At 75.2% G+C, this 46,891-nt stretch carries 44 protein-coding genes (1 of these 44 running past the window's edge); 19 read left to right on the forward strand and 25 right to left on the reverse strand.

Features of this window, described 5'->3' with window-relative positions:
* The 3 genes in view from AB0C99_RS21365 to AB0C99_RS21375 are tightly spaced (at most 5 nt apart) and all read left to right on the forward strand, a layout consistent with a single transcriptional unit that may run on beyond the window.
* Nucleotides 1-557: the 3' portion of an ABC transporter ATP-binding protein gene (locus AB0C99_RS21365; RefSeq protein WP_362477104.1), read on the forward strand. It extends 241 nt beyond the left edge of the window; 557 of the gene's 798 nt are visible here — the last part of the coding sequence; its start codon lies off the left edge, out of view; its stop codon occupies nt 555-557.
* Nucleotides 544-1,443 (forward strand): ABC transporter permease subunit, encoded by a 900-nt coding sequence (locus tag AB0C99_RS21370; RefSeq protein WP_362477106.1) that lies wholly within the window; start codon nt 544-546, stop codon nt 1,441-1,443. Before AB0C99_RS21365 ends, AB0C99_RS21370 begins: the two co-directional genes overlap by 14 nt.
* A 5-nt stretch (nt 1,444-1,448) precedes the next feature.
* Nucleotides 1,449-2,189, forward strand: a complete 741-nt coding sequence (locus tag AB0C99_RS21375) for a sirohydrochlorin chelatase (protein ID WP_362477109.1) — start codon at nt 1,449-1,451, stop codon at nt 2,187-2,189.
* Here AB0C99_RS21375 and AB0C99_RS21380 read toward each other — a convergent pair.
* From AB0C99_RS21380 to AB0C99_RS21410, 7 genes are all read right to left on the reverse strand, one after another.
* The gene (locus tag AB0C99_RS21380; protein WP_362477112.1) at nt 2,186-2,758 is read right to left on the reverse strand and encodes a TIGR03086 family metal-binding protein; all 573 of its coding nucleotides are present in this window, start codon (nt 2,756-2,758) and stop codon (nt 2,186-2,188) included. The two genes, AB0C99_RS21375 and AB0C99_RS21380, sit on opposite strands and share 4 nt — an antisense overlap.
* A gap of 55 nt (nt 2,759-2,813) precedes the next feature.
* Entirely contained in the window at nt 2,814-3,419 is a 606-nt protein-coding gene (locus AB0C99_RS21385) for a DsbA family protein (RefSeq protein WP_362477115.1), read from the reverse strand.
* Between the two features lie 67 nt (nt 3,420-3,486).
* Entirely contained in the window at nt 3,487-4,062 is a 576-nt protein-coding gene (locus AB0C99_RS21390) for a DUF1697 domain-containing protein (protein WP_362477118.1), read from the reverse strand.
* 268 nt (nt 4,063-4,330) lie between these two features.
* Nucleotides 4,331-5,521: a macrolide-inactivating glycosyltransferase gene (gene mgt, locus AB0C99_RS21395; RefSeq protein ID WP_362477120.1), complete on the reverse strand. Its 1,191-nt coding sequence runs from the start codon at nt 5,519-5,521 to the stop codon at nt 4,331-4,333.
* A 66-nt stretch (nt 5,522-5,587) separates the two neighbouring features.
* Complete coding sequence (locus AB0C99_RS21400) at nt 5,588-6,895, reverse strand: extracellular solute-binding protein (RefSeq protein ID WP_362477123.1); 1,308 nt, start codon at nt 6,893-6,895, stop codon at nt 5,588-5,590.
* Nucleotides 6,895-7,734, reverse strand: a complete 840-nt coding sequence (locus AB0C99_RS21405) for a carbohydrate ABC transporter permease (protein WP_362477126.1) — start codon at nt 7,732-7,734, stop codon at nt 6,895-6,897. The genes AB0C99_RS21400 and AB0C99_RS21405 overlap by 1 nt, the downstream gene beginning before the upstream one ends.
* Entirely contained in the window at nt 7,731-8,678 is a 948-nt protein-coding gene (locus AB0C99_RS21410; protein WP_362477129.1) for a sugar ABC transporter permease, read from the reverse strand. Before AB0C99_RS21410 ends, AB0C99_RS21405 begins: the two co-directional genes overlap by 4 nt.
* 137 nt (nt 8,679-8,815) lie before the next feature.
* On the opposite strand from AB0C99_RS21410, the gene AB0C99_RS21415 reads away from it, so the two are divergent.
* Together AB0C99_RS21415 and AB0C99_RS21420 are read left to right on the forward strand one after the other, a co-directional pair.
* Nucleotides 8,816-9,673 (forward strand): aminoglycoside phosphotransferase family protein, encoded by an 858-nt coding sequence (locus AB0C99_RS21415; protein ID WP_362477132.1) that lies wholly within the window; start codon nt 8,816-8,818, stop codon nt 9,671-9,673.
* A 52-nt stretch (nt 9,674-9,725) separates the two neighbouring features.
* Entirely contained in the window at nt 9,726-10,553 is an 828-nt protein-coding gene (locus AB0C99_RS21420; RefSeq protein ID WP_362477135.1) for an alpha/beta hydrolase, read from the forward strand.
* Here the strand turns inward: AB0C99_RS21420 and AB0C99_RS21425 are convergent.
* From AB0C99_RS21425 to AB0C99_RS21440, 4 genes are all read right to left on the reverse strand, one after another.
* On the reverse strand, nt 10,550-11,272 hold the full coding sequence (locus tag AB0C99_RS21425) for an exonuclease domain-containing protein (protein WP_362477138.1): 723 nt from the start codon (nt 11,270-11,272) through the stop codon (nt 10,550-10,552). The genes AB0C99_RS21420 and AB0C99_RS21425 overlap by 4 nt on opposite strands.
* 87 nt (nt 11,273-11,359) lie before the next feature.
* Nucleotides 11,360-12,610, reverse strand: a complete 1,251-nt coding sequence (locus tag AB0C99_RS21430; RefSeq protein WP_362477140.1) for an SAV2148 family HEPN domain-containing protein — start codon at nt 12,608-12,610, stop codon at nt 11,360-11,362.
* A gap of 101 nt (nt 12,611-12,711) precedes the next feature.
* Nucleotides 12,712-14,013, reverse strand: a complete 1,302-nt coding sequence (locus AB0C99_RS21435) for a copper amine oxidase (RefSeq protein ID WP_362477143.1) — start codon at nt 14,011-14,013, stop codon at nt 12,712-12,714.
* 83 nt (nt 14,014-14,096) lie between these two features.
* Entirely contained in the window at nt 14,097-14,924 is an 828-nt protein-coding gene (locus AB0C99_RS21440; protein WP_362477146.1) for a Tat pathway signal sequence domain protein, read from the reverse strand.
* Between the two features lie 147 nt (nt 14,925-15,071).
* On the opposite strand from AB0C99_RS21440, the gene glgX reads away from it, so the two are divergent.
* Nucleotides 15,072-17,192: a glycogen debranching protein GlgX gene (glgX, locus tag AB0C99_RS21445; RefSeq protein WP_362477149.1), complete on the forward strand. Its 2,121-nt coding sequence runs from the start codon at nt 15,072-15,074 to the stop codon at nt 17,190-17,192.
* Here the strand turns inward: glgX and AB0C99_RS21450 are convergent.
* Nucleotides 17,161-18,375, reverse strand: coding sequence for an MFS transporter (locus tag AB0C99_RS21450; protein WP_362477222.1), 1,215 nt, complete (start codon nt 18,373-18,375; stop codon nt 17,161-17,163). The genes glgX and AB0C99_RS21450 overlap by 32 nt on opposite strands.
* Before the next feature lie 90 nt (nt 18,376-18,465).
* On the opposite strand from AB0C99_RS21450, the gene treY reads away from it, so the two are divergent.
* Nucleotides 18,466-20,832, forward strand: coding sequence for a malto-oligosyltrehalose synthase (gene treY / locus AB0C99_RS21455; RefSeq protein ID WP_362477152.1), 2,367 nt, complete (start codon nt 18,466-18,468; stop codon nt 20,830-20,832).
* A 107-nt stretch (nt 20,833-20,939) separates the two neighbouring features.
* Here the strand turns inward: treY and AB0C99_RS21460 are convergent, their stop codons facing one another.
* Both AB0C99_RS21460 and AB0C99_RS21465 read right to left on the reverse strand, forming a co-directional pair.
* Nucleotides 20,940-22,028, reverse strand: a complete 1,089-nt coding sequence (locus AB0C99_RS21460; protein ID WP_362477155.1) for a cytochrome P450 — start codon at nt 22,026-22,028, stop codon at nt 20,940-20,942.
* A gap of 108 nt (nt 22,029-22,136) precedes the next feature.
* Complete coding sequence (locus AB0C99_RS21465; RefSeq protein ID WP_362477158.1) at nt 22,137-22,694, reverse strand: DUF1707 and FHA domain-containing protein; 558 nt, start codon at nt 22,692-22,694, stop codon at nt 22,137-22,139.
* 130 nt (nt 22,695-22,824) lie between these two features.
* Between AB0C99_RS21465 and AB0C99_RS21470 the strand changes: the two genes are divergently transcribed.
* The 3 genes from AB0C99_RS21470 (at nt 22,825) to AB0C99_RS21480 (ending at nt 27,315) form a co-directional block, all read left to right on the forward strand.
* Nucleotides 22,825-23,775, forward strand: a complete 951-nt coding sequence (locus tag AB0C99_RS21470; RefSeq protein ID WP_362477161.1) for a GNAT family N-acetyltransferase — start codon at nt 22,825-22,827, stop codon at nt 23,773-23,775.
* Between the two features lie 222 nt (nt 23,776-23,997).
* Nucleotides 23,998-25,749 (forward strand): malto-oligosyltrehalose trehalohydrolase, encoded by a 1,752-nt coding sequence (gene treZ / locus AB0C99_RS21475; protein WP_362477164.1) that lies wholly within the window; start codon nt 23,998-24,000, stop codon nt 25,747-25,749.
* Between the two features lie 201 nt (nt 25,750-25,950).
* Entirely contained in the window at nt 25,951-27,315 is a 1,365-nt protein-coding gene (locus AB0C99_RS21480; protein ID WP_362477167.1) for a cytochrome P450, read from the forward strand.
* Here the strand turns inward: AB0C99_RS21480 and AB0C99_RS21485 are convergent.
* From AB0C99_RS21485 to AB0C99_RS21505, 5 genes are all read right to left on the reverse strand, one after another.
* A complete protein-coding gene (locus tag AB0C99_RS21485) occupies nt 27,284-28,417 on the reverse strand; it encodes an aminopeptidase P family protein (protein WP_362477170.1) in 1,134 nt (377 codons plus the stop codon). The genes AB0C99_RS21480 and AB0C99_RS21485 overlap by 32 nt on opposite strands.
* A gap of 210 nt (nt 28,418-28,627) precedes the next feature.
* Entirely contained in the window at nt 28,628-29,029 is a 402-nt protein-coding gene (locus AB0C99_RS21490; protein WP_362477172.1) for an FKBP-type peptidyl-prolyl cis-trans isomerase, read from the reverse strand.
* A gap of 35 nt (nt 29,030-29,064) precedes the next feature.
* Nucleotides 29,065-30,024: a hypothetical protein gene (locus AB0C99_RS21495; RefSeq protein ID WP_362477175.1), complete on the reverse strand. Its 960-nt coding sequence runs from the start codon at nt 30,022-30,024 to the stop codon at nt 29,065-29,067.
* A gap of 123 nt (nt 30,025-30,147) precedes the next feature.
* Nucleotides 30,148-31,038, reverse strand: coding sequence for a LysR family transcriptional regulator (locus AB0C99_RS21500; RefSeq protein ID WP_362477178.1), 891 nt, complete (start codon nt 31,036-31,038; stop codon nt 30,148-30,150).
* 12 nt (nt 31,039-31,050) lie between these two features.
* The gene (locus AB0C99_RS21505; protein ID WP_362477180.1) at nt 31,051-31,590 is read right to left on the reverse strand and encodes a tetratricopeptide repeat protein; all 540 of its coding nucleotides are present in this window, start codon (nt 31,588-31,590) and stop codon (nt 31,051-31,053) included.
* Nucleotides 31,591-31,686: 96 nt separating this feature from the next.
* On the opposite strand from AB0C99_RS21505, the gene AB0C99_RS21510 reads away from it, so the two are divergent.
* Nucleotides 31,687-32,445 carry a hypothetical protein gene (locus AB0C99_RS21510; protein WP_362477183.1) on the forward strand — a complete coding sequence of 253 codons (759 nt, stop codon included), beginning with the start codon at nt 31,687-31,689 and terminating at the stop codon, nt 32,443-32,445.
* On the opposite strand, the gene AB0C99_RS21515 is transcribed toward AB0C99_RS21510, so the two are convergent.
* Together AB0C99_RS21515 and AB0C99_RS21520 are read right to left on the reverse strand one after the other, a co-directional pair.
* Complete coding sequence (locus AB0C99_RS21515) at nt 32,442-33,008, reverse strand: isochorismatase family protein (RefSeq protein ID WP_362477186.1); 567 nt, start codon at nt 33,006-33,008, stop codon at nt 32,442-32,444. The genes AB0C99_RS21510 and AB0C99_RS21515 overlap by 4 nt on opposite strands.
* 17 nt (nt 33,009-33,025) lie before the next feature.
* Nucleotides 33,026-33,685, reverse strand: coding sequence for a nucleoside/nucleotide kinase family protein (locus AB0C99_RS21520; protein ID WP_362477189.1), 660 nt, complete (start codon nt 33,683-33,685; stop codon nt 33,026-33,028).
* Nucleotides 33,686-33,800: 115 nt separating this feature from the next.
* Between AB0C99_RS21520 and AB0C99_RS21525 the strand changes: the two genes are divergently transcribed.
* Entirely contained in the window at nt 33,801-34,193 is a 393-nt protein-coding gene (locus tag AB0C99_RS21525; protein ID WP_362477224.1) for a VOC family protein, read from the forward strand.
* Nucleotides 34,194-34,211: 18 nt separating this feature from the next.
* On the opposite strand, the gene AB0C99_RS21530 is transcribed toward AB0C99_RS21525, so the two are convergent.
* Entirely contained in the window at nt 34,212-35,198 is a 987-nt protein-coding gene (locus tag AB0C99_RS21530; protein WP_362477192.1) for a helix-turn-helix domain-containing protein, read from the reverse strand.
* A 276-nt stretch (nt 35,199-35,474) separates the two neighbouring features.
* Between AB0C99_RS21530 and AB0C99_RS21535 the strand changes: the two genes are divergently transcribed.
* Both AB0C99_RS21535 and AB0C99_RS21540 read left to right on the forward strand, forming a co-directional pair.
* Entirely contained in the window at nt 35,475-35,621 is a 147-nt protein-coding gene (locus AB0C99_RS21535) for a hypothetical protein (protein ID WP_165590942.1), read from the forward strand.
* 268 nt (nt 35,622-35,889) lie between these two features.
* Nucleotides 35,890-36,855, forward strand: a complete 966-nt coding sequence (locus AB0C99_RS21540) for a cupin domain-containing protein (RefSeq protein WP_362477195.1) — start codon at nt 35,890-35,892, stop codon at nt 36,853-36,855.
* Between the two features lie 90 nt (nt 36,856-36,945).
* Here AB0C99_RS21540 and AB0C99_RS21545 read toward each other — a convergent pair whose 3' ends face one another.
* Nucleotides 36,946-38,772 carry a S9 family peptidase gene (locus tag AB0C99_RS21545; RefSeq protein ID WP_362477197.1) on the reverse strand — a complete coding sequence of 609 codons (1,827 nt, stop codon included), beginning with the start codon at nt 38,770-38,772 and terminating at the stop codon, nt 36,946-36,948.
* 224 nt (nt 38,773-38,996) lie between these two features.
* Here AB0C99_RS21545 and AB0C99_RS21550 point away from each other — a divergent pair, with 224 nt between their 5' ends.
* A complete protein-coding gene (locus tag AB0C99_RS21550) occupies nt 38,997-41,120 on the forward strand; it encodes an ABC transporter ATP-binding protein (protein ID WP_362477200.1) in 2,124 nt (707 codons plus the stop codon).
* Nucleotides 41,121-41,143: 23 nt separating this feature from the next.
* On the opposite strand, the gene AB0C99_RS21555 is transcribed toward AB0C99_RS21550, so the two are convergent.
* Entirely contained in the window at nt 41,144-42,295 is a 1,152-nt protein-coding gene (locus AB0C99_RS21555) for a HAMP domain-containing sensor histidine kinase (RefSeq protein WP_362477203.1), read from the reverse strand.
* A gap of 10 nt (nt 42,296-42,305) precedes the next feature.
* Nucleotides 42,306-42,959 carry a response regulator transcription factor gene (locus AB0C99_RS21560; protein WP_362477206.1) on the reverse strand — a complete coding sequence of 218 codons (654 nt, stop codon included), beginning with the start codon at nt 42,957-42,959 and terminating at the stop codon, nt 42,306-42,308.
* 185 nt (nt 42,960-43,144) lie between these two features.
* On the opposite strand from AB0C99_RS21560, the gene AB0C99_RS21565 reads away from it, so the two are divergent.
* From AB0C99_RS21565 to AB0C99_RS21580, 4 genes are all read left to right on the forward strand, one after another.
* Nucleotides 43,145-43,660: a hypothetical protein gene (locus AB0C99_RS21565; protein ID WP_362477209.1), complete on the forward strand. Its 516-nt coding sequence runs from the start codon at nt 43,145-43,147 to the stop codon at nt 43,658-43,660.
* Nucleotides 43,657-44,811 carry a peptidoglycan-binding domain-containing protein gene (locus AB0C99_RS21570; RefSeq protein WP_362477212.1) on the forward strand — a complete coding sequence of 385 codons (1,155 nt, stop codon included), beginning with the start codon at nt 43,657-43,659 and terminating at the stop codon, nt 44,809-44,811. The genes AB0C99_RS21565 and AB0C99_RS21570 overlap by 4 nt, the downstream gene beginning before the upstream one ends.
* A gap of 128 nt (nt 44,812-44,939) precedes the next feature.
* A complete protein-coding gene (locus tag AB0C99_RS21575; RefSeq protein ID WP_362477215.1) occupies nt 44,940-45,620 on the forward strand; it encodes an ABC transporter ATP-binding protein in 681 nt (226 codons plus the stop codon).
* Nucleotides 45,617-46,891 (forward strand): ABC transporter permease (locus AB0C99_RS21580; protein ID WP_362477217.1); only part of this gene is annotated, 1,275 nt, incomplete at its 3' end. The genes AB0C99_RS21575 and AB0C99_RS21580, both read left to right, overlap by 4 nt.

A 46,891-nucleotide genomic window follows, 5' to 3' on the forward strand; every position in this document is an offset into this window, starting at 1 on the left:
TCGAGACCCCCGGCGGCCGGCCGGCCCTGATGTTCCAGGAGCACGCCCTCTTCCCGTGGCTGACCGCGGGCAAGAACATCGAGCTCGCGCTGAAGCTGCGCGGGCTGCCGAAGGCCGAGCGGCGCCCGGAGGCCGAGCGGCTGCTGGACCTGGTGCGGCTCGGCGGCTCGTACGGCAAGCGCGTCCACGAGCTGTCCGGCGGGATGCGGCAGCGGGTCGCGCTGGCCCGGGCGCTGGCCCAGGCGAGCGACCTGCTGCTGATGGACGAGCCGTTCGCCGCGCTGGACGCGATCACCCGGGACGTGCTGCACGACGAGCTCACCCGGATCTGGCGGGAGACCCGGCTCTCGGTCCTCTTCGTCACGCACAACGTGCGCGAGGCCGTGCGGCTGGCCGAGCGGGTCGTCCTGCTGTCCTCCCGGCCGGGCCGGATCGCCCGCGAGTGGACCATCGACATCCCGCAGCCGCGCCGCATCGAGGACGCCGCCGTCGCGGAGCTGTCCGTCGAGATCACCGAAGAACTGCGTGGGGAGATCCGCCGCCATGGCCAGCACTGAGACGACACCGCCCGCCGAGCGGGTGAAGACCGACGACCTGGCCGGCCTGGAGGCCGGACTCGACGCGCTCGACAGCGTGCAGGTCCGCCGGGCCCCGGTGCGCGAGGTCCTCCTGAAGAAGGTCCTGCCGCCGGTCCTCGCCATCGCGCTGGTCCTCGTGGTGTGGCAGCTGCTGGTCACCCTGAAGGTCGCCGACGAGGGCAAGCTGCCCTCGCCCGGCGCCGTGTGGGACAGCCTGTCCACGATGTGGCTGGAGGGCACCCTCCTCGAAGTCCTGTGGACCAGCGTGTCCCGGGCCCTGCTGGGCTTCCTCCTCGCCCTGGCGATCGGCACCCCGCTGGGGCTGCTCGTCGCCCGGGTCGGCGTGGTCCGCACGGCGATCGGCCCGATCCTGTCCGGGCTCCAGTCGCTGCCGTCGGTCGCCTGGGTGGCCCCGGCGGTGCTGTGGCTCGGCCTCAACGACAGCATGATGTTCGCGGTGATCCTGCTCGGCGCCGTCCCGTCCATCGCCAACGGCCTGGTGGCCGGCGTGGACCAGGTGCCGCCGCTGTTCCTGCGGGCCGGGCGGACGCTCGGCGCGACAGGGCTCAAGGGCGCCTGGCACATCGTGATGCCGGCCGCGCTGCCCGGCTACCTCGCGGGCCTGAAGCAGGGCTGGGCGTTCTCCTGGCGCTCGCTGATGGCCGCCGAGATCATCGCCTCCTCCCCCGACCTGGGCCTCGGCCTCGGCCAGCTCCTGGAGAACGGGCGCAACAACTTCGACATGCCGGGCATCTTCCTGGCGATCTTCCTGATCCTGCTCGTCGGCGTCGCCATCGACCTGCTGGTCTTCAGCCCGGTCGAGCGCGCCGTGCTGCGCCGCCGCGGCCTGCTGGTGAAGGGCTGAGCACCATGAGCGCCCCTACCCTCCTCGTCGTCGCCCACGGCAGCCGCGACCCGCGGCACGCGGCGACCGTCCAGGCGCTGGTGCGCCGGGCCGGCGCGCTGCGGCCGGGGCTGCGGGTGGAGACGGCGTTCCTGGACTTCACCCTGCCCTCGGTGCCGGGGGTGCTGGACCGGCTCGCCGCCGACGGGGTGCGGGAGGTGGTGGCGCTGCCGCTGCTGCTGACCCGCGCCTTCCACGCGAAGGCCGACATCCCCGCCGTGCTGCGCGGGGCCCCGGCCGGGCTGCGGGTGCGGCAGGCGGAGGTCCTCGGCCCCTCGCCGCTGCTGCTCGCGGCGGTGGAACGGCGGCTGTACGAGGCCGGGCTCGCGCCCGGCGACAAGAGCTCGACCGGGGTCGTCCTGGCCTCGGCGGGCTCCTCCGACCCGGAGGCGATCGCGGTGATCGCAGAAACGGCGCGGGAGCTGCGGCGCACCGGTTGGTGCTCCGTGCGGCCCGCGTTCGCCTCCGCATCCCTTCCCCGCACGGACGAGGCGGTACGGGCGCTGCGCGCCGAGCCTCGTGTCCGGCGGGTGGCCGTGGCCCCGTACGTGATCGCGCCGGGCCGGCTCCCGGACCGCATCGCGGCGGGCGCGGCCGACGCCGACGTGCTGGCGGACGTCCTGGGCCCGGCCCCGGAGCTGGCCCGGCTGCTCCTGGAGCGGTACGAGGACGCGACCGCCGACCGGCTCGCGGCCGTCGCGGGTTAGCCTCGCGGCGTCCGGCCGCTGAGGGCGAGGGCGCGGGTGAAGGCGTCGGCGTCCGCGGGGACGGGGACCGGCGCGGCGAAGCCCTCGTACTGCCGGAAGACCTCCGCGTACCGCTCGACGACGTCGAGCAGGAAGGCGGCGGTGTCCTCGGGGACGGTGAAGTGCCCGCCGGTGGACACGGCCAGGTCCCAGCCGTGCAGGGCGAGTTCCTTGACGAGCAGCGAGGCGATCTCGGGGGCGGCGATGGGGGTGCCGCCGAGGTCGACCTCGCCCTCCCATGCCTCGGGCTCGGCCCAGGCGGCGAGCGCCCGGTCGAGCTGGGCGGCGTACCGCTCGGGCCAGTCGGGCTCGGCGGTGAAGGAGCGCCGGACGGTCTCCTCGGGGAGCTCGGTGCGCAGGGCGCGGTGTTCGAGGCCGTGCGCGGTGTAGAGGACGAGGTGGTCGGCGAGCTCGCGGACCGTCCAGTCGGCGCAGGCGGAGGGCGTGTCGAGCCGCTCCGGGGTGACGGCGCGAGTGACGCGGGCGGCTTCGGCGGCGCAGACGGTGAGGTGTGCGTGGATCTCGTTCATGTCCGCGACGCTACGGAGGGCCGCCCGGCCCGGTCTTGAAGTTTCGCGACAGCCGTCACCCGAAGTCGAGTCCGCCGGTGCGGGTGCGCTTGAGCTCGAAGAGGTCGGGGTGGCCGGTGAGGACCCGGTAGCTGTCGAAGAGCTCGGCGGCGCGTTCGCCGCGCGGGATGGCGCGCAGCACGGGGCCGAACCAGGCGGTGCCGTCGACGTGCAGGGTGGGGGTGCCGACGTAGGCGTCGGCCTCGGGGTCCTTGCCCGCGTCGTGGCTGCGCCGGACGGCGGCGTCGTAGGCGGGGTCGTGGGCGGCGTCGGCGAGGGCGGCGGGCAGGCCGAGTTCGGCGAGGGACTCGGCGATCACCGCGTCGAAGTCCTTGTTCTTCCGCTCGTGGATGCGGGTGCCGTAGGCGGTGTAGAGGGGGCGCAGGATCTCCTCGCCGTGCTGTTCGGCCGCGGCGGCGGCGACCCGGACGGGGCCCATGGAGGCGTCGACGAGGGTGCGGTACCAGTCGGGGAGCTCGTTGCCCTCGTTGTGGAAGTAGAGGCTCATCACGCGGAAGCGGAGGTCGAGGTCGCGGTGCCGCTCGACTTCGAGGATCCAGCGCGAGGTGATCCAGGCGAAGGGGCAGGCGGGGTCGAAGTAGAAGTCCACGGTGGTCGTCATGGCTCCCACCCTAGGCGGCCGTTGGCCCGGGGGTCCGGGCCATTCGCGCGTCGTGGACGTGGGCCAATCAGGGGGTGGGGGCGGTCATGTCCACGAGCTTGACGACGGTGTTCCAGTTGCGGGCGGTGACGGTGAGGCCCTTGTGGAGGGCGGGGCGGGAGAGGGCCTCGCCGAGTTTGGAGGTGCCGAGTCCGCCGGGGGCGTGGAGGTAGAGGACCCGGTCGCCGAGGGCGAACCCCTCGGGCCGGTAGCTCTCGGGGTCGATGCCGGCGTAGCGCTCGGGGGTGACGGGCGCGGAGAGGTAGAGGGCGTGGAGCTGCTTGCCCTCCAGCTCGGCGGCGGGGTACGGGCAGTCGGCGGCGACGGCGGCGAGGTAGCCGTGGTCGCGGACCAGGCAGGGGACGCGGAAGCCGAAGTGGCCCTCGATCGCGGTCTCCAGGGCGGCGGCGAGCTCGTCCTCGGCGCCCGCGGCGGGCGGGCGGTCGGCGGTGAAGACGGCGTTGCCGCTCTGGAGGTAGGTGCGCACCTCGCGGTGGCCGAGCCCTTCGAGGAGGGAACGGAGTTCCGCCATGGGGACCTTGTTGCGTCCGCTGACGTTGATCCCGCGGAGCAGGGCGGCGTAGGTCGTGGGCTTCGTCGGCATGGCGTCAGCCTAGGGCCTGTCGTCACACTCCCGTCTGCCTCGCGACGACAGGCCCTAGGACGGCCGCCGTGCCCCGTGGGGGAGGGCGCGACGGCCGCCTGCGACGGCTAGCGGAGGCGACGCATCCGGTAGCTGGCGGAAACCCTGGCCGATGGGAGAGGTCTCAGGCAAGGGCTCCACGCGGCTGTGACTTATTCAACAAGGTTTCGTAATACGCGATCCGGACGAGCCGTCCGATATACGCCCCCCGGATCGCGCGGCGGCGGGGTCAGGCCAGCTCCGCCTCGATCAGGTCGGCCGCGCGCCGGGTGCCGCCCTCGTGGGCCATCGCCTCCGCGAGCGCGCGGGCCCGGCGGGCGACCTCGGGGTCGTCGACCAGGGCGAGCACGGCCGCGCGCAGCCGCTCGGGGGTGGCCTCCTCCATCGGCAGGTGAATGGCGACGCCGAGCGACTGGAGCATGTCGGCGTTGCCGAACTGGTCGACGGCCTGCGGCACGGCGACCATCGGGGTGGCCGTGGCCAGCCCCTCCTGGCTGCCGCCGGCGCCCGCGTGGGTGATGAAGGCGTCGGCCTCGGCCAGGATCGCGCGCTGCGGGACCCAGGAGCGCACCTCGATGTTGCCGGGGACCTCGCCGAGCTCGGCCGGGTCGACGAACTTCCCGATCTGGAGCACCACGTGCCAGTCGTCGAGGCCGCCGAACGCCTCGACGCAGGCGCGGTAGAACGCGGGCCGCTTGGTGAAGGCGGAGCCGAGCGAGACCAGCAGCACCTTCTTGGCCCCCTCGGGCCGCTGCCACTCCCCCGCGCCGTCGGCCTCGCTCCGGCAGGCGCCGACGAAGGTGAAGACGGCGTCGTCGACCCGGTCGGCGTGCGGCTGGAGGGCGCGCGGGATGAGCACGAGCCCGCGCCGGGGGCGGCCCACGAAGGCGTCGGGGTGGGTGCGGACGCCGTGGGCGGTGAGCCAGGCGGTGAAGCGCTCGTAGTACGCCCGGCCGCGCGGCGAGACCTTGAGCTCCGCGTACAGCGGCTCGGCGACCTCCTCCTCGTACCCCTCCCAGGGGACGAGGTTGGGCCAGAGGGAGACGGCGGGGACGCCCCAGCCGTGGGCGAGGACGCGGGCGGGGTACGAGGTGATGTCGTGCAGCACCAGGTCGGGCCGGTCGTCGGCGAAGGCCGCTTCGAGCTGCGGGAGGGCCTGGATCGCGTCGGCGAGGAAGGGCTCGATGTTGTCGATGAGTTCGGTGCCCCAGGCGTCGGGGTCGTCGGTGGGGAGGGTCGAGCGGTAGACGACGGGGGTGGCGCCGGTCGCGGCGACCTTCTCCGCGAAGGCGGCGGGGATCGCGTAGCTGACCCGGTGGCCCCGGTCGACGAGCTCGCGGATCACGTCGAGGCTGGGGTTCACGTGCCCGTGGGCGGCGATGGAGAACATGGCGAGGTGTGAGCGGGGGGTGGTGGTCATGACCCCACCCTAAACAAGACGGAACGTCTCGTCTACTCAATAGTGCGGTGCCGTGGACCTGGACCGCTAGCCGAACTCCCTCTGATAGCGGGCCAGCACCCGGTTCCCGTCCCCCACCAGCCGTTTCCGCAGCCCCTCGGTGTCGATCGCGCCGCTGTAGTACTCCTGGAACGCGGGGGTGGCCACCTTGTCCTTCCACTCCGGATAGCCGCGCACCGCCGGGGCCGGCGCCGGGCTCAGCTCCCGCGCGACCGCCACGCCGGTCGCCCAGCCGTACGCGGGGGTGCGCAGGGACGGGTCGGCGAGGGCGGCCGTCGAGGTGGGCAGCATCCAGTCGCCGCGCGCGAGGCGGACCGTGTTGCGGGGCTGGAGGAAGAAGTCCAGGAAGCGGGCGGCCTCCTCCTTGTGCGGGCTGTCCGCCGCGATCGACAGGGTCTGCGGGCTGACCCCCTGGGCGAGCCCCGCCGCCCCGGCGGGCGCGGGCAGCACCGTCCAGTCGAAGCCCGGCGGCGCCTGCTGGACGATCTGCTGCCGGTACGAGAAGCCCAGCGGCACCATCGCGTACCGGCCGCCGAAGAAGCCGGGCAGGGTGTCCGAGCCGCCGCTGCCGAGGGTCGCGGGGGACGCGGTGCGGTCGGTGCGGACCATGTCCCGGATGGTGCCGGGCACGACGGCGTCGCCCGCCTCGAAGCGCAGCACCGCCTTGCCGCCGGGTTCCCGGTGGAAGAGCCGTCCCCTGGCGGAGAGTCCGAGGTTGAGCGAGACGGACACCGGCTCCCGCAGCGGCCAGGCCACCGCGTACCGCCCTTCGCCCATCGAGGCCGTCAGGTCCCTGGCGACCTGCCGGAACTCCGCCCAGCTCCACGGCCGTCCGGGGGTCGGGAGCCGCACCCCGGCCCGCGCGAGCAGCGTCCGGTTCGCCATGATCACGCGCGGCTCCTGGAGGAAGGGCACCCCGTACACCCCTTCGCCGAAGGTGGTGGTCTCCCAGCTCCGCGCCGGGATGTCGGCGCGCAGCCGCTCGGAGAGCAGCCCGCGCAGGTCGGCGAGATAGCCGCCGTGGGCGAAGTCGGCCAGGTCGTCGGAGGCGTCGTGGATCAGGTCCGGCGCCTCGCCGCCCTCGAAGGCGGTGAGGAGCTGGTCGTGGACGGAGTCCCAGCTCCCCTGCACGTACGTGACCTGGATGCCGGGGTGGGCCGCGTTCCACTCCCGCACCAGCTCCTTGTTGGCGGCGACCGACTCGCTCTGCCAGGCGAGCGACTGGAAGCGCAGCCGGACCACGCCGTCGCCCGGCTCCCCGGCGGGGGCCGAGCAGCCGGCCAGGAGCAGCGCGAGCACCCCGAGGGCGGCGGCGAACGGGCGGCCCCACCGCATCACTTCACCGCCCCGGCGAGCACGCCCCCGGTGATCCGGCGCTGGATGGCGGCGAAGACGAGCAGCGAGGGGAGGGTGGCGAGGAGGGCGGCGGCGGCCAGCGGGCCCAGGTCGGCCACCCCCTCGGCGCCGAGGAAGTGGGTGAGGACCACGGGCAGGGTCTGCCGCTCCGGGGACTTGAGCAGGACCAGCGCGAAGAAGAACTCGTTCCACGCGGTGACGAAGGCGAACAGGCCGGTGGCGACGATCCCGGGGCCGAGCAGCGGCGCGGTGACCGAGACCAGGATCCGGAGCCGCCCGGCGCCGTCGACGGCGGCGGCCTCCTCCAGCTCGACGGGGACGGCCCGGACGTAGCCGGTCAGCATCCACAGCGCGAAGGGCAGCGACCACACCACGTACACCGCGGTCAGCCCGGCCAGGCTGTCGATCAGGTGGAGGCGCTTGAGGACCAGGAAGAGCGGGATGATCAGCAGGACGAAGGGGAACGCCTGGCTGACCACGACCCAGCCGGTGGCGGCGGCCGTGAGCCGGGAGCGGTGCCGGGCCAGCACATAGGCCATCGGGGTGGCGACCAGGACGGCGGCGAGGGCCGCCGTGACCGCCGCGAGCAGGCTGTTCCCGGCCGCCCGCAGCAGCGGCTGCTCCCCGAACGCCTGCCGGAAGTTGTCGAGCGTGGGATCGCGCGGGATCCACGTCGGGTGCGGGGCGCCGAGCTCGACGGCGGGCTTGAAGGCGGTGGAGACCAGCCAGAGCAGGGGGAAGGCGAGGAAGAGCAGGTACGCCCCGAGGGCGAGGTACTGGCCGAGCCGCGCGGGCCCGCTGGTACGGAAGGCGCTCACCGGTCCGGGTCCCCCTTCAGCCGTCCGACGAGGTACAGCGCGAGGAGCAGCGAGACCACCGCGACCAGCACGCAGCCCATGGCGGCGGCGTAGCCGAACTGGCCGTAGCGGAACGCCTCCTCGTACGCGAAGAGCATCGGCAGCCGGGTCCGGCCGCCGGGGCCGCCGCCGGTCAGCACGTAGACCAGGGCGAAGGAGTTGAGGTTCCAGATCAGGTTGAGGGCGCTGATGGCGAGGGCGACGGGGCGCAGCGCGGGCCAGGTGACGGTGCGGAAGCGGCGCCAGGCCCCGGCGCCGTCGAGGGCGGCGGCCTCGTGCAGCTCGCGCGGGGTGTTCTGGAGGCCGGCCAGCAGGGCGACGGTGGTCTGCGGCATCCCGGCCCAGACGCCGACGACGAGGACGGCGGGCAGCGCGGTGGCGAGGCCGCCGAGCCAGACCCGGCCCTCGCCGAGGCCGAGGGCGCGCAGGGTCTCGTTGAGGATGCCCGCGTCCGGCTGGTAGACCAGCCGCCACATGATGCCGACGACGACCTCGGGCATCGCCCAGGGGACGATCGCGAGGGCGCGGGCCAGGCCGCGCAGCCGGAGCCGCTGGTCGAGCAGGAGGGCGAGGCCGAGGGAGAGCAGGAACTGGGGGACGGTGACGCCGACCGCCCAGACCAGGCCGATCCGGAAGGAGTCCCAGAACAGGCCGTCGTGCAGCAGGTCCCGGAAGTTGAGGGCGCCGATCCAGCTCGTCGCGCGGGTGCGGCCGGACTGGGCGTCGGTGAAGGCGAGGGCGACGCCGTAGAGCAGCGGGCCGACGCTGAGCAGCAGGATCGGCAGGAGCGCGGGCAGCACCAGGAACCACGGGCCGAAGCCGGGGCCCGGGCCGGGGCGGCCGGGGCCGGGCGCGGCGGGCTTGCGGCGGCGCGCGGGGCGCCGGTCCGCGGTCGTCACGCTCACGGTCCCCGCCCCCTTCGCACGGCCGAGCCGGTGGGCACTCCAGGGCCGTCATCGTCCAAAGGGTCCGTCGCCGCGTCAAGGCGACCTGCGCGGATGCGAGACTTTGGCGCAATAGCGACGGCTGTGGGGAGAGAACGATGGACGAGGCGCGGGCGCGGGAGATCCTGGCCGCCGCCGGACTGCGGGCGGCCGACGCCGCGCTGCTGGCGCTGGGCGAGAACGCGGTCTTCGCCGTCGGCGGGCTGGTGGCCAAGGTCGGCCGGGACGCCGAGCTGCTGCCGCGCGCCGAGCGGGAGCTGGCCCTGGCCGGCTGGCTGGCGGAGGCGGGTGTCCCGGCGGTGCGGGCGGCGGAGCCGGAGCCGCGGGTCGCCGAGGGGCACCCGGTCACCCTCTGGCACCGGCTGCCCGAGGCGGTCCGGCCCCCGGAGCCGAGGGACCTGGCGCCGCTGCTGCGGCGGGTGCACGCGCTGCCCGAGCCGGCGGGCTTCGTCCTGCCGCGCCGGGAGCTGCTCGGCGGGGTGGAGCGCTGGCTGCGGCTCGCGGGCGACGCGATCGACCCGGCGGACGCGGCGTTCCTGCGGGAGCGGCGGGACTCCTTCGCCCCGGCCGCCGCGGCCCTGTTGCCCCGGCTCGCGCCCGGCCCGATCCACGGCGACGCGCTCCCCCGCAACGTGCACGTCGGCCCGGACGGCCCGGTCCTGGTGGACCTGGAGACCTTCTCCTCCGATCTGCGCGAGCACGACCTGGTGGTGCTCGCGCTGTCCCGGGACCGCTACGGGCTGGACCCGGCGGCCTACGACGCCTTCACCGAGGCGTACGGCTGGGACGTGCGGGAGTGGGAGGGCTGCGCCGTGCTGCGCGGCGCGCGGGAGACCGCGAGCTGTGCCTGGGTGGCGCAGCACGCGCCGTCGAACCCGAAGGCGCTCGCCGAGTTCGGGCGGCGGGTGGCCTCGCTGCGGGACGGCGACCCCGAGGTGCGCTGGTACCCGTTCTGACCTCCTGCCATCATGATCCCGGCCAACAAAACTCCTGGATCGGGGTGTTGTGATGCGGATCGAGCTGTCGGACGTCACGCTGGACGTCGAGGTGAGCGGCGAGGGGCCGGTCGTGCTGCTGCTGCACGGCTTCCCCGACTCGCACCGGCTGTGGCGGCACCAGATCCCGGCGCTGAACGCGGCGGGGTTCCGGACGGTCGCGCCGACCCTGCGCGGCTTCGGCGGGTCGGACCGGCCGGACGGCGGGGTCGAGGCGTACCACGTGGCGAAGCACCTCGGCGACATGCTGGAGCTGCTCGGCCGGCTCGGTGTCGACCGCTGTCATGTGGTGGGCCACGACTGGGGTTCCGGGGTGGCGCAGGGGCTCGCGCACTTCGCCGCCGAGCGGGTGGCGAGCCTGACGGTGATGTCGGCGGGTGATATGACGGCGGTGCTCGGCCCCGACGGCTGGCGGGAGCGCCAGCGGATGTGGCATATGACGATGTTCCAGTTCGAGGGGCTCGCCGAGGAGTGGCTGTCCCGCGACGACTTCGCCAACCTGCGCGGGATGCTGGGCGGGCACACCGACCTGGACGAGGTCGTCGGGGCGCTGCGCGCCCCGGGCGCCCTGACGGCGGCTCTGAACATCTACCGGGCCACCCTGCCGATGGAGGTGCAGCTGGGCGTGCCGGCACCGCCGGCACCGTTCACCATGCCGGTGCTGGGCGTCTGGTCCTCGGGGGACCGCTATCTCACCGAGCGCCAGATGACCTCGGTGGCCCCGCTCGCCCCCGTGCGCTGGCGCTACGAGCGGGTCGAGGACGCCGGGCACTGGTTCCCGCTGGAGCGGCCCGAGCGGGTCAACGAGCTGCTGCTCTCCTTCCTCAAGGAGAACGTCTAGCCGGCCACCGGGGCCGGGGCGCGCAGCGGCCAGCAGGGGTCGACGACCGCGTCCGCGCTGCCCTTGCGGCGCAGGAAGGACTGGAAGTCCTCGGCCCACTCCCGGTACCAGCTGATCTGGCGCTCGTGCAGCTCGGCCGGGTCGAGGGCGGCGACGGAGGCGTGCCGGCCGGCTATCGCGACGGCCACCCCGACGGCGGCCAGCGCGTCGGCGGCGGCCTGGTGGGCGGCGGTGAGCTCCACCCCGTACTCCGCGCAGACGGCTTCCAGGGTGCGCTTGCCGCGCCGGTAGCGGTCGACGGCCCGGTCGATGGTGTACGGGTCGATGACCGGGCCCGTGGGGGCGCCGCCCAGGCGCTCGCTCAGCGAGGGCAGTCCGTGCCGCCGCAGCTCGGCGGAGAGCAGGGTCAGGTCGAAGGACGCGTTGTAGGCGACGACCGGGACGCCGTCCCGCCAGTACGCCGCCAGGGTGTCGGCGATCTCGTCGGCGACCTCGCGCACCGGCCGGCCCTCGGCCGCCGCCCGCTCGCTGCTGATGCCGTGGATCGCGGACGCCTGCTCCGGGATGCGGATGCCGGGGTCGGCGAGCCAGTCGTGCCGCCGGACCACCCGGCCGCCGTGGACGCCGACGACCGAGGCCGTGACGATCCGGGCCTCCAGCGGTTCGGTGCCGGTGGTCTCCAGGTCGAAGCCGACCAGCGGTTCCGCGTGCCAAGCCATCGGGTCCTCCTTACGTGATCTCCCCCGTGGTGCTGAACACCCTCGCACGCGCCACTGACAATCCGGCCCGGGGCCCCCGGGCGGGGGTCAGGAGACGGGCCGGGAGTCGAGCCAGACGGACTCGAATTCCTCCCGGTATGTCGCGAAAAGTCCGTTCTCCTCGTCCCGGTCGGGGCCGTACCCGGCGCGCACCACGTTCCGCCCGCCGCCGCGCAGCACCAGCACCGGCGCCTCCATGCCGCGCGCCTTGCGCAGATACGACTGGACCACGCCGATCCCGTCCGGGCCGTCCCCGTCGACCAGATAGGCGGTGAAGCGCGGGGTCTCGTCGAAGACGTGGATCTGGAAGGCCCCCGGGTCGCGCAGGCTGGCCCGGACCCGCCGCATGTGCAGGATGTTCATCTCGACCGCGCGGCTCAGCTCGCCCTTCTTGATGCCCAGCTCCCGCTCGCGCCGCTTGACCGCGCTGCTGGCCGGGTTGAGGAAGAGCAGCCGGATCCGGCAGCCGGACTCGGCGAGCCGGACCATCCGGCGCCCGGAGAAGTTCTGCACCAGCAGGTTGAGACCTATGCCCGTGGCGTCGAGCCGCCGGGCCCCGCCGAACAGGTCCTCGGCGGGCAGCTGCCGCTGGAGCCTGACCCGGTCGGGGTGGACGGAGACCACGTCGGCGTAGCGGTCGCCCACCAGGTCCTCGACGGCGTCCACCGGCAGCCGGTCGGCGGAGGGCACCCCCGCCCCGCTGCCGAGGATCTCCAGGAGCCGGGCGGAGGCCCGCTCCGACTGGGCCAGCACCGTCAGCGACAGGGCCCGGTTGCGGGAGACGACGTTGCGGGTCACCTCCAGCTCGTCCAGGGCCAGTTCGACCTCGCGCCGGTCGTCGAAGTAGGGCTCGAAGCACGGCCAGTGCTGGACCATCAGCTCCCGCAGCTGCGGGAGGGTGAGGAAGCTGAGCACGTTGTCGTCGGCCGGGTCGAGCAGATAGCCCTTGCGCCGCGAGACCTCGCGGACGGCCACCGCCCGCTGCACCCACTCCTGCCCGGCGGGCCCGGCGGCGGCCACCACCCACTCCTCGCCGTGCACCGGCTCGTACACCGGCCGCAGCACCGCCGCGACGACGGCCCGCAGCCGCTGCTCGACCAGGTTGAGCCAGATGTAGGCGCGGCCGGCCCGCTGGGCCCGGGTGCGCACCTCGCTCCACGCCTCCGCGCCCCAGTCGAGCTCGGCCCCGATCTCCACCGGGCGGGCCACGGAGACCGCGCCGGGCGGCACCGCGGGATCCGCCGGCTCCGACTCACGGCCCGCGTCCCCTGGGGGCAGCTCCAGACCTCCCGAGCTCACCCGCGCACCGCCTTCTGCTCCCGGACACCCGCTCTGACAACGATCAAGGAAGGGTACTCCGGGAGCGGGAGGCGATGCAGCAGGATCGACCGGCCCGTTGCTCAACTGCTGGGAACGGGGGCTCCGTTCTGCCCGGCGAGATCGGCCGGAGTGAGCGGATTCATAGCGGTTACGTCCCTGGGGGCGAGCTGGAATCCCTGCCAGTGGACCGGCATCGGCTGCTGGTCCTCGTCCCGGGCGATGTGGTGGAACCCGATGTTGACCCAGACCGCCGGGTTGGTCAGGGTCTCCCCGTTGACCCACTTGTCGACGCTGTCGGGCGCGTTCGGGCCGCAGTTCAGGATGTTGTTGCTGGCGAACTGCTCGCACGCCCGCGCCTGGGTGAAGTACACGTCGTGCCGGGTGAAGGGGCGGCCCGCGTAGCTGTTGGTGTGGCCGGGCACGATCTCGTACGAACGGGCGTGGCCGTCCTTGTTCTTGCCGGTCGCGCTCACCACCCGCCACCAGCGCATGTTCTTCGCGTCCCCGGCGAGCTCCTTGGTGACCGCGGTGCGGGTGGTCTTCACGGTCGGGCCGCCGCCCGAGGCGGCCGGCGGGGTGACCTTGGAGTCGTACTGCTCGATCCGGCCCTTGGAGCTGCCGTCCAGGCCGAAGTCCAGCTTCCAGAAGACGTTGTGGGCGTGGCTGGTGGCGTAGTCGCGGGCGCCCTTGCCGATGGGCCAGCCGCGCCCGTCGGTGGCGTTGTAGTCGACCGGCGAGAGGCTGCCGGTGGCGCCCACGTTGGCGCCTATGGTGCCGTCGGAGGAGAACCGCCACTCGGTGATGTACTCGTACCAGCCGACCTTGTTGACGCTGTAGACGAGCAGGTCCTTGCCCTGCGCCTGCCAGACCTTGCCGCCCTCGTCGGCGGCCATCCGGTAGGCGTGGCCGCGGGCCCGGGTGGTGGTGCACAGCCCGTTGACCTTGCCGATCTCGGGGACCTTCACCGAGGTGATGGTGCCGCCGGGACACTCGCCCGGCTTCAGGTTCTGCAGCCCCCAGCCGAAGCCGGCGCCGGTGAGGTCGTCGTACTCGGCGTTGCCGTCGTCGTACGGGACGTGGATCTGGGCCAGCTTGGCGCTGTTGAGGACCCGGATCGGGGCCCGCTCGCCGGGCGGCTGGTAGGTGACCTTGTCCAGGATCAGCCCGGAGTCGGTGGAGTAGCGCCAGCACATGCGCCAGACGGTGCCGCCGTCCAGCTTCTGCTCGATGCGGTAGGCGGCGGAGCAGTCGGCGGGCGGGGGCGCGGGCGCGGCGCTCACGGGGGTGGCCGCGGTGGTGGTGGCGACGGTGGTGCCGAGCAGGGCGCCGGCGGCGAGGACGGCGCCCCGCCTGCGGGCACGCCGAAGTCGCGGTACGGACATGGGTGCGTACTCCCTCGGTACGGATGTGCGGATGGTTCCCGGGGCGGTGGTCGGGCCGGCCCGGCGGTGGTGCGGGCCGGCGGTCAGCCGACGCGGGTGACGGTGCGGGCGCTGAGGTCGACGACGAGGCCGCGGGTGTCGATCCAGGCGCCGTTGCGGACCTTGGTGACGAGCCGGACGCAGCGGTGCACGCCGCACTCGGCGAGCGCCGCGGGGACCTTCGCCTCGCGGTAGGTGCGGTAGAGGTCGCCGTTGAACCAGAGCTGGTCCGCGGAGGTCAGCTCCTTGCCGGTGGCGTCCTTGTAGTCCTCCTTGACGCCCTTGCCGAGCGGGCTCGCCAGGATCAGGCCGAGGGCCGCGCGCAGCTCCTCGGGGTGGGCGGAGGGCTGCGTCCCGCGCTGGGCGCCGGACTGCTCGACGGCCCCGGTGTCGAGGTTGACGGTGCGGGTGAGGAGCTCGTCGCGGCCGTAGTCGTAGAAGCGGACGACGGCGCGGCGCGGTCCGCCGGTCTCCTCGCCCGGGAGAGGATCGGCCAGTTCGGTGGCGAGGTGCTGGGGGCCCCGGCCGCCCGCCGCGTTCTTCTGGGCGGCGGCTCCCGGCGTGGTCAGCGCCAGGGCCTCGGCCCGCTTCAGCTCGTCGTCGGTGAGCGGGTCGGTGCCGACGCCCTTCGCGCCCTCGGGCGGCGCCGGGGCGAGGGCCGCGGGGCCCGGCGCGGTGCCGCCGCCCGCTCCCCCGTCCTGTCCGGTCCCCCCGGCGGCCGTCGCGTTCTGGCCCGCCGCGCGGCCCGGCGGCGCGTCGTCGGCGCCGGCGGTGCCCGGCACCGCGACCGCGACGGCGATGGCGGTCCCCGTCACCGCCATGGCCGTACCCGCCACCACCTTGCCCAGGTGACGGCGCACTATTTCGTACACACTTCCCCCCTTGACGCAGGATTTCCCCTATTTCTGTGTGGTCACCCGGTAGGACGGGCGTAAGTCCTAGGAGGTTGCGCCACTTTCGGGCAGGATCTGGCCGAAGTACACCCCTTGCAGCCGGATCAGAAGTGGAAGAGTTCGCCTATGCAGGTCTGGCCGGGACAGGCGTACCCCCTGGGCGCCACCTACGACGGCGCGGGAACGAATTTCGCGGTCTTCTCGGAGGCCGCGCACCGCATCGAGCTGTGTCTGGTCCACGACGACGGCTCGGAGACGGCGGTGGAGCTGCGCGAGACCGACGCCTTCGTGCGGCACGCCTATCTGCCGGGCGTGATGCCCGGCCAGCGGTACGGCTTCCGGGTCCACGGGCCGTACGCCCCGGAGCGGGGGCTGCGGTGCAACGCGGCGAAGCTGCTGCTCGACCCGTACGCGCGTGCGGTGTCGGGCGCGGTGCGGTGGGGCGAGTCGGTGTACGGCTACCCCTTCGGCCGGCCCGACGCGCGCAGCGACCTGGACTCGGCGCCGGACACGATGACCTCGGTGGTGGTCAACCCGTACTTCGACTGGGGCGACGACCGGCGCCCGCGCACCGAGTACCACCACACGGTGATCTACGAGGCCCATGTGAAGGGCCTGACGATGCTCCACCCGGACCTGCCGGAGGAGCTGCGCGGCACCTACGCGGGGCTCGCGCACCCGGCGGTCATCGGCCATCTGAAGGAACTGGGCGTGACGGCGCTGGAATTGATGCCGGTGCACCAGTTCGTCAACGACCACCGGCTGGTGGACGCGGGCCTGTCGAACTACTGGGGCTACAACACCATCGGCTTCTTCGCCCCGCACAACGCGTACGCCTCCTGGGGCGACCGGGGCCAGCAGGTGCTGGAGTTCAAGTCGGCGGTGCGGGCGCTGCACCAGGCGGGCATCGAGGTGATCCTCGACGTGGTCTACAACCACACCGCCGAGGGCAACCACCTGGGGCCGACGCTGTCGTTCCGGGGGCTGGACAACCCCTCGTACTACCGGCTGGGCGACGACCCGCGCACCTACACGGACACCACCGGCACCGGGAACTCGCTGCTGATGCGGTCCCCGCACGTGCTCCAGATGATCATGGACAGCCTGCGGTACTGGGTGACCGACATGCACGTGGACGGCTTCCGCTTCGACCTGGCGGCCACCCTGGCCCGCCAGTTCCACGAGGTGGACCGGCTGTCGTCCTTCTTCGACCTGGTGCAGCAGGACCCGGTGGTCAGCCAGGTGAAGCTGATCGCGGAGCCCTGGGACCTGGGCGAGGGCGGCTACCAGGTGGGCAACTTCCCGCCGCAGTGGGCCGAGTGGAACGGCAAGTACCGGGACTGCGTGCGGGACCTGTGGCGGGGCGAGCCGCGCACGCTCGCGGAGTTCGCCTCGCGGCTGACCGGCTCCTCGGACCTCTACCAGGACGACGGGCGGCGCCCGCTGGCCTCGGTCAACTTCGTGACCTGCCACGACGGATTCACCCTGCGCGACCTCGTCTCGTACAACGACAAGCACAACGAGGCCAACGGCGAGGGCAACCGGGACGGCGAGAGCCACAACCGCTCCTGGAACTGCGGCGCCGAGGGCGACACCGACGACATCGGGATCGGCGAGCTGCGGGCCCGGCAGACCCGCAACTTCCTGGCGACGCTGATGCTGTCGCAGGGCGTGCCGATGCTCAGCCACGGCGACGAGTTCGGGCGCACCCAGGGCGGCAACAACAACGCCTACTGCCAGGACAACGAGGTGTCCTGGGTGCGCTGGCCCAAGCCGGGCGCCGAACCGGAGGCCACGCTCCTGGAATTCACCCGGGCGATGGTGCGGCTGCGCCGGGAGCACCCGGTGTTCCGGCGCCGCCGCTTCTTCCACGGGCGGCCGGTGGAGGGCACCCACGACGAGCTCACCGACATCGCCTGGTTCACGCCCTCGGGCGGGGAGATGACGTCCCGGGACTGGCAGGCGGGCAACGCGCAGGCGCTGACCGTCTTCCTCAACGGGAACGCGATCTCGGAGCCGGGCCCGCAGGGCGAGCGGATCTCCGACGACTCCTTCCTGCTGATGTTCAACGCCTCATCGCAGGAGCTGGAGTTCGAGGTGCCCGACAGCCACGGCGAGTCCTGGCAGGTCGTGGTGGACACCTCGCACCCGGAGGGGATGCCGCCGGAGGCGGGCCCGACGGTGACGGCGGGCGAGCGGGTGACGCTCGCCCCGCTCACGCTGACGGTGCTGCGACGGCCGGCCTGAGCTCCCCGGTACGGGTCCGCACCGTCCAGGACAGCGCGGCGCAGGCCGCCGCCGCCCCGGCCGCCACCGCGAAGGCGGCCGGGGCGCCGTGGGTGTCGGCGAGCGGGGCCGAGACGGCCAGCGCGAGGGCCTGGCCGCCGACGATGCCGCTGGTGAGGAAGGCCATGGACTCGGCGAGCCGGGCGGGCGGCACGATCCGCTCGGTGAGCCCGAAGACCGTGATGAGGTGCGGGGCGTAGGCGACGCCGAGGACGACGACAGCCGCGTACAGGCCGCCGAGGCTGTCGACGAGGACCAGCGGCGCGGCGAGCACCACCAGGGCGGCGGTGGCGGCGCGCCAGCGGGTGCCGAGGCCGATCCGGGCGGGCACGGCGGCCATCGCGAAGCCGGCGGCGGCGCTCGTCACGCCCATCGCGGCGTAGACGAGCCCGGCCTGGTCGGGGCTGCCGAGCCGCTCGGTGAGCGCGGTGATCCCGGCCTGGGAGGCGCCGAACATGGCGCCCTGGAGGACCATCGTCAGCCGCAGGGCGTACGTGGCCATGGGCAGCCGGGTCCGTTCGGCGGCACTCGTCCGGGTGGCGCCGCCCGGGTCCGCCGAGCGGGCCGTGGGGTGGAGGGCGAAGGCGGTGCCGCAGAGGGCGAGGAGCGCGGCGGCGGTCAGCAGGGCGGCGGCCGGGTGGGCGAGGGAGGCGGCCAGGCCGACCAGGGCGGGGCCGAGGACGAAGGAGACCTCGTCGAGGGTGCCCTCGAAGGAGAGCACGGTGCCGACCGCCCGGTCGTCGGCGCCGGCCGCGCGGGCCAGGGTCACCGAGCGGGTCCGGGCGAGCGGGCCGATCTGCGGGACGGTCGCCCCGGCGAGCGCGCCGAGCGCCATGAGCAGCGGGGTGCCGGCGCGGTCGAGGGCGGCGAGCACGAGGGCCGTGACGGCGACGGCGTTGGCGAGCGCGGCGGCCAGCACCACGGGCCGCTGGCCGTGCCGGTCGGCCAGCCGCCCGATCAGCGGCCCGGCCAGGGTCTGTCCGGCGGCGAGCGCGCCGCCCGCGAGGCCCGCCGTGGTCAGGGAGCCGCTGGTCTCCGCGACCAGGAGCAGGCTGCCGAGCTGGCACATGGCGGTGGGCAGCCGGCCGAGGAAGGAGACGACCGGCAGGACCGGTCCGAGCAGGGACAGCGTGTCGCGATACATCCGGAGCATCACGCGAACGTAACGCGATGCACTCGAACGGGCGCATGCGTCGATGACACAGAAGCCTCCGGGCCGGGTACGTACGTTCGCATGACGTCCTCCTCGCCGGTCCGGCCCGGACTCCCCTCGTCCGAGCGGACGCTGCCCACCGCCACGTACCGCCTCCAGCTCCAGCCCGCGTTCCCCTTCGCCGCCGCCGCGCGGGCCGTGCCCTATCTGGCCGGGCTCGGGGTCTCGCACCTGCACCTGTCGCCGGTCCTGGAGGCCGTGCCCGGCTCGACGCACGGCTACGACGTGACCGACCCGCGCGCCGTCCGCGCCGAGCTGGGCGGCGAGGCGGGGCTGCGGGCGCTCGCCGCGACGGCCCGGGAGCACGGGCTGGGGCTGGTGCTCGACCTGGTGCCCAACCACATGGCGGCCTCGCCCCGGCACAACCCGGCGCTGCGGGAGGTGCTGCGGGACGGCCCCACGTCCCCGTACGCCCGCTGGTTCGACATCGACTGGGCGGCGGGCGGCGGGCGGATGCTGCTGCCGGTGCTGCCCGCCCGGCTGCCGGAGGTCCGGGACCGGATGCGGGTCGCGGACGGCGTCCTGGCCCTGGACGGGCAGGAGTTCCCGCTGCGCCCCGGCACCGAGGGGCTGCCGCTCGGCGAGCTGCTGGACGCCCAGTGGTACCGGCTCGGCTGGTGGCGCCTGGCCCGCACCGAGCTCAACTACCGCCGCTTCTTCACGATCGCGGACCTGATCGGGGTGCGGGTCGAGGACCCGGAGGTCTTCGCCGCCACCCACGCGAAGGTCCTGGAGCTGGTCGCGGACGGCGTGGTGGAGGGGCTGCGCATCGACCACCCGGACGGGCTGGCCGACCCGGAGGGCTATCTGGAGCGGCTGGAGGCGGCGACCGGCGGGCGGTGCTGGACGGTGGTGGAGAAGATCCTCACCGGGCCCGAACCGCTGCCCGCCTCCTGGCCGGTGGCGGGCACCACCGGCTACGACGCGCTGCGGCAGCTCGACGGGGTGTTCACCGACCCGGCGGGCAGCGCGGAACTGACTGAGGTATACCGGGAGTTCGTGGGGCGGGCCGGGGACCGGGGCGGCTACTGGGAGGCGACCGCGCGGCGGGCCGCGTACAAGGTCGTCACCCACGAACTGACGGCGGAGACGGCCGCGTTGACCCGGATCGCCGGGCGGATCTGCGCCGCGGAACCGGAGTTGCGCGACCACGCGCCCTGGGCGCTGCACACGGCGGTGCGCGAGCTGCTGGTCCGGGTGCCGGTGTACCGGACCTACCGCGCGGGCGGCGAGCGGGTGCTGACCCCGGAGGCGGCGCGCGGCGCCAAGGCGGCGTTCGCGGTGCCGGAGGAGGCGACGGCGGTGGACACCGTGCGGGAGCTGGCGCTCGGGACCCTCGGCGACGGCCCGGACCACCTCGCGTTCCGGGCCCGGTTCGCGCAGACCTCCTCGGCGCTGCGGGCCAAGTCCGTGGAGGACACCGCCTTCTACCGCTACACCCCGCTGCTCTCCGCCAACGAGGTCGGCGGCGACCCGGGCAGCCCCGCCGTGTCGCCCGAGGAGTTCCACGCGTACTGCGCCCGCATCGCGCGCGACTGGCCGGGCACCGGGACGGTGCTGACCACCCACGACACCAAGCGCAGCGCGGACGTACGGGCCGGGATCGCGGTCCTCGCCCAGTGCCCCGGGCGCTGGGCCGAGCTGCTGGCGGAGACCTCCGGGGTGCCCGCGCCCGATCCGCACCTGGCGTGGACGGCCTGGCAGACGGCCTTCGGCTTCGGCGCCCCGGACCCGGCGCGGCTGGGCCCCGCGGTGCTGAAGTCGGTGCGCGAGGCGGGGCTGCACACGAGCTGGACGGAGCCGGACGAGGCGTACGAGCGGGCGGTCGCCGAGTTCGTGGCCGCGGGCCCCGGGCGGGTCCCGCTGCGCACCGCCGCGCCCGCCGCGCTCGCCCTGGAGCCACACATCCGCGCGCACGTGCTGGGCGCGACCCTGGTGCAGCTGACGATGCCGGGGGTGCCGGAGCTCTACCAGGGCACCGAGCGGGAGTACCGGGCCCTGGTGGACCCGGACAACCGGGCGCCCTTCGCGCCGGGCCCGGACGACGCCAAGACGGCGCTGGTGCGGGCGGCGCTCGGGCTGCGGCGGGCCCGGCCCGGCCTGTTCGGCCCGCTCTCCCCGTACCTCCCGGTGGCGGCCGAGGGCCCGGCCGCCCCGCACTGCCTCGCCTTCACCCGCTCGGGGCAGGTGCTCACGGCGGTGACCCGGCTGCCGCTGCGGCTGGCCGAGGCGGGCGGCTGGCGGGACACCGCGCTGCGGCTGCCGGAGGGCCGGTGGCTCGACCCGCTCGACGGGGCGCGGGAGTTCACGGGCGGGCCGGAGACACCGGTACGGCTGGCCGAGCTCTTCGCGGCGCGGCCGGTGGGGCTGCTGGTGCGGGCGGAGTGACCTGGCGGGGATTCCGCCTCGGAGAGGCCCTGGGGGGCTTGTCCCTGGCCTCCCCGGCCTCCCCTGCCTCCCCTGCCTCTCTGGCCTCCCCCGCCTCCCTGACCTTCCTAGCCTCCCGGGCGGACCAGGAGGGTGCTCGGGGCGCGGGTGATCACGCCGGTCCAGCGGGGGCGGAAGCCGTCCGCGAGGCGGAGCCGGGGCATGGCCTGGAAGAGGGCGCGCAGGGCGTACTCCGCCTCCAGGGCCGCGAGGTCCACGGCCGGGCACAGTCCGCTGCCGTAGGTGAGCTGGCCGGGGTCGTCGCGCAGCGGGTCGAAGCGGTCCGGGTCGCGGAAGCGCTCCGGGTCGCGGCCGGCGGCGCCGATCAGCAGGGCCACCTGGGCGCCCGCGGGCAGCACGCCCGAACCGGTGCGCACCTCGCCCCGGGTGCGGCGCATGACGATCTGGACCGGCGGGTCGCGGCGCAGCGACTCCGTCCAGGCGCGGGCGACCAGGCCCGCCGGGGCGTCCCGGAGCGCGGCGACCTGGTCGGGGTCGGAGAGGACGGCGGCGAGGAAGGCGGCCAGGGCCTTCTCGCGGACGCCTATCTGGCCGGTGCAGTGGCCGACCAGCGCGGACGCGGCCCGGCCCCGGACCAGCCGCATCATGTCCCGGTACGGCACGCCGACGGCGGCGGCGACGGTGCCGGCGGGCAGCCAGTGGCAGAACTCGGCGACCAGGTCGGCCTGCGGGCGGTCGGCGATCCGGCGGGCGAGGACGAACGCGGTGCGCTCGACGATGGCCCGCAGCTCGGCCTCGTCGGCGGCGGCCGGGCCGCCGTGGGTCGCGGCGCAGGGCGGGTCGCCGGGCCGGTGCCCGTGGGTGAAGCGGGCGTCGGTGAGGGCGCTCGCCACGTCGGCGTACCGGCTGAGCACCCAGGCCCGCAGCAGCGGGTCGTGGGTGAGCGGGAACTCCTCGCGCAGCACCCGGTAGACGCGGTACGGGTCGCGGGTGGCGCCCGGCTCCAGCGGGCTCGGCGCGATCCGGCGGACGACGCGGTCCCGCGGCGGCGCGGCGGTCCCGCGCGGGACCCGTGCCATCGCCGGGAGCGCGGCCCAGTGGTCCCGGTACGGGGCGGGGCCGCGGGGCGGCTGGGGTGGGTGGTCGGGGTGGTGCTGGTCGTGCGGTTGGTCCCGGTGGTGCGGATCGTCGCTCATCTCGCCCCCTCGTCGGTCAGCGGCGCGCGTCTCCCCAGCCGAACACCGAGCAGACCCGGTCGCAGCAGGTATACCGCCGTTCGGGTGATACGTGGAGGTGTTGGCGCGTCAGTTCGGCGAGATCCGGAAGTTCATCTGCCCGAACCCCACCTGGTCCCCCGCGCGCACCACGACCGCACCCGTCACACGGCGCCCGTTGACCGTGGTGCCATTGGTGGAGCCGAGGTCGCGGAGCACCCACAGACCACCCTGGAGGGACAGTTCGGCGTGCAGCCGGGAGACCGTCTCGTGGCTGAGACGCAGCCCGTTCACCGGGTCGCGGCCGATCCGCAGCGGCTGCGGGCCCGGCAGCGGCAGCAGCAGCTTCGGCAGCCGCTCGACCCGCCAGGCGCGCCGGACGCTCATGGTGAACGCGGACACCTTCTCGACCGCGCCCACCACCCGCCGGGTCCACGGCGGATCCGTCGTCAGGTCCGCGATGAGCAGGGCGAGTTCGTCGGAGCGGCGGGCGGCCAGCGCCCGCTCCATGCGGAACAGGAAGGTGTCGTGCGACAGGCGCCCCTGGGCCGCCCCCTCGCGCAGCACCGCGAGCGCGCGGTCGCGCTCGGCGTCGGTGAGCCGGGGGCCGTCCGACCGGCCGGCCGGGAGCTCGAAGGGTGTCGTCACCCCAAGATTGTCGGACGGACGGGCCCGAGGTGTCCAGAAGGGTCCGGCCACGCCCTCGGAAACTCGGGGGCGCAGCCCCGACCTGCGCTGTTACGGTCTGCCGACTCGACTACCAGGGGGACCCCCGTACATGACGTACACCGTTCGACCGCTCGCCGGACCCGACGAGCTCGCCCTCTTCCAGGGCCTCGACTACGTGCTCGACCACGAGCTCGCCGACGACCTGGCCACCGGCCGCCGCCGCCCCGACTGGATGTGGGTGGCGCTGGACGGCGACCGCCTGCTCGGGCGGATCGCCTGGTGGACCGGGCGGGAGGGCGCCGACCCGCAGGCGCTCGACTTCTTCGACCTGGACCCGGCGCTGCCGGCGGAGGAGGCGGCCGCGATCGGCCTGCGCCTCCTGGAGACGGCGACCGCCGCCGTCGTCCCGGCGGGCGCCCCGCGCCCCGAGTACGGCCGCTTCATGCCGCCCGACTGGCGCGAGGTCCCGGAGACCCGCGCGGCCCTGGAGGCCCTGTTCGGCGTGCTGACCGCCTCGGGCGCCCGCCCGCTGGTGGAGCGGCTGCGGCTGGAGTGGCGGGCGGGCACGCCCGTGCCGGAGCCCACCGGGCGGCTGGCGTTCCGGCCGGTCCGCGACCGCGAGGACCTGCTGGCGCTGATGACCCCGGTCATGGAGGGCACCCTCGACGCGCACGGCCGGGCCGACCTGGCCTCCGGCCTCTCCCCGCGCGAGGCGGCCGAGCTGCACTACGACGAGGAGCTCGCGCACTACGCCACGCCCCGCGCGTGGTGGCGGATCGCGGAGCTGCCGGGCACCGGGGAGCCGGTCGGCTTCGTCGTCCCGGCGCGCAACAACTACCACCCGATCATCGCGTACATCGGCGTACTGCCCGCCCATCGCGGCCACGGCTACAGCGACGAGCTCCTCGCCGAGGGCACCCGGGTCCTCGCCGCCGAGGACGTGCCCCGCATCCGGGCCGCCACCGACCTCGGCAACGTCCCCATGGCGGCCTCGTTCGCCCGCACCGGGTACGTGACCTTCGAGCGCGCGGTCAACTACGTGTGGGACCGGCCGGCCTAAGACGCCGACGCCGACCACGCCGACCACGTCCGTCACGACGACCACGGCAGCCACGGCAAGCACGTCCGTCACGACCGCCACGACGGGCCCGGCAAGATCGTCGATGCGCCGGGCGGGGCGGCCCGCCGACTGCCAGGATGGTCCCGTAGCCGTGGATGCGGGCGTACCGACGGCGGAGCCGGCTTCCGGTGTCCGTGCGCCCTCGACGAGGGGAACCCTCCCGTGCTGTTCGAGGTGTGGGCGCCGCAGGCCCGTGACCGGGTGACGCTGGAGCTGAACGGCACCGGCCACCCGCTGGAGCGGGACGCCGAGCGGCCCGGCTGGTGGACCGGCGTCACCCCGGCGGCCGACGGCGACCGCTACGGCTACTCCCTCGACGGCGGCCCGCCGCTGCCCGACCCCCGGGCCCGGCGGCTGCCCGACGGCCCGGACGGCCTCGCCGCGGTCGTCGACCACGACGCGTACACCTGGCGCAACACGGCCCCGCGGCTGCGGCTGCGCAGTGGCGTCGTGTACGAGCTGCACGTCGGCACCTTCACCCCCGAGGGGACGCTCGACGCGGCGGCGGCGCGGCTCGGGGAGCTCGCCGGGCTCGGCGTCACCCATGTGGAGCTGATGCCGCTGTGCCCGTTCCCCGGGGTGCGCGGCTGGGGCTACGACGGGGTGGCGCCGTGGGCGGTCCACGAGCCGTACGGGGGCCCGGCGGCCCTCAAGCGCTTCGTGGACACGGCGCACGGGCTGGGCCTGGGCGTGGTCCTGGACGTGGTCCACAACCACCTGGGCCCGTCCGGCAACCACCTGCCGTCCTTCGGCCCGTACTTCACCGACACCCACCACACCCCGTGGGGCGCGGCGGTCAACCTGGACGCCCCCGGCTCGGACGAGGTCCGCGCGTACCTCGTGGGCAGCGCGCTCGCCTGGCTGCGGGACTACCGGATCGACGGGCTGCGGCTGGACGCGGTGCACGCGCTCGCCGACACCCGGGCGCTGACCTTCCTGGAGGAGCTGTCGGCGGCCGTCGACGAGCTCGCCGGGGAGCAGGGCCGGCGGCACTTCCTGATCGCCGAGTCCGACGCGGGCGACCCGCGCACCACCACCCCCCGCCCGGCCGGCGGGCTCGGCGTCCACGCGCAGTGGAACGACGACTTCCACCACGCCCTGCACACCGCCCTGACCGGCGAGTCGCAGGGCTACTACGCGGACTTCGCGCGCGCCCCGATGGCCGCGCTGGCCAAGACGCTGACCCGGGTCTTCTTCCACGACGGCACCTACTCCTCCTTCCGGGGCCGCCACCACGGGCGCCCGGTGGACCGGGCCCGCACCCCCGCGCACCGCTTCCTCGGCTACGCGCAGACCCACGACCAGATCGGCAACCGGGCCACCGGCGACCGCCTCGCGGCCGGCCTCTCCCCCGGGCTGCTCGCCTGCGCGGCGACGCTGGTGCTGACCGGGCCGTCGGTGCCGATGCTGTTCATGGGCGAGGAGTGGGGCGCCCGGACCCCCTGGATGTACTTCACCGACCACACCGACCCCGAGCTCGCCGAGGCCGTACGGCGGGGGCGGCGGCGGGAGTTCGCGGCGCACGGCTGGGCCGAGGAGGACGTCCCCGACCCGCAGGACCCCGCCACCCGCGACCGCTCGGTCCTGGACCGCTCCGAGCGCGAACGCGAGCCGCACAAGCGGCTGCTGACCTGGTACCGGGAGCTGATCGCGCTGCGCCGCACCCTCCCGGACCTGACCGACCCGGACCTGGCCGGGGTGAAGATCGCCTTCGACGAGGAGGCCCGCTGGCTGGTCTTCCGGCGCGGCGACATCCGCGTGGCGGTCAACCTGGCCGGGACGCCCGCCCGCCTCCCGCTCGGCTCGAACGGGCGCGACCGGGTCCTCGCCGCCTGGGAGCGCACCGAACCGCCGGGCCCGGACGGCGTGCTGCACCTGCCCGCCGAGTCGGCGGTGGTCCTGACGGACGGGTGAGGCGGGTGAGGCGGGTGAGGCGGGTGAGGCGGGTGAGGCGGGTGAGGCGGGTGAGGCGGGTGAGGCGACCGTGACGGGTGTGACGGCTGGCCGCCGCGCGCGTCGGCGTCAACCCGTGGCGGCCCGGGTGAACCGCGCCTGACCTGCCGTTTCACCCGCCGCGCGGGGGCGGGGCCGCCGGTCCCGCTAGACACGTGCGGCATGAAGGACTTCCGTTCGATCCCCACCGCTCCCCGCGCCCTGCCCCTGCTCGGGCACGTGGTGCCGCTGCTGCGGGACCCCCTCGCCTTCCTGACCGCGCTGCCCGCCCTCGGGGAGCTGGTCCGCGTCCGGCTCGGCCCGATCGGCGTCGTCGTCATCTGCGACCCGGAGCTGACCCGGCAGGCGCTGCTCGACGACCGCACCTTCGACAAGGGCGGGCCGCTCTACGACCGGCTGCGCGAGGTGATCGGCAACGGCGTGATCTCCTGCCCGCACCAGGACCACCGGCGGCTGCGGCGGCTGTCCCAGCCCGCCTTCCACCCGGGCCGGCTCCCGGACTACGCGCGGGCGATGACCGACCGCACCCGGGAGACGACCGACACCTGGCGCCCCGGCCAGGTCCTGGACGTGCCCGCCGAGATGCTGCGGGTCAGCGCCGCAATCGCCACCGCCACGCTGTTCTCCGACGCCCTGTCCCCGGCCGCCCACGGACGGCTCCTCGGCGACGTCACCACCGTCGTCCAGAGCCTCTACCGGCGGATGCTCATGGTCCCGCCGCTGGACCGGCTGCCGCTCCCCGGCAACCGCGCCCACCTCGGCGCCCGGACCCGACTGCACACGGCCGTCGAGGAGGTCATCGCCGCCCGCCGCGCCGACCCCACCGACTACGGCGACCTGCTCTCGGCGCTGGTGGCGGCGCACGACCCGGAGGACCCGGAGGAGGGGCGGCCCGGCATGAGCGGCACCGAGATCGTCGACACGGTGGTCTCCTTCTTCCTGGCCGGGATCGAGAGCACCGCCGCCACCCTCACCTCGGCGCTCGACCTGCTGGCCCGGCACCCCGAGGTCGAACGGCGGCTGCACGCAGAGGTGGACGCCGTCCTCGACGGCGCGCCCGCCACCCACGAGGACCTGCCGAGGCTGCCGCTGACCGGGCGGATCGTCACCGAGACGCTGCGGCTGCGCCCGCCGGGCTGGTTCTTCACCCGGGCGGTCACCGCCGACACGGAGCTGGGCGGCCACCGGCTGCCGCGCGGCACCAGCGTCGCGTACAGCCCCTATCTGATCCACCACCGGCCCGAGCTCTATCCGGACCCGACGCGCTTCGACCCGGACCGCTGGGACCCGGAGCGCCCGCAGCCGCCCCGGCACGCCTTCCTGCCCTTCGCGCTGGGCGCCCGCAAGTGCGTCGGCGACGCCTTCAGCATGATCGAGACGAGCCTGGTGCTGGCGACCGTCGCGAGCCGCTGGCGGCTGGAGTCCGTGCCCGGTCACCCGGGCCGGCTGGCCCCCTCGGTGACGCTGGAGATGCGCGACCTGCGGCTGCGGGCGGTCACTCGACGATCGCCATCTCCCGGGGAGTGACGTTGAAGCGGCGCCCGGTGCCGTCCTCGGTGAGGGTCACGATGTCCTCGATCCGGACGCCGAAGCGGCCCGGCAGATAGACACCCGGCTCGATGGAGAAGCACATGCCGGGGACGACCGGCCGCTCCTCGCCCTCGATCATGTACGGGGGCTCGTGGGTGGTGACGCCGATGCCGTGGCCGGTGCGGTGGATGAAGTACTCGCCGTAGCCCGCGTCCGCGATGACCGCGCGGGCGGCCCGGTCGACGTCCTGGCAGGCGATCCCGGCGCGGACCGCCTCGAACCCGGCCTGCTGGGCCTGTCGTACGAGGTCGTGGACGCGCCGCTCCTCGTCGGTCGGCTCGCCGACGTGGACGGTGCGGGTGGTGTCGGAGCCGTAGCCGTGCTTGAGCCCGCCGAAGTCGAGGACGACCATGTCGCCGTGCTCGATCACCCGGTCCCCGGCCTCGTGGTGCGGGTTGGCGCCGTTGGGGCCGGAGCCGACGACGGTGAAGTCGACCTGGGAGTGCCCGAACTCCAGGAGCAGCCGGGCCAGGTCGGCGGCGACCTCGGTCTCCTTCCGGCCCGCGAAGCGGACCGTGAGGATCTCGCCGTACGCCCGGTCGGCGGCGGCCCCGGCGGCGGCGATCCGGGCCAGCTCGTGCGCGTCCTTGACCGCGCGCAGCATCGGCAGGGCCTGGGTGAGGGAGACGTACGAGGTGCCGGGCAGCGCCTGCTGGAGGCCGAGCAGGTGCATGGCCCAGGCGTTGTCGCTGACGCCGAAGCGACCCGAGGGGTCGAGCAGCGGGGTGGTGACGGCGTACGGGTCCTTGCCGTCGGTCCAGTCGCGCAGGGTCAGCGCGGGCGCGCCGACGGCCTTCTCGGCGTCGGGGGCCTCCAGGGTGGGCACGACGAGCACCGGGTCGCGGCCGGGGGCGATGACGAGGACGGTGAGCCGCTCGGTGATCGCGGTGGGCTGGTAGCCGGTCAGATAGACCAGGTCGGGGCCGGGGGCGACGAGCACCCCGGCGAGTCCCGCCTCGGCCGCGGAGTCGGCGGCGCGGGCCATCCTGGCCCGGTAGTCCTCGGCGGTGAAGGGCGTGGGCGCGGTGCTCTCGGGCATGGGCGGTCTCCTCCTCGCGACGTACGCCATCCTGCCCGGCCCCCGGGGCGGGCGCGACCCCGGACGGGCGGGGGCGGGGCGCGGAGGACCGGGGCCGGGGCCCGGGGGGGGCGACCACGGACGGCGGGGGCCGGGGGGCTGGAGCCGGGGGCGGGCGCCACGGGGGCAGGGGGCCCGGGAGCTTGGGGCCCGGGAGGGGGCGCCGGTGTGTCAGGTGGCGACGGAGAGGAGGTCCACGACGAAGACGAGCGTGGAGCCCGGCGGGATCGCCGGTGTGGGCGACGCGTCGCCGTAGCCGAGGCGCGGGGGCACGGTGATCTCGCGCCGGCCGCCGACCCTCATGCCCCGGATGCCCCGGTCCCAGCCCTTGATGACCCGGCCGCCGCCGAGGGCGAACTTGAAGGGCGTGCCCCGGTCCCAGGAGGCGTCGAACTCCCGGCCGGACGCGAAGGCGACCCCCACGTAGTGGACCCGGACGACGTTGCCCGGCCGGGCCTCGGGGCCCTCGCCGACGACGAGGTCCCGGACGGTCAGCTCGGTGGGCGCGGGGCCCTCCGGGCGGGCGATCTCGGGCCTGGTCGGCTCGTACGCGTCGGCGTCTGTGCTGTTCATGCCGCCCACGCTACCCAGGATCGCCGGAGCGGTCCTCAGGGGCCGTCGGGGTGGCGCACGATGAGCCGTTCCAGGAGGTCCTGGAAGTCGTCGCCGACGACGATCCGGAGCTGTCCGTCCTCCTCCGCGTGCTCGCTGAGCTGGGTGAGCGTGCCGGCCCGCCACCAGAAGACGTACGGGCTGATGGCGCCCGGGGTGTCCTCGTAGCCGGAGGCGGCGAAGGAGGCCATCGCGCCGAGCGCGGGCACGATGCTGGTGTCGCGGATGGGGTGGAAGGCGAGCTGGTGCCGGAAGGGCAGGGCGACCAGCGCCCCGTCCTCGCCGAGCGGCCGGCCGGTGACCCGGCGGACGACCGCGTCGAGGTCCAGGACCCGGCTGGCGGTGTAGAAGGAGTCGCCGAGGACCACCTCGAAGCGCATCCCGTCGGCGTCCCTGACGGTCTCGTGGCCCTCGACGGGCAGGTCGCGCAGGTTGTGCAGGGCCCGCTCGCGCAGCCGGGCGGGGTCGCCGAGGCGTTCCAGCGCCTCGTCGGTGAGGGTCATCACGCTCTCCGGCAGGTCGAGCGCGAGGACCTCGTAGAGCCCGGGGGCGACCGTGCGGGCGTAGCCGAAGGTGCCGGGGTCGATGCCCTCGGCGCTGACCACGCGCGGGTAGAGCTGGGCGCGGATCTGCTCGGGCGGCAGGGTGTCGAGGGCCGAGGGTCCGTCCAGGGCGCGCACCCACAGGCGGACGTGCCGGCGGACCAGCTCGGGCCAGACGTGGGTGCCGCGCGGGTCCTGGTGGCAGACGGCGGCGAGGGTGCCGAGGCCGAAGCGGCGCCCGGAGTCGTCGGTGACGGCGTCGGCGTACACGGTCACTTCGAGGCCGAGTTCCGCGAACGCCTCGCGGACCCGGCCGCGGAAGAGCGCGGCCTCGCGCTCGGAGAGGTACGAGAACGCCGGGTCCCTGGGCGCGTCCTCGTCGTCCCTCCTCGGCCCTCGCCGGAACCACCCCACGTCCGTCCGCCTCTCGTCGCCGTGTCTCCGCCATCCGCGCCGTGCCGTGCGTGCCTTGCCCTGCGTACCTTGCCTGCCGTGCCGTGCGTGTCTCGCCCTGCGTGCCTTGGCGTGCGGATCAGCCTAGCGACTGGCCGGTGCCGGGGCAGCGAGTCGGGCCGCCAACTCGGCGGCGGGGCCGCCGGGTTCACCGGTCGGGCGGAGCAGCTCGACGCGGTGGACCAGGCGCGGCGAGAGGAGCGGCACGGCGACCGCGCCGGGGGTGCCGGCCGCCACCGGGAGCGGGAGCAGGACCAGGCCGTGGCCTGCGGCGGCCAGGGCGGCGGCGGTACGGGCGTCGGTGCCCTCGTAGCGCAGGGCGGGGCGGAAGCCGTGGCCGGCGGGCCCGGCGTACGAGGCGCGCAGCGGGCCGAGCGGGAAGGCGGCGCCGGGGGCGTCCAGCCAGCGGGCGTCGGCGAGGTCGGCGAGCCGCAGCCCCGGGCGGCCGGCGAGCGGGTGCGCGGCGGGCAGGACGACGGCGAGCGGCTCCTCGGCGATCCGGGTGGCGGTGTGCGGGGCGACGTCCGGGAGCCGCAGCGGGTCGCTGGGGGCGGCGACGCCGTCGACGAGCCCGAGGTCGGCGGCGCCGGTGGCGACGGCGGCCGGGACCTCGTCGCGGGGCAGCGTCCGCAGGGTCACCCCGGTGGCGGGCAGCGCGGCGAGGACGCGCGGGGACAGGGCGAGCGGGGCGGCCGCGAGGGTGAGGGTCTCGCGGGGCGCGGCGGCGAAGCGGGCGAGATCGGCGCGGGCCGCGTCGAGCCGCAGCAGCAGCGAACCGGCGTGCTCCAGCAGCCGTTCGCCCGCCGGGGTGGGTCCGACGGGCCTGCGGGTGAGCAGCGGGAGGCCGAGGTCCGCTTCGAGCGCGGCGATGTGCTGGGAGACGGCGGACTGGGTGTACCCCAGCGCCCGGGCCGCGCCGGAGAAGGAGCCGAGGCGGGCGACGGTGAGGTAGGTGCGGAGGAGGTGGGGGTCCATGGGGGCCGGTGGTCAGGCGCCGTCCGGCCCCGTGCCCAGCAGGTCCTTGGCGTAGTACGCCAGGGACCGGTTGTAGCGGGGCAGCAGGGGCGCGAGGGCGCCGAGGGCGAGGGAGGCGGCCTCTCGGTCGCGGCCGGTGTCGGCGAGGGCGAGCGCGAGGAACGCGTCGACGGCCCCGGCCAGCGCCGTCTCGTCGGCGTCCAGCCGCTCGGCGGGGATCGCCCGCTCCTCGACGAGGAGTTCGACGCTTCGGTCGGGCTGTCCGAGGTTGCGCAGGCTGCTGGCCAGCTGGATGACGGCCCGGCGCCGCCGCAGCCCGGTGAGGCCGCCGTCCAGGGCCCGGCGGTAGAGACCGACGGCCTCCTCGGGCAGCCCGGTGGAGTCGTGGGCCGCGGCCCGCTCGAAGAGGGCCGCGGGATCGTCGGCGGGCCGCTCGTCGGCCAGTTCGGCGATCCGGGCGCGGAACCCGGCCCCGTCGTACGTGTCGAGCGCGGCCCACAGGGCGCCTATCCGGCGCTCCCAGTCCTCGGTGTCGCTGCTGGGGGAGATCATGACGCCAGCCTACCGACAGCGACATAAGCGTTGCTGATGGAGAGTCCGGTAATCATCGTTGGACGTGAACGGGAGGCCCCGCCGAGCATGGTCCCCATGAACACGACGCCCACGAACGACCGCACCCCCCGCACCCCCCACCCCACCCGCACTCCGCGTATCGCCCTCGTCGGCGACCGCTCCCCGCACGTGAAGTCCCACGTCCGCGTCCCGCTCCTCCTGGACGCGCTGGCGGAGCGGGACGGGCTCGTCCTCGACGCGTACTGGATCCCCACCGGCGACGCGGTGGCGCCGGGCGCGGTGAGCGGCTTCGACGCGGTGTGGCTGCTGCCGGGGAGCCCGTACGCGAGCGAGGCGGGGGCGCTCGCCGCGATCCGGACGGCGCGCGAGGGGGGCGTCCCGTTCCTGGGCACCTGCGCGGGCTTCCAGCACGCGCTGGTCGAGTTCGCGCGCGGGGTGTGCGGTCTGGAGCGCGCCGCGCACGCCGAGAACGACCCGGACGCGGACCCGGAGGACCTGCTGCTCGCCCCGCTCGCCTGCTCGCTCGTCGGGCACGAGGGCGCGGTGCGGGTGGTGCCGGGCTCGCTGGCGGAGGCGGTCTTCGGCGCCGAGCGCACGACCGAGCGCTACCACTGCGCGTACGGTCCGGACGGGCGGCACCTGGACACCCTGGAGCGGCACGGGATGCGCTTCACGGGCCGGGACGACGCCGGTCAGGTGCGGATCGCCGAACTGCCCGGCCACCCCTTCTTCCTGGCCACCCTGTTCCAGCCGGAACTGGCGGGCGACGGCACCCGGCCGCACCCGGTGGTGCGGGCCTTCGCGCGGGCGGCCGGGGTGCGCGCGTCGCTCTAATGGGCGGCCCGCGGCGCGGCGAAGTCGACCTCGGCGGCGGGCAGGACGCGGATGCTGCGGCCGGGGAAGTCGAGGTGGCGGAAGATCTCGTTGTGGTGGGCGACGGACCGGTCGGGCTCGGCGTACGGGCCCTCCGGGCCGCGCACCGAGGTCGTGTGCCCGTCCGCGACGAGGACCAGGTCGTAGCGGCGGCTGAGGGCCTGGCGGGCCGTGGTGTCGACGCAGATCTCGGTGGCGAAGCCGGTGACGAGGAGTTCGGTGGCGCCGAGGGCGGTCAGCGCGGCGTCGAGCCCCGTGTCGAGGAAGCCGTCGGCACCGGTCTTGGAGATGACGTGCTCCCCTTCCTCCGGGGCGAGTTCGGGGACGATCCGCCAGCCGGGCGTGCCGGGCGCGAGCTCGCCGCCGGGCGCGCCGTGGTGCTGGACGGTGACGACGGGGACCCCGGCGGCCCGCGCGCGGGCCCGCAGCCCGGCGATCACGGCGATGGTCTCGGGGCCGCGGTGGGCGATCTCCGCGAGCGCGTTCTGCATGTCGATGACGAGGAGCGCCGGCACATGGGTCATGCGGCCCACCGTACGGGTCAGTCGCCGGCCACCACGAGGTGGGCCCGGCCCCTCCCGGCCTCCACCAGGCGGGCGTTGGCCTCGTCGGAGCGGGCGACCCAGCGGCGGGCGGCCTCCTCGTCCTTGCCGAAGCGGACGTGCCGGGCGACGAGCCGGGGCACCCGGACGCGGGGGTCGACGTCGAGGTACCAGACCTCGTCGAGCAGCGAGGGCACGGCGGCCCAGGGGCCCTCGTCGTACAGCAGGTAGTTCCCCTCGGTGATCACCAGCGGCACCTCGGGCGGCACCGCGACGGACCCGGCGACGGGCTCCTCCAGGGCGCGGTCGAAGGTGGGCGCGTAGACGGTGGTGCCGGGCTCGGCGGCGCGCAGCCGGACGAGCAGCGCCGCGTACCCGGCCGCGTCGAAGGTGTCGGGGGCGCCCTTGCGGGCGGCCCGGCCGAGCCGCTCCAGTTCGGCCTGGGCCAGGTGGAAGCCGTCCATGGGGACGAGCACGGCCCGGTCGCCGAGATGGGCGGCCAGGCGGGCGGCGAGGGTGGACTTCCCGGCGCCGGGCGGTCCCGTGATGCCGAGGAGGCGGCGCCCTCCGGCGCCGGCGAGCGCCTCCGCCCGCCGGGCGAGCTCTTCCGATACCGATACCGGTCCCGTGCCCGTGCCCGTCGCGTCCATGCGGGGCATTCTCGCACCGGGCGTCCGTCGGCACGTCCGTTGGCGCGTCCGTTGGCACTCCTGCCGTCATACGTATTACGTTGCCCTCATGACCGAGCCTGTCACCCCGCCCGCCCAGCCTGGCCTGCCCGCCCTCGCGCTGGTCACCCTCGTCGTCGCCGACTACGACGAGGCCGTGGACTTCTACACCCGCGCCCTCGGCTTCGAGCTCGCCGAGGACACCGACCGCGGCGACGGCACCCGCTGGGTCGTCGTCCGCCCGCGCGGCGCGGGCGGCACCGGGCTGCTGCTCGCCCGCGCGAAGGACGAGGTCCAGGCGGCGGCGGTCGGCGCGCAGACCGGCGGCCGGGTCGGCTTCTTCCTGCACACCGACGACTTCGCCCGCGACCACACCAGGATGACCGCCGAGGGCGTCCGCTTCCTGGAGGCCCCGCGCCACGAGCCGTACGGCTCGGTCGCGGTCTTCGAGGACCTGTACGGCAACCGCTGGGACCTGCTCCAGCCGGCCGGGGCCTGAACCCGGGCCCGGCGGATCTCACACCTCGGGCGTGCACCGCGCACTTTCGGCCAACGGGCCCGCCCTGCGGCCGACTTCGCGCGGTGACGGGATGAGGGTCCCGTACCGGGAGATGGTTGACGCGGACTCCTCCGGCGCCCGCGCGAAGAGCCGGGGCGGCGGGGCGCAGACCGCGCAGATCCCGCAGTGGCCGGTGGCGGGCGCCGCCGCGCCCCCGGCTCCCGCCGCCGCCTCGGCCGCTCCGGCCTGCGCCGCGTGCGGGGCCCACGCCCGGCCCGGCACCCCGCGCGAGCCGGGTGCGGCGGGCGTACCGGGCACGCCGGGCGCGCCGGGCTTCGCGCGCTCCTCCGGCCTCGCCGTCTCCCGCACCCCGAGGGCCTCCGCGGGCTCTTCGGCCTCTGCGGCCTCTGCGGCCTCTGCGGCCTCCGCCACCTCGGCCGCCTCCGCCGCCTCGGCCGTCTCTGCCGGCTCAGCCACGTCCGCCGTGTCGCCCGCCCTCGCAGCCCCCGCAGGCCCCGCAGCCCCCGCAACCTCCGCCACTTCCGCCACCCCCGCCTCCAACCCCTCCAGCGCCGCCCCCAGCCGGCGCAGGGCCTCGCGGGCGGCGGCGATCAGGCCGCCCAGCTCCTCGCCGACGGCCGGATCGGGGCGGACCAGGAGCCGGTTGCGGATCAGCACCCGGTGGACGGTGGTCCGCGAGGGGGTCTCGGGCACGCCCAGCCGGTCGAGGGCGTCGCGCAGCCGCCCCGCGCCCCAGTCCGGGTGCCGTTCCCGCAGCGAGCAGATCAGCGCCTCCACGGCGGGCGGGATCCGCGCCGGGCTCTCGTGCGGGCGCCGGGAACGGTCCGCCAGACCGCCCTCGCCGTGCGCCGCGTACCGCTTCCGCCAGGCGTAGAGCGTCTGCCGCGAGACGCCGTGGCGCCGCGCGACCTCCGCGACGGGCCGCCCGCCGAGCACCTCCCGCACGGCCCGGTGGCGCTCCGCCGCACTCGCGTGTCGGGTCACCGATCCCCCCTCCTCGCCTCCTCGCGTCGGAGTGCTCCCGTCCGACTCCCGTCTAACGGTGTAGACCACCGCACGTTTCAGCGATGTCTCCGCTGTGCCGGAACCCTGTCAGGAATGTCATGGAACTCCTGACGTCAGGACCCCGCCAAAACCCCCGGGCAGGTAATTGGACATTAAAACGTGCGGCGTTGACAGCGCTTGCCGTGGCTGACGAGTATCGGTGCCGCTCCGCACGGCAGTTCGGAGTTCCTGTAACACCAGGAAACGGGAGGGAACATGGAAGAGCGCAATTCGCTGCGGCCGGACGAGATCGAGGTCTCGCCGTCCCCGATCGCGACGCCCGACTTCGTGATCTCGGACAACGACCCGACCGACCCGGTCTTCGTGATCGCCGACAACGACCCGTCGGACCCGGTGATCTGACCGCATGGCCGTGACCCACGGCGGGTGGAAGGCTGCGCCCCAGGCGCAGCCTTCGCTCGGCCTCCGCAGCCTCCTGTCCCCCGTCACCCCCGAGGACTTCAAACAGGAGTACTGGGAACGAGAACCCCTGGTCGTCCACCGGGAGAATCCCGACCATTACGCGGCCTCACTGAGTTTCCGCGATGTCGACCATATTCTCTCGACTTCCAGCGTCCGGTCCTCCGAACTCAAGGTCGTGGTGAACGGGCAGGAGATTCCGCTCGTAGAAATGGCCGCTTCGGGACCCGGTGGTCCCAGCAATGGACTGGAAGTCCTCTACGACCTCTACCGGCGCGGTTCGACCGTCGTCTTCAAGTTCCTGCACGAGCGCTGGGAGCCGCTCGGCCGACTGTGCCGCACACTGTCGGGCGAGTTCAGCGCCGGGTTCCAGGCGAACGCCTATCTGACCCCGGCCGGCGCCCAGGGCCTCACCAGCCACTACGACACCCATGACGTCTTCGTGCTCCAGGTGTGGGGCTCGAAGCACTGGCGGCTGTACGAGTCCCCGGACGAGCTGCCGCTGGCCAACCAGCCGTACCGCAGGCCCAAGGACGGGCCGGGCGCCCCGGTCCGGGAGTTCGACCTGCGGCCCGGCGACCTGATGTACATGCCGCGCGGGACCGTGCACGACGCCACCTCCAACGAGGAGGCGTCCCTGCACATCACGCTCGGGGTGCTGCCGGTGCTCTGGTCGACGGTCCTCAAGGACGCCCTGGACCGGGCGATCGAGGGCGACCCGCGCTACCGGGGCGCGCTGCCGCCCGGCTTCGCGCTCGACCCGGAGCTGCGCGCCGGGGCCGCCTCGGCCCTCGGGGAGCTGCTGGGCTCGGTCGCCTCGGCGGTCGACCCCGCCGAGCTGGTCGAGCGGGCCGCGAGCCGGGCCCTGGTCGGCCGCCGCCCGGTGCTCGACGGGCACCTGCTGGACCTGGAGGGGCTGCGCACGCTCGGCCCCGACACCCGGGTGCGGCGCAGGGCCGAGCTGCTGTGGTCGCTGCGGCCGGAGGACACCGGCCTCCAGCTGGAGTTCCACGGCAAGGTGGTGCGGCTGCCGGCCCGGATCGAGCCCGAGCTGCGGTACGTGCTCGACGCCGGGTCCCCGTTCACGGCCCGGGACGTGACCGGCCGGCTGGACGTGGAGGGCCGGCTGGTGCTGGTCCGCCGGCTGGTCCAGGAGGGCCTGCTCACCCTGGCGTAGGCCGCCGGAGGGGTCCGGGGCCGTCCCCGTCCGGTCCCGGACCCCTCCGGCCCCGCGGCCCTGCGGCCCTACCCGTTGCCGTACGGCCCCCTACTCCTCGTACCGGCCGCCGAGGTGCTCCGCGAGGAAGCGCTCGGCCGCCGCGTAGAACGCCAGTCGGTTGCGGGGCCGGACGAAGCCGTGCCCCTCGTCGGGAAAGAGCAGGTACTCATGCGGAACGCCGCTCCGGCGCAGCGCGGCGACGAGCTGTTCGGACTCCTCGCGCCGCACCCGGGGGTCCCGGGCCCCCTGCCCGATGAGCAGCGGGATCCGGATGCGGTCGGCCGCGAAGAGCGGGGAGCGGGCGCGCAGGAACTCCGCGTCCTCCTCCGGCGAGCCGACCCGGCGGCGCAGCATCGCCGCCATCGGCCCCCAGGTGGCGGGCACCGACTCGATGAAGGTGAGCAGCGAGGAGGGCGCGGCGACGGCGACGGCGCAGCGGTAGTCGTCCGAGGTGAAGGCGGCCCCGGCGAGCGCCGCGTAGCCGCCGTAGGAACCGCCGTAGATCGCGACCCGGCCGGGGTCGGCGTGGCCGAGTGCGACGGCGTGGCGGACCGCGTCCTGGAGGTCGTCCTGCATCCTGCCGCCCCACTCGCGGTCGCCGGCCCGGGTGAACTCCTTGCCGTAGCCGGTGGAGCCGCGGAAGTCGACCTGGAGGCAGAGGTAGCCGCGGTCGGCGAGCCACTGCGCCTCGGCGCGGAAGCCCCACTGGTCGCGGGTCCACGGGCCGCCGTGGACGCACAGCACGGTCGACAGCCGGTGCCGTCCGGCGCCCGGCGGGAAGGTGAGGTAGCCGTGCAGGCGCAGCCCGTCGCGGGCGGTGAGGCTGAAGGGCTCGACGCGGGCGAGCGGGCGGCCGGCGAGCTCCGGGAGGTGGCTGAAGAGGTATTCGGTACGGGGTTCCCGGCCGGCCCCGCCCCGGTGCAGGATCCGGTAACCGGCGGGCGCGTCGGCGGAGTTGTGCTGGACCAGCCAGTGCCGGTCGGCGCGGTCGCGGCCGAGCACGCTCACGTCGCCGGGGGCGGCGGCGCGCAGGGCCGCGAAGTCGGCGGCGAGCGCCGGGTCGAGGAGTTCGAGGTCGTTGCGGGCGCGCCGGACGAGCACGAACTGCGGCTCCCCGGTGCCCGGGTGGGCGCCGACACCCTCGACGTCGTACTCCGGGTCCGCGTACACGGCCTTCGTCTCGCCGGTCACCGTGTCCAGGCGCAGCAGCCGGGCGGTGTCGGAGCCCTCGGAGGAGAGCAGCAGCAGGGTCCGGCCGCCGGTGGTGAAGCCGAACGGGCGCAGCGCCGGGGCGTCTTCGGGCCCGGCGCGGTGCAGTTCGCGCCAGGGGGCGGCCTCGTCGTCGCGGACGAGCAGGCTCACGGAGCCGTCGGGATGCGGGCGCAGGGCGCCGCGCACCCGGAGCCGGTCGTCGGCGATCCAGCGGCTGAACCCCTCGTCGACGGCGGCGAGTTCGAGGGCGCCGGTGGCGGGGTCGAGGCGGTGGGCGTCGTGCACGGCCGGGTCGCGCAGGTTGAGCCCGACGAGCAGCAGTCCGGGGCGGCGCGGGTCGAGGGAGACGATCCGGGCCTGGACACCCTCGTAGGGCGTGAGGTCGCGGGCGGAGCCGGGCCCGGCGACGGGGTCGACGGCGTACAGATGGGTGTTCTCGTCGCCGTCGCGGTCCTGGACGTAGAGGATGTGCCGTCCGTCGCCGGACCAGGCGAAGGCGCGGACGCCGCGCCCGGCGTCGGCGGTGACGGGGCGGAAGTCCCGGGTGCGCCAGGGCCCGGCGTGCACGTTGAGGACGCCGGAGGCGGCGGGCGCGAGGAAGGCGAGCCGTTCGCCGTCCGGGGAGAGCGCGGGGCTCATGCGGTGCGGGTTGCCGAAGAGCACCGAGCGCGGGATGAGGGGCCTCGGGGACGCCGGGGACGTCGGGGATTCCGGGGACTCCCGGGACTCTGGGGACACCTGGGATACCTGGGACTCCGGAGACTCCGGGGCGGGCTGCGGCGTGCGGGCCTGCTGAGTGCGGGCCTGCGGAGTGCGGCGCTGCGCGGGGGTCATGGGGCACGTCCTGTCGTGTGGGGCCATGCGGCGGGCGTACGGGAGGAGTGCTGATGCGGCAGATGGTGTTCACGTCCCGGGAGGCGGCGAGCGGCGGCGGCAGCGGCCTGACCGGCCCCGTCGACTTCCCCGAGCCGGGCGGGCGGGAGCGGGCCGCGCGGCGCGGGCCGGTGGCGGCGGCGCGGGGCGCGGGGCGGGCCACGGCCCGTACGGTCGCGGGGCTCGGCCGGGTGCTGGCCCTGGTCTGGGCGGCGAGCCCCGGCCTGACGGTGGCGCTCGCGCTGTCCACGGTGCTGGTGGGGCTGGTGCCCGCGGCGGTCGCGATGACGGCCCGGCTGCTGGTCGACACGGTGGTGCGGGGCGCGGCGCTGCACGGCTCGGGCGGCCCGGACCGGATCGCGCTGGCCGTGGACCTGCCGGGCGGCACCTGGCATCCGCCCGCGACGACGACGGTGACGGCGCTGGTGGCGCTGGCGGGCGCGCAGTGCGCGGTGTTCGCGCTGAGCGCGCTGGCGACGGCGGTGCGGAGCATCGCGCAGCAGCTGCTCCAGGAGCGGGCGACGCAGGACGTGCAGGTGCGGGTGATGGAGCACGCGGGCCGGCTGCCGCTGTCCTTCTTCGAGGACTCGGCCTCCTACGACCTGCTGCGCCAGGCCCAGCAGGAGGCGTCGACGCGGCCGGTGATGATGATCGGCGGGGCGTTCACGCTGCTCCAGCACGCGGTGACGTTCGCGAGCATGGTGGGGCTGCTGTTCGGCCTGGGGCCGCTGGTGGCGCTGGTGGCGCTGCTGGCCCCCGTCCCGGCGTTCGTCTCCGACGCGCGGTACGGGATGCGGGGCTTCCAGGTGGCGCTGTGGTCCTCGCCGATCCGGCGGCGGATGGAGTACCTGTCGCGGCTGGTGTCCACGGACGCGTACGCGAAGGAGGTCAAGGTCTTCGGTCTGGCGCCGTTCCTGACCGAGCGCTTCCGGCTGCTCGGCGCGGCGGCGTACCAGGGGCTGCGCTCCGTGGTGACGGCCCGTCATCTGGTGGGCAACGCCTGGTCGTTGCTGACGACGCTGGCCGGGGCGGCGACGTATCTGTACGTGGCGCTCCAGGCGGTGCGCGGGCGGCTGAGCCTGGGCGACCTCATCCTCTACACCTCGGCGGCCACCGCCGTCGCGACCTCCGTGCAGGGCATGTTCGGCGGCGCGTCCGGGATGTACGAGCACCACCTGTACCTGCGGAAGCTGTACGAGCTGCTGGCCGTCCGCACCGGCGCCGAGGGCGGCCGGGCGCCGGCCGGGCCGGTCCGCGGGCACCTGGTCCTGGAGCACGTCACCTTCCGCTACCCGGGGGCGGAGCGGCCCGCGCTCGACGACGTGAGCCTGGAGATCCCGGCCGGCGCCACGCTGGCCGTGGTGGGCCGCAACGGGGCCGGCAAGTCGACGCTGGTCAAGCTGCTCTGCCGGCTGTACGAGCCGGAGTCCGGGCGGATCCTGCTGGACGGCACGGACATCCGCGAGCTCGACCCGGAGGCGCTGCGGCGCGAGGTGGCGGCGATGTTCCAGGACTTCGTGACGTACCAGGCCACGGTCGCGGAGAACATCGGGCTCGGCGACCTGCCGGGCCTGGAGGACGGGGAGCGGATCGCGGAGGCGGCCGGGCGGGCCGGGGCGGCCGGTCTGGTCGGGCGGCTGCCGCAGGGGTACGGGACGGCGCTCGGCAAGTGGTTCGACACGGGTGTCGAGCTGTCCGGCGGCGAGTGGCAGAAGGTCGCGCTGGCGCGGGCGTTCATGCGGCGCGGGGCGCTGCTGGTGCTGGACGAGCCGACCTCGGCGCTGGACGCGGAGGCGGAGCACGAGCTGTTCGCCCGGCTCCGCGAGCTGGCGGCGGGCCGTACCACGGTCTATGTCTCGCACCGCTTCTCGACCGTGCGGCGGGCGGACCTGATCGTCCTGATCGAGGACGGCCGGGCGACCGAACAGGGCACGCACGAGGAGCTGATGCGGCTCGGCGGCTCGTACGCGCGCCTCTTCGCCCTCCAGGCGGCAGCGTACACGGACGCGCCTGGAGTACCAGGGGCTCCCGTGACACCTGGCACCGGTCCCGGCCCGGGCACCGATCCCGGCCCCGGCGCCGCCAAGGCCGCCGCCATCGCCGCCGCGCTCGCCGCGAAGGGCAGGCCCGGTCCCTGAGCGGGCGCGGGGCGGGCGGCCGGTCACGCCGGGACCGTGACCCGGACGACGAGCCCGCCGTCCGCCGGGGCGGTCAGCCCGACCGTACCGCCGTGGGCCAACGCGATGGAGCGGACGATGGACAGGCCGAGCCCGGCCCCGTCGCCGCTGCGGGAGAGCCGCCGGAAGGGTTCGAGCAGGCTCTCGGTCTCCCCCGGCGGCACCACGGGACCGGTGTTGCGGACGGTGAGCGTCCCGTCGGGCCCGGTGGCGACCTCGACGGACCCGCCGGGCACGTTGTGCCGCACGGCGTTCTGCACCAGGTTGCCGACGAGCTGGTGCAGCAGGACCGGGTCCCCGGTCACCGGCAGCGGGCGCAGGTCGAGGGCGAGCCGCAGCCCGGCCGCGTGGAGGGCGGGCCGGCTCTGCCCCACCGCCTCGGCGGCGATCGCGGCCAGGTCGGCGGGCTCGCGCCGGTCGAGCCCCCGGTCGGTGGTGGCGAGGGTCAGCAGGCCCTCGATGAGCCGCTCGCTGCGCCGGTTGGTCTCCAGCAGCTCCTCCTGGATCCGGGGCAGGTCCTCGGGGCGGGCCCGCCCGAGCCGGATCTGGATGGCGGCCCGCTGCACGGCGAGCGGGGTGCGCAGCTCGTGGGAGGCGTTGGCGACGAAGCGGCGCTGGGCCTCGAAGGCGGCGTGCAGCCGGTCGAGGAGGGCGTCGAAGGTGTCGGCGAGGTTCTTCAGCTCGTCGTCGGGCCCGGTGAGGCCGATCCGTTCGTGCAGGGTGGCGGCGGAGAGCCGCTGCGCGGTCGCGGCGATGGTGTGCAGCGGGCGCAGGGCGCGGCCCGCGACGAGCCAGCCGAGGGCGACGGAGACGACGAGCATGACGAGCAGGGCCAGCAGCGACATCATCAGGAGCTGGTCCAGGGCGTCCGCGCGGAGCCGCTGGGCGAGGGCGGCGACCTGTGCCTTGGAGAGGGAGGGCGCGGTGTCGGCGTAGGGAGCGTCCTTGGGGAGGACGAGGACGGTGGTGCCGGTGAGGCGTTCGCGGAAGAGCAGATAGGTGAGGCCGAGCAGCAGCAGTCCGGTGACGGAGAAGAGCCCGCTGTAGAGCGCGGTGAGGCGCAGCCGCAGCGAGCGCTGGCCGGTCCTGGGGCGCGGGACAGGGGTCGCGGAGGTCCCGGAGGTCCCGGAGGTCACGGCCGCCGCCTCAGATCCGGTAGCCGCTGCCGGGCAGCGTCTCGATGAGCTGGGGTTCGCCGAGCTTGGCCCGCAGCTTGCTCATGGTGATGCGGACGGCGCTGGTGAAGGGGTCGGCGTTCTCGTCCCAGGCGCGTTCCAGGAGCTCCTCGGTGGAGACGACGGCCCCGTCGGCGGCGAGCAGCACCTCCAGGACGGCGAACTCCTTGGGCGAGAGCCGCAGATACCGCCCGTCGCGGAACGCCTGGCGGCGCGGGGTGTCCAGGGTGATCCCGGCCCGCTCCAGGACCGGCGGCAGGGCGCGGGTGGCCCGCCGCCCCAACGCCTGGACGCGGGCGACGAGTTCGGGGTACTCGAAGGGCTTGGAGAGGTAGTCGTCGGCGCCGAGCGCGAAGCCGGCGACGAGGTCGGTGGTCTGCCCGGCGGCGGTGAGCATCAGGATCCGGGTGCGGGCCTCGGAGGCCACCACCTCGCGGCAGACCTCGTCGCCGTGGGTGCCGGGCAGGTCCCGGTCGAGGACGAGGACGTCGTAGTCGTTGACGGTGAGCCGTTCCAGGGCCGCGTCCCCGTCGAGGGCCACGTCGACGGCCATGCCGTGGGCCCGCAGGCCCTCCGCGACCAGCTCGGCGAGCATCCGCTCGTCCTCCGCCACCAGTACCCGCATGGGTGTGTGTCCCTTCGTCGTCGCCCGTGGCAGGCCCGCCGTGGCCGGGCCGCCGCGCGTGAGCCGTACGGCACTCGGTGATACCCGCCGCGATGTTTCGCCACCGTATGCGGGTCCGGAGACGGCCCGGCAACCCCGCCCTCGGTACATCTGTCACCACCGAACACCCGAGGAAGGGAGCGCACATGGCGATCACGGGACGGATCCGGCACGGGGCCCTGGCGGTGGCCGCCCTCGCGGCCCTAGCGGCCCTCGCGACGGGGTGCGGCGGCGGTGGCGGCGACACCCCCGGGGTGGCGAGCGGCGGCGGCACGAAGTCGGCCGCCGCGTCCGCGTCGGCGACGCCGAGCGGCACCCGGCAGGACCAGCTGGTCGCCTTCGCGGGCTGCATGAGGGAGCACGGCATCGAGGTGCCCGACCCGGCGCCGGGGGACGAGAACGTGCAGCTCCCGCCGGGCACCAAGGGCGACAGCCGGACTCAGAAGGCGCTCGCCGAGTGCCAGGGGCTGCTGGGTGCGGGCGGCAAGGACGGCACCGACACGACCGCCCAGGACAAGGCCGTACGGCTGGCCCGCTGCCTGCGGGAGAAGGGGCTCGACGTGGCCGACCCGGAGCCGGGCAGGCCGCTCCAGCTCAGCGGCGCGGCGAACGACCCGAAGGCGCGGACCGCGATCACCGAGTGCCGGGCGTCGGTCCGGTGACCGAGCCGCTCACCCTCACCACCGGCGAGGCGCCGGACGAGGAGCCCGGCGAGGAGTCCGGCCGGCCCTCGCGCGGCCGGGGCCGGCACGGCTTCCTGCTGGGCGCCGCCGTGCTGGTGACCGGGGCGGTCGCCGCGGGCGCGGTCGTGCTCTCCGCCCGTACGGACGGCCCCGGCGCCCCGCCCGCGGGGCCGCGCACGGGCACGGCGACCGTGGTCCGCACCGATCTCGTGCAGAGCGAGCGGATCGACGGCACCCTCGGCTACGCGGACGCGTACACGGTGACCGCGCCCCGGGCCGGCGGGATCGTGACCTGGCTGCCGGACGTCGGCGTGACAGTCGCCCGGGGCGAGCGCGCGTACGCCGTGGACGGGGTCGCCGTGCCGCTGTTCTACGGCGAGACGCCGCTCTACCGCGCCCTGGAGGAGGGCGTGGACGACGGCCCGGACGTCCGGGTCCTCAAGCGGAACCTGAAGGCGCTGGGGTACGGGGACGAGCTGGCCGACGACGGCCGCTTCAGCTCCGGGACGGCGGAGGCGGTACGGGACTGGCAGGAGGACCGGGGCCGCGAGCGGACCGGGAAGGTCGCCCCCGGCGACGTGCTGGTGGAGCCGGGCGCGGTGCGGGTGACGGAGATCCCCGGCATCGTCGGCGCCCCGGCGGAGGGCCCGCTGCTCTACCTCTCCGGCACCCGGCGGGTGGTGACGGTGGACATGCCGGTCGGGCGGCAGCAGCTGGCCAGGAACGGCGCCGCCGTGAGCGTACGGCTGCCCGGCGGGAAGGCGACGGCCGGCAAGGTCTCCCGGGTGGGCACGGTCGCCCGCGCGGCGGCCACCGGCGGCCCGGACCGGGGCGCGGGGTCCCCGGGCGGCGACGCGACCGTGCCGGTCGAGGTGACGCTGTCGAAACCGGCGGAGGTCGGGAAGCTGGACGGCGCCCCGGTCCAGGTCGACTTCACCAGCGAGCGCCGCGACGACGTGCTCGCCGTCCCGGTCCCGGCGCTGCTGGCCCTCGCGGAGGGCGGCTACGCGGTGGAGACCCCGGAGGGGCGGCTGGTGCCGGTGACGCTGGGGGTGTTCGCCCAGGGCCGGGTGGAGGTCGCGGGCGCGGGGCTGCGCGAGGGGATGCGGGTGGAGGTGCCGCTGCCGTGACGAAGCCACTCACGAGGCCCGGGACGACGACGGCCCCCGGGGCCGACCGTGAACCCCCTCACGCCCCCGAATCCGTCCCTGCCCGCACTCCCTCCCCCTCCCCCTCCCCCTCCCCGGCCCCCGAATCCGTGATCACCCTGGAAGGCGTGGCCAAGACCTACCCCGGCGGCGTCCGCGCCCTGCACGGTGTCGACCTGACCGTCCGGGAGGGCGAACTGCTGGCGGTGGTGGGGCGTTCCGGTTCGGGGAAGTCGACGATGCTGCATCTGATGGGCACGCTGGACAGCCCGAGCGAGGGCCGGGTGCTGCTGCGGGGCCATGACGTGGCCGCGCTGAGCGACCGGCGTCTTTCGGCGGTGCGGGCGCGCTGGATCGGCTTCGTGTTCCAGCAGTTCTTCCTCTCCCCCGGGCGCAGCGCCGTGGACACCGTGGCCGAGGGCCTGCTGTACCACGGGATCCCGGCCCGGCGGCGCCGGGAGCTCGCCGTGGCCGCGCTGCGCCAGGTGGGGCTGGGGCACCGGCTGGACCACCGGCCGCACGAGATGTCGGGCGGCGAGCGGCAGCGGACGGCGATCGCGCGGGCGGTCGCGATCCGCCCGGCGGTGATCCTGGCCGACGAGCCGACCGGCAATCTGGACTCGGCGGCGGGGGCGGGCGTGCTGGACCTGCTGCGGGAGCTGAACGCGCGCGGGACGACGATCGTGGTGATCACGCACGACCCGGGTCTCGCGGCGGTGCTGCCGCGCCGGGTGGAGGTGCTGGACGGGCGGATCCGCTCGGACTCGGGCGCTTTGGAGGTGCGGCCGTGAGCGCCCCGCTGCCGCGCCCGGCGCGGCTGCCGCTCGCGGACGTGCTGCGGGTGGGCCTGGTGGGGATGCGGGCCCGGCCGACGAGGGCGGTGCTGTCGGCGCTGGGCATCGCGATCGGGATCGCCGCGATGGTGGCCGTGCTCGGGATCAGCAACGCGGGGCAGGCCGAGCTGATGAACCGGATCAGCCGGCTCGGCACCAATCTGCTGACGGTCTCCCCCGGCCGGGACCTCTTCGGCGAGGAGGCGCGGCTGCCGAAGGACGCGGTGGAGATGGTGCGGCGGATCGGCCCGGTCGAGTCGGTGACGGCGACGGGCGCGCTGCCCGGGGTGACCGTGCGCCGCACCGACCGGATCGACCCGCTGGCGGGCGGCGGGATCGGGGTGAGCGCGGCCCGGACGGACCTGCTCGGCACGGTCGGCGGCACGGTCCGCGAGGGCGAGTTCCTGAACGGGGCGACCGGCCGCTATCCGGCGGTGGTCCTGGGCTCGGTGGCCGCGCAGCGCCTGGGCATCGACCGGACGGGCCGCCAGGTCTACCTGGGCGAGCGCTGGTTCACGGTGACGGGGATCCTGGACCCGGTCGCGCTGGCGCCGGAGATCGACCGCTCGGCGCTGATCGGCTGGGAGGCGGCGGGCGGCCTGTTCGGCTTCGAGGGGCATCCGACGACGGTGTACGAGCGGTCCCCGGACGAGTCGGTGGAGGCGGTGCGCGCGGTCCTGGCGGCGACGGCGAACCCCGAGAGCCCGCAGGACGTCAAGGTGAGCCGCCCGTCGGACGCGCTGGAGGCCCAGCTGGCGGCGAAGTCGGCGTTCACCTCGCTCTTCCTCGGTCTCGGCGCGGTCGCGCTGCTGGTCGGCGGGGTGGGGGTGGCCAACACGATGGTGATCTCGGTGCTTGAGCGGCGCCCGGAGATCGGCCTGCGCCGCTCGCTGGGCGCGGGGCGCGGCCAGATCCGGCTCCAGTTCCTCACCGAGTCGGTCGCGCTGTCGGGCGCGGGCGGTACGGCCGGTGTGGCGCTGGGCGCGCTGGTGACGGCGGGCTGGTCCCTCTCGCAGGGCTGGCCGCTGGTGCTGCCGGTGGACATCCTGCTGGCGGGCGTGGTCTCGGCGGCGCTGATCGGCACGGCCGCCGGCCTCTACCCGGCGGGCCGCGCGGCCCGGCTGACCCCGACGGAGGCGCTGGGGGCTGCGTACCCCGGCGAAGGGCCTCCCTGCCACTTCGCCGAGGAGAAGCAGGTGGTGCCCCCGGAGAACGGCAATCAGAACGGC

This window comes from Streptomyces sp. NPDC048659 (genome assembly GCF_040650575.1).
GTDB lineage: Bacteria > Actinomycetota > Actinomycetes > Streptomycetales > Streptomycetaceae > Streptomyces.

Bases quoted from the DNA above. Each gene is read 5' to 3' on its own strand.
- AB0C99_RS21535 (WP_165590942.1), top strand. From the start codon at position 35,475: ATGGAAGAGCGCAATTCGCTGCGGCCGGACGAGATCGAGGTCTCGCCG.
- AB0C99_RS21505 (WP_362477180.1), bottom strand. From the start codon at position 31,590: ATGATCTCCCCCAGCAGCGACACCGAGGACTGGGAGCGCCGGATAGGC.
- AB0C99_RS21425 (WP_362477138.1), bottom strand. From the start codon at position 11,272: ATGGCTTGGCACGCGGAACCGCTGGTCGGCTTCGACCTGGAGACCACC.
- AB0C99_RS21480 (WP_362477167.1), top strand. From the start codon at position 25,951: ATGAAGGACTTCCGTTCGATCCCCACCGCTCCCCGCGCCCTGCCCCTG.
- AB0C99_RS21485 (WP_362477170.1), bottom strand. From the start codon at position 28,417: ATGCCCGAGAGCACCGCGCCCACGCCCTTCACCGCCGAGGACTACCGG.
- AB0C99_RS21560 (WP_362477206.1), bottom strand. From the start codon at position 42,959: ATGCGGGTACTGGTGGCGGAGGACGAGCGGATGCTCGCCGAGCTGGTC.
- AB0C99_RS21450 (WP_362477222.1), bottom strand. From the start codon at position 18,375: ATGTATCGCGACACGCTGTCCCTGCTCGGACCGGTCCTGCCGGTCGTC.
- AB0C99_RS21565 (WP_362477209.1), top strand. From the start codon at position 43,145: ATGGCGATCACGGGACGGATCCGGCACGGGGCCCTGGCGGTGGCCGCC.
- AB0C99_RS21400 (WP_362477123.1), bottom strand. From the start codon at position 6,895: ATGCGGTGGGGCCGCCCGTTCGCCGCCGCCCTCGGGGTGCTCGCGCTG.
- AB0C99_RS21420 (WP_362477135.1), top strand. From the start codon at position 9,726: ATGCGGATCGAGCTGTCGGACGTCACGCTGGACGTCGAGGTGAGCGGC.
- AB0C99_RS21390 (WP_362477118.1), bottom strand. From the start codon at position 4,062: ATGCCGACGAAGCCCACGACCTACGCCGCCCTGCTCCGCGGGATCAAC.
- AB0C99_RS21470 (WP_362477161.1), top strand. From the start codon at position 22,825: ATGACGTACACCGTTCGACCGCTCGCCGGACCCGACGAGCTCGCCCTC.
- AB0C99_RS21510 (WP_362477183.1), top strand. From the start codon at position 31,687: ATGAACACGACGCCCACGAACGACCGCACCCCCCGCACCCCCCACCCC.
- AB0C99_RS21385 (WP_362477115.1), bottom strand. From the start codon at position 3,419: ATGACGACCACCGTGGACTTCTACTTCGACCCCGCCTGCCCCTTCGCC.
- AB0C99_RS21435 (WP_362477143.1), bottom strand. From the start codon at position 14,013: ATGTCCGTACCGCGACTTCGGCGTGCCCGCAGGCGGGGCGCCGTCCTC.
- AB0C99_RS21375 (WP_362477109.1), top strand. From the start codon at position 1,449: ATGAGCGCCCCTACCCTCCTCGTCGTCGCCCACGGCAGCCGCGACCCG.
- AB0C99_RS21540 (WP_362477195.1), top strand. From the start codon at position 35,890: ATGGCCGCTTCGGGACCCGGTGGTCCCAGCAATGGACTGGAAGTCCTC.
- AB0C99_RS21415 (WP_362477132.1), top strand. From the start codon at position 8,816: ATGGACGAGGCGCGGGCGCGGGAGATCCTGGCCGCCGCCGGACTGCGG.
- AB0C99_RS21500 (WP_362477178.1), bottom strand. From the start codon at position 31,038: ATGGACCCCCACCTCCTCCGCACCTACCTCACCGTCGCCCGCCTCGGC.
- AB0C99_RS21515 (WP_362477186.1), bottom strand. From the start codon at position 33,008: ATGACCCATGTGCCGGCGCTCCTCGTCATCGACATGCAGAACGCGCTC.
- glgX (WP_362477149.1), top strand. From the start codon at position 15,072: ATGCAGGTCTGGCCGGGACAGGCGTACCCCCTGGGCGCCACCTACGAC.
- AB0C99_RS21490 (WP_362477172.1), bottom strand. From the start codon at position 29,029: ATGAACAGCACAGACGCCGACGCGTACGAGCCGACCAGGCCCGAGATC.
- treY (WP_362477152.1), top strand. From the start codon at position 18,466: ATGACGTCCTCCTCGCCGGTCCGGCCCGGACTCCCCTCGTCCGAGCGG.
- AB0C99_RS21380 (WP_362477112.1), bottom strand. From the start codon at position 2,758: ATGAACGAGATCCACGCACACCTCACCGTCTGCGCCGCCGAAGCCGCC.
- mgt (WP_362477120.1), bottom strand. From the start codon at position 5,521: ATGACCACCACCCCCCGCTCACACCTCGCCATGTTCTCCATCGCCGCC.
- AB0C99_RS21520 (WP_362477189.1), bottom strand. From the start codon at position 33,685: ATGCCCCGCATGGACGCGACGGGCACGGGCACGGGACCGGTATCGGTA.
- AB0C99_RS21370 (WP_362477106.1), top strand. From the start codon at position 544: ATGGCCAGCACTGAGACGACACCGCCCGCCGAGCGGGTGAAGACCGAC.
- AB0C99_RS21460 (WP_362477155.1), bottom strand. From the start codon at position 22,028: ATGAGCGACGATCCGCACCACCGGGACCAACCGCACGACCAGCACCAC.
- AB0C99_RS21550 (WP_362477200.1), top strand. From the start codon at position 38,997: ATGCGGCAGATGGTGTTCACGTCCCGGGAGGCGGCGAGCGGCGGCGGC.